This window comes from Saccharicrinis carchari (assembly GCF_900182605.1).
GTDB lineage: Bacteria > Bacteroidota > Bacteroidia > Bacteroidales > Marinilabiliaceae > Saccharicrinis > Saccharicrinis carchari.
Map to the genome: position 1 here is coordinate 1 of NZ_FXTB01000002.1, position 57,671 is coordinate 57,671.

Annotated in this window: 40 protein-coding genes and 1 rRNA gene; 32 read left to right on the top strand and 9 right to left on the bottom strand. The window is 41.8% G+C overall.

The window, feature by feature from the left end; all coding sequences use genetic code 11:
- Nucleotides 1-75 (top strand): 5S ribosomal RNA (gene rrf, locus FN809_RS18250); the annotation flags it as partial.
- Between the two features lie 360 nt (nucleotides 76-435).
- Nucleotides 436-867, top strand: a complete 432-nt coding sequence (locus FN809_RS04630) for an Hsp20/alpha crystallin family protein (protein WP_142532331.1) — start codon at nucleotides 436-438, stop codon at nucleotides 865-867.
- A gap of 221 nt (nucleotides 868-1,088) precedes the next feature.
- Here FN809_RS04630 and FN809_RS04635 read toward each other — a convergent pair whose 3' ends face one another.
- Both FN809_RS04635 and FN809_RS18125 read right to left on the bottom strand, forming a co-directional pair.
- Nucleotides 1,089-2,159, bottom strand: coding sequence for a PorP/SprF family type IX secretion system membrane protein (locus FN809_RS04635; protein ID WP_142532332.1), 1,071 nt, complete (start codon nucleotides 2,157-2,159; stop codon nucleotides 1,089-1,091).
- A gap of 86 nt (nucleotides 2,160-2,245) precedes the next feature.
- The gene (locus FN809_RS18125) at nucleotides 2,246-7,186 is read right to left on the bottom strand and encodes a PKD domain-containing protein (RefSeq protein WP_142532333.1); all 4,941 of its coding nucleotides are present in this window, start codon (nucleotides 7,184-7,186) and stop codon (nucleotides 2,246-2,248) included.
- Between the two features lie 442 nt (nucleotides 7,187-7,628).
- Between FN809_RS18125 and FN809_RS04645 the strand changes: the two genes are divergently transcribed.
- Nucleotides 7,629-8,549: a proline dehydrogenase family protein gene (locus tag FN809_RS04645; RefSeq protein ID WP_246095462.1), complete on the top strand. Its 921-nt coding sequence runs from the start codon at nucleotides 7,629-7,631 to the stop codon at nucleotides 8,547-8,549.
- 182 nt (nucleotides 8,550-8,731) lie between these two features.
- On the opposite strand, the gene FN809_RS04650 is transcribed toward FN809_RS04645, so the two are convergent.
- The 4 genes from FN809_RS04650 to FN809_RS04665 all read right to left on the bottom strand — a co-directional run bounded on the left by FN809_RS04650 (nucleotide 8,732) and on the right by FN809_RS04665 (nucleotide 11,912).
- Nucleotides 8,732-9,166, bottom strand: a complete 435-nt coding sequence (locus FN809_RS04650) for a DUF6077 domain-containing protein (RefSeq protein WP_142532334.1) — start codon at nucleotides 9,164-9,166, stop codon at nucleotides 8,732-8,734.
- 23 nt (nucleotides 9,167-9,189) lie between these two features.
- Complete coding sequence (locus tag FN809_RS04655; RefSeq protein WP_185957449.1) at nucleotides 9,190-10,197, bottom strand: IS110 family RNA-guided transposase; 1,008 nt, start codon at nucleotides 10,195-10,197, stop codon at nucleotides 9,190-9,192.
- 408 nt (nucleotides 10,198-10,605) lie between these two features.
- Entirely contained in the window at nucleotides 10,606-11,394 is a 789-nt protein-coding gene (locus FN809_RS04660; protein WP_142532336.1) for a DUF1828 domain-containing protein, read from the bottom strand.
- Complete coding sequence (locus FN809_RS04665; protein ID WP_142532337.1) at nucleotides 11,391-11,912, bottom strand: DUF6978 family protein; 522 nt, start codon at nucleotides 11,910-11,912, stop codon at nucleotides 11,391-11,393. Before FN809_RS04665 ends, FN809_RS04660 begins: the two co-directional genes overlap by 4 nt.
- Before the next feature lie 366 nt (nucleotides 11,913-12,278).
- Here FN809_RS04665 and FN809_RS04670 point away from each other — a divergent pair, with 366 nt between their 5' ends.
- Entirely contained in the window at nucleotides 12,279-13,886 is a 1,608-nt protein-coding gene (locus tag FN809_RS04670) for an ELWxxDGT repeat protein (protein WP_142532338.1), read from the top strand.
- Nucleotides 13,887-13,888: 2 nt separating this feature from the next.
- Here the strand turns inward: FN809_RS04670 and FN809_RS04675 are convergent, their stop codons facing one another.
- From FN809_RS04675 to FN809_RS04685, 3 genes are all read right to left on the bottom strand, one after another.
- The gene (locus FN809_RS04675) at nucleotides 13,889-14,701 is read right to left on the bottom strand and encodes a hypothetical protein (protein WP_142532339.1); all 813 of its coding nucleotides are present in this window, start codon (nucleotides 14,699-14,701) and stop codon (nucleotides 13,889-13,891) included.
- Nucleotides 14,702-14,804: 103 nt separating this feature from the next.
- Entirely contained in the window at nucleotides 14,805-16,385 is a 1,581-nt protein-coding gene (locus FN809_RS04680; protein WP_142532340.1) for a vWA domain-containing protein, read from the bottom strand.
- Between the two features lie 555 nt (nucleotides 16,386-16,940).
- Nucleotides 16,941-18,242, bottom strand: a complete 1,302-nt coding sequence (locus tag FN809_RS04685) for an MATE family efflux transporter (protein ID WP_142532341.1) — start codon at nucleotides 18,240-18,242, stop codon at nucleotides 16,941-16,943.
- A 258-nt stretch (nucleotides 18,243-18,500) separates the two neighbouring features.
- On the opposite strand from FN809_RS04685, the gene FN809_RS04690 reads away from it, so the two are divergent.
- The 28 genes from FN809_RS04690 (at nucleotide 18,501) to FN809_RS04825 (ending at nucleotide 57,533) form a co-directional block, all read left to right on the top strand.
- On the top strand, nucleotides 18,501-19,100 hold the full coding sequence (locus FN809_RS04690; protein WP_221929364.1) for a superoxide dismutase: 600 nt from the start codon (nucleotides 18,501-18,503) through the stop codon (nucleotides 19,098-19,100).
- A 309-nt stretch (nucleotides 19,101-19,409) separates the two neighbouring features.
- Entirely contained in the window at nucleotides 19,410-20,405 is a 996-nt protein-coding gene (locus FN809_RS04695) for a polysaccharide deacetylase family protein (protein WP_185957450.1), read from the top strand.
- Nucleotides 20,389-21,948: a lipopolysaccharide biosynthesis protein gene (locus FN809_RS04700; protein ID WP_142532343.1), complete on the top strand. Its 1,560-nt coding sequence runs from the start codon at nucleotides 20,389-20,391 to the stop codon at nucleotides 21,946-21,948. The genes FN809_RS04695 and FN809_RS04700 overlap by 17 nt, the downstream gene beginning before the upstream one ends.
- The gene (locus FN809_RS04705) at nucleotides 21,945-22,979 is read left to right on the top strand and encodes a polysaccharide deacetylase family protein (protein ID WP_142532344.1); all 1,035 of its coding nucleotides are present in this window, start codon (nucleotides 21,945-21,947) and stop codon (nucleotides 22,977-22,979) included. The genes FN809_RS04700 and FN809_RS04705 overlap by 4 nt, the downstream gene beginning before the upstream one ends.
- Nucleotides 22,980-22,998: 19 nt before the next feature.
- Nucleotides 22,999-24,111: a glycosyltransferase family 4 protein gene (locus tag FN809_RS04710; RefSeq protein ID WP_185957451.1), complete on the top strand. Its 1,113-nt coding sequence runs from the start codon at nucleotides 22,999-23,001 to the stop codon at nucleotides 24,109-24,111.
- 417 nt (nucleotides 24,112-24,528) lie between these two features.
- The gene (locus tag FN809_RS04715) at nucleotides 24,529-31,554 is read left to right on the top strand and encodes a T9SS type B sorting domain-containing protein (protein ID WP_142532346.1); all 7,026 of its coding nucleotides are present in this window, start codon (nucleotides 24,529-24,531) and stop codon (nucleotides 31,552-31,554) included.
- A gap of 17 nt (nucleotides 31,555-31,571) precedes the next feature.
- Entirely contained in the window at nucleotides 31,572-32,504 is a 933-nt protein-coding gene (locus tag FN809_RS04720; RefSeq protein ID WP_262709413.1) for a PorP/SprF family type IX secretion system membrane protein, read from the top strand.
- A 33-nt stretch (nucleotides 32,505-32,537) separates the two neighbouring features.
- A complete protein-coding gene (locus tag FN809_RS04725; protein WP_142532348.1) occupies nucleotides 32,538-34,688 on the top strand; it encodes a PKD domain-containing protein in 2,151 nt (716 codons plus the stop codon).
- Nucleotides 34,689-34,941: 253 nt separating this feature from the next.
- Nucleotides 34,942-35,730, top strand: a complete 789-nt coding sequence (locus tag FN809_RS04730; protein ID WP_142532349.1) for a polysaccharide biosynthesis/export family protein — start codon at nucleotides 34,942-34,944, stop codon at nucleotides 35,728-35,730.
- Between the two features lie 68 nt (nucleotides 35,731-35,798).
- The gene (locus FN809_RS04735) at nucleotides 35,799-38,144 is read left to right on the top strand and encodes a GumC family protein (protein WP_142532350.1); all 2,346 of its coding nucleotides are present in this window, start codon (nucleotides 35,799-35,801) and stop codon (nucleotides 38,142-38,144) included.
- A gap of 35 nt (nucleotides 38,145-38,179) precedes the next feature.
- On the top strand, nucleotides 38,180-38,578 hold the full coding sequence (locus FN809_RS04740; RefSeq protein WP_142532351.1) for a sugar 3,4-ketoisomerase: 399 nt from the start codon (nucleotides 38,180-38,182) through the stop codon (nucleotides 38,576-38,578).
- The gene (locus FN809_RS04745) at nucleotides 38,572-38,994 is read left to right on the top strand and encodes a sugar 3,4-ketoisomerase (RefSeq protein ID WP_142532352.1); all 423 of its coding nucleotides are present in this window, start codon (nucleotides 38,572-38,574) and stop codon (nucleotides 38,992-38,994) included. The genes FN809_RS04740 and FN809_RS04745 overlap by 7 nt, the downstream gene beginning before the upstream one ends.
- A 2-nt stretch (nucleotides 38,995-38,996) precedes the next feature.
- A complete protein-coding gene (locus tag FN809_RS04750) occupies nucleotides 38,997-39,929 on the top strand; it encodes a hypothetical protein (protein WP_142532353.1) in 933 nt (310 codons plus the stop codon).
- A gap of 16 nt (nucleotides 39,930-39,945) precedes the next feature.
- On the top strand, nucleotides 39,946-40,860 hold the full coding sequence (locus FN809_RS04755) for a DegT/DnrJ/EryC1/StrS family aminotransferase (RefSeq protein ID WP_142532354.1): 915 nt from the start codon (nucleotides 39,946-39,948) through the stop codon (nucleotides 40,858-40,860).
- A gap of 152 nt (nucleotides 40,861-41,012) precedes the next feature.
- Nucleotides 41,013-41,306 (top strand): LbetaH domain-containing protein, encoded by a 294-nt coding sequence (locus FN809_RS04760; RefSeq protein WP_142532355.1) that lies wholly within the window; start codon nucleotides 41,013-41,015, stop codon nucleotides 41,304-41,306.
- A gap of 113 nt (nucleotides 41,307-41,419) precedes the next feature.
- Nucleotides 41,420-42,565: a DegT/DnrJ/EryC1/StrS family aminotransferase gene (locus tag FN809_RS04765; protein ID WP_142532356.1), complete on the top strand. Its 1,146-nt coding sequence runs from the start codon at nucleotides 41,420-41,422 to the stop codon at nucleotides 42,563-42,565.
- A 48-nt stretch (nucleotides 42,566-42,613) separates the two neighbouring features.
- Entirely contained in the window at nucleotides 42,614-44,209 is a 1,596-nt protein-coding gene (locus FN809_RS04770; RefSeq protein ID WP_142532357.1) for an O-antigen translocase, read from the top strand.
- A 77-nt stretch (nucleotides 44,210-44,286) separates the two neighbouring features.
- Complete coding sequence (locus FN809_RS04775; RefSeq protein ID WP_142532358.1) at nucleotides 44,287-45,255, top strand: glycosyltransferase; 969 nt, start codon at nucleotides 44,287-44,289, stop codon at nucleotides 45,253-45,255.
- Between the two features lie 51 nt (nucleotides 45,256-45,306).
- Nucleotides 45,307-46,338, top strand: coding sequence for a glycosyltransferase family 2 protein (locus FN809_RS04780; RefSeq protein WP_142532359.1), 1,032 nt, complete (start codon nucleotides 45,307-45,309; stop codon nucleotides 46,336-46,338).
- Nucleotides 46,338-47,462 carry a glycosyltransferase gene (locus FN809_RS04785; RefSeq protein WP_142532360.1) on the top strand — a complete coding sequence of 375 codons (1,125 nt, stop codon included), beginning with the start codon at nucleotides 46,338-46,340 and terminating at the stop codon, nucleotides 47,460-47,462. Before FN809_RS04780 ends, FN809_RS04785 begins: the two co-directional genes overlap by 1 nt.
- Nucleotides 47,455-48,564, top strand: a complete 1,110-nt coding sequence (locus FN809_RS04790) for a glycosyltransferase family protein (RefSeq protein WP_142532361.1) — start codon at nucleotides 47,455-47,457, stop codon at nucleotides 48,562-48,564. The genes FN809_RS04785 and FN809_RS04790 overlap by 8 nt, the downstream gene beginning before the upstream one ends.
- 8 nt (nucleotides 48,565-48,572) lie before the next feature.
- Complete coding sequence (locus FN809_RS04795) at nucleotides 48,573-49,835, top strand: EpsG family protein (RefSeq protein ID WP_142532362.1); 1,263 nt, start codon at nucleotides 48,573-48,575, stop codon at nucleotides 49,833-49,835.
- Nucleotides 49,836-49,901: 66 nt separating this feature from the next.
- Nucleotides 49,902-51,035, top strand: coding sequence for a hypothetical protein (locus FN809_RS04800; protein WP_221929365.1), 1,134 nt, complete (start codon nucleotides 49,902-49,904; stop codon nucleotides 51,033-51,035).
- 207 nt (nucleotides 51,036-51,242) lie between these two features.
- Nucleotides 51,243-52,367 carry a hypothetical protein gene (locus FN809_RS04805; RefSeq protein ID WP_142532363.1) on the top strand — a complete coding sequence of 375 codons (1,125 nt, stop codon included), beginning with the start codon at nucleotides 51,243-51,245 and terminating at the stop codon, nucleotides 52,365-52,367.
- A 237-nt stretch (nucleotides 52,368-52,604) separates the two neighbouring features.
- Entirely contained in the window at nucleotides 52,605-53,021 is a 417-nt protein-coding gene (locus FN809_RS04810; protein ID WP_221929366.1) for a four helix bundle protein, read from the top strand.
- Between the two features lie 46 nt (nucleotides 53,022-53,067).
- On the top strand, nucleotides 53,068-54,213 hold the full coding sequence (locus tag FN809_RS04815) for a CapA family protein (RefSeq protein WP_142532364.1): 1,146 nt from the start codon (nucleotides 53,068-53,070) through the stop codon (nucleotides 54,211-54,213).
- Nucleotides 54,214-54,391: 178 nt separating this feature from the next.
- Nucleotides 54,392-56,317 (top strand): asparagine synthase (glutamine-hydrolyzing), encoded by a 1,926-nt coding sequence (gene asnB / locus FN809_RS04820; protein ID WP_142532365.1) that lies wholly within the window; start codon nucleotides 54,392-54,394, stop codon nucleotides 56,315-56,317.
- 184 nt (nucleotides 56,318-56,501) lie between these two features.
- Nucleotides 56,502-57,533, top strand: a complete 1,032-nt coding sequence (locus FN809_RS04825) for an ATP-grasp domain-containing protein (protein ID WP_142532366.1) — start codon at nucleotides 56,502-56,504, stop codon at nucleotides 57,531-57,533.
- Nucleotides 57,534-57,671: the final 138 nt, after the last annotated feature.

Sequence of the window (57,671 nt, forward strand, 5' to 3'; positions counted from 1 at the left end):
ATTCCGAACAGAGAAGTTAAGCCCGTTAGCGCCGATGGTACTGCAGAAATGTGGGAGAGTAGGTCGCCGCCCATCTTTAAAAAGAGCAATCGAAAACTCATTTCGGTTGCTCTTTTTTTGTTTATACCCCTCCAATAATCGTCCATGACGCACCATATAGAAAAAATGGGATCGATTTGGGTATGCGGAAAAATCAATCCAGCCTCTGAAATCCGGATGACTTATAGTGCAAATTATCTAATATCCTCTTAAAATAAATATTAGTAAACTTGTTAATGCCATAATGGCTTATAAAGCTTTCAAAAGTGCCAATATGACACTCAAAAGCCGTGTATACCCGACTTTGAGTCTTAAAGTTTTGTGTGGTACAGGCTTTGATAAAGTGAGTGAAACAATTAGTAAATAATTATAAAATTTAAATTGGAGGATTTCATTATGACACTAGTAAAAAGAACAAACAGCAATATTGAGTCATTGGTAAACAATTTAATGGGCGGTGATTTTTTTATGAATCAGCATGGGATGTATTCAGGACAAAAATCGATTCCAGCCGTTAATATTATTGAAAATGATGATCAATATTTAATTGAACTGGCTGCCGCAGGATTAAAAAAGGAAGATTTTAACATCGAGTTGAATAATGGCAGATTGACCATTTCGGCCGAAGGTAAAGAAGCTGAGGATAAAGTGACTTACAGGCAAAGAGAGTTTAATTATGCTGGTTTTACCAGAACATTTGGGGTACCTAAACAAAAAGTGGATGATGCCGCTATTGGCGCGTCCTACGAAAATGGGGTATTGCGTGTTAATCTGCCCAAAAGGGAAGAAGTAAAACCAAAACCTGTACGGAAGGTTGAAGTAGCTTAATAAAGCCTTTTCACCATTATTCAGTCATAATCTGGCAAAATAATGTAAAGGCTCATGAGCAAAATTCTCAATTCATTGTTGTATAAATACGGAAGTATTAGTTTGTTAAAAATTGGAGGAACGCTCGAAAGGGGCTTCCTCCTTTTTTATGGCAGATTGTTATTACAGTTAACCCAACTCCTAACCACTAACTCCTAGCACCTAATCCCTAACTCCTAACCCTAAAATACCCTTCTTTTTTTACGTTTGTATTTACTGTGGCTGCTACTGGATAGTGGATTTGCTGATTCGGAACAAGGCAATGCTGGTCTTTTGCCGCCTAGCCTTAGGTTTATTCTTTGGTTAAATTCAAAAACAAGTGATAATTCGTGTGCGCCTTGTGCATTCCATCCCAATCCTGAAACAGATACATCGTAGCTATAGCCAAAACGCAGAGGGCCGTATTTATACGATAAAAGTGCTACAATGGCATCCTGATTGACTCCTGTGCTGTTTTCTGTTGTGATAAAGGGAATGCCGCGGTACCAAATTCCTACTTCAATAGGATCGTTAAACCAATAAACACCCATGTCTAATTGTACATCTTTGGCCTGCTGCTGCAGCCTGTAACTTAACGAAAAGGACCGGTGAGAGGTTTTTTGTCGGCTTCTTTCATTCCATATGTTCATTCCACCAAATAAAACCGTTTTAAGAGGCATTCGCATCCGTTCGTTCATAAACGAATAATTGGGCTGAGCCAAGTGATCAATGGTGGCACCTATCCAATATTTAGAGCTGTAAAGAAATACGGAGGCGGCAAAATCGATGTATTCTGCTTTTTCGTTATTGAGTCTGCTCCATGAACCTGAGCCACCCATACCCGCCATTTCATCTCCAAATTCGAGTTTGCTAAAATCGATGGTTTTGTTTCCATAGGTAAATTGAATACCCGGAATAATCTGCCAATCATCATTCAGCATTAAATTGTAGCTGTATTGAAACGCCCCTTGTGTGGTAGTTAAACCCGCGCTCCCGGCCTTATCCTGATAAAGCATAAAACCCAAGCCGCTGTTGAGTGCACCAAAAAAATTATCGAAAGAGATGGCATAGGTTTCAAAAGCTTTGTTTATCCCGGGCCATTGGTTACGGTAATTCATTATCAATCTTCCGCCATCAGTAGCTCCGGCAAGCGAAGGGCTCATATAAAGAGGATTGGCATAAAATTGTGAAAAATGGGGATCCTGTGCCGATGCCTTGTTTAGCATGGCTGCCCCTATAAATAGAGCCAATAGGTAGGTGATTGTTCTATTCATGTGTTCACAATTGATTTTATTAGCCATATGGAACTCGCCAATAATAACACCCTCTGAATTTTAAGTATATCCATGGCTCGTTTCATCTATCTTATTAAAGTTACATCGCCAGTTAATACTTTTACTTGTCCGGTACTAAATCGGCAAGTCGCCTTCCAAATGTACACACCCTGTGTGCAAAGCTGATTTTTATAATAGCCGTTCCAACCTATTTTTATGTTGTCGCTTTCAAATAATAGTTGTCCCCAACGGCTAAAAATCTTCAACTGATATTCTTCAATACCCTCCTGAACAACAGGATGAAAAATGTAGTTGTTGGTATCTGTTCTGTCGTAGCGACCATCGCCTGGTCCTGTTGTGTTAGGGGTAAAGGCATTGGGAAAGGATATGTCGCCCCCCTCTTGTGCAGTAACCGCATTGCGCTGAACATATGTGTTGGTGCAGCCGAATTCGTTTTTGGCATCCAGGGTAATGCTGTAATCTCCTGCTTTTGTGTAATTGTGTTTTGGGTGCATTTCAATGGACCTTTGGCCATCACCAAAATCCCATGAAAAGCTATTGGCTCCCATCGATTTGTTACCAAAAGTAACCGTTTCGCCCGGAATGGTAACCACGTTAGGGAACACCTCAAAAAGGGCTGTGGGTTCGGGATATACGTTGATGATTAAATCATCTTTTATAGTTTGACCGCCTGGTCCTGTTACAGTTAGTTTAACAGTGTACTTACCTTTCGTGTAATAGGTGTGCGTAGGGTTGGGATCCGATGAACTGTTTCCATCGCCGAAATCCCATAAATAGTTTTCGGCATTTTTGGCAGTGCTGTAAAAATCAACCGTTAATGCCGGACAGCCTTCTGCCGACGGCCCGTATTCTACCTCAGGCAGATTGGCAATAATGAGAATTTGTTTTTTTAAGCTGTTTTCGCAGTGTTCCGAAAATGCTTTTAGCTCAATGCTGTAACTCCCGTAATCGGCATAGGTGTGTTGCTTGGGCTGTTTATCCTGCGCTGTGTTTGAATCCCCAAAATCCCAAAAGTACTGCCAGTTGCTGCCTGTGGTTTGGTTATCTATTTGTACGGTTGAGCGTGGCATTTGCTGTTGTTGTGGCGTAACGCTGAATTGTGGAGCAGGCGTTGCGTATACGGTAACCGTTGTATGTGCCGTATCGCTGCATCCGTAGGCCGATTGGGCAACCATTGCTATGTTATATTCTTTGTCGGTATCGGTATCGTTGGTAAAAATGTTAAGCCCCAGGTAGCCTGTAGATGAATTGCCGTCGCCATAGTCCCAAACAAAGCTGTTGGCACCTGCCGATTCGTTCCCAAAACTCATCTCTAATGGTGAGCATCCCTTGTCGCTTCCTGTTATTTTAGCTACTACCTTTGGTTTAACACTGGTAAACCCGTCCATTGAGTCCTTGCATCCAAAACTATTTTCGGTGATGAGTTGTATTTTAAAATCTTTAGGTACAAAGTCATCGTTAATGTAGGTATGTTCAACATTTTCGTTGCCAGGTGTTGAGGTGGAAGTGCCATCGCCAAACCGCCAAACTGAGTTAATGATATTTTGGGTAAAGTTGGTAAATTTAACTTGCTTAGGTGAGCAAACCGTAAAGTCGTTGGGTTCAAAATAGGTATTGGGTGAGGGTAGTGCTTTCACGGTAACGCTTGCTGTATCGGAGCAGCCGTATACTGATGAAGCTATCATTTTTATTTCGTAATCTTGTTCGACATCGGTGTTATTCTCAAAAATATTTTTACCCAACATTCCTGCCGATGTGTTTCCGTCACCATAATCCCAGAGGTAAGTGTTGGCACCTGTTGTGTTATTGCCAAAGTGCGCTTCAAAAGGTGCACAATCCGTTGTTGCACCACTTATGGAAGCATTAACTGCCGGATTAACTATGGTAAAGCCATCTATCGAATCTTTACAGCCAAAGCTATTTTCGGTAACAAGTCTGACTCTGAAATTACGCGGGGTAAAGGTGTTGTTGATATAATTGTGATTTACATTTTGGTTGCCGGGAGTGCTTATTGTGCTGCCATCACCAAATTCCCAGTATGATTGAACAGCATCGGTTGAACTGTTGGTGAATAGTACCTCTTTAGGAGCACACACGTTGGTGTTATCCGGTTGAAACTTTGCTGTTGGCGAAGGCAGTACTGTAATGTTTGTTTCAGTGGTGTCCAGGCAGCCATAAAATGTGGTGGTGTAAAGGGTTACCTTGTGTTTTTGTTTAAGTTTTGTATTGTTTTCAAAAAGCTTTGCGTTAATGCCGGCACCCGGTATTTTGTGTCCATCACCAAAATCCCATTCATATTTAAATGCGCCCGGATCAGCGGTGAATGTTGTGTTTAATGGGGAGCATCCGCTGTCGGGGCTTGCCGTTAAGTTAAACTGTTGATTGGGGTAAACCGAAACAAAAAGCCTTGATGTGTCGGTACAACTGTATGTGTTAGTAGTAACTAATTGTACTTGGTACGATTGGGTGTAGGTTTCGATATTGGTAAATGTGTGCAAGGCGTCCGTGCCGGCTTCTTGTGGCGAGGAGTCACCAAATGTCCACGCGTAACTATCACCGCCCTGCGACTTATTGGTGAACTTGGTAATTAAAGGACTGCAACCCGTTTTTTTATCGGCATCAAAATAAGAAATAGGTCTAGGTGCCACCTTAACGCTATGCTTAAGGGTGTCGGCACAGCCATTTGTTGTAGTGGCTATCATGCTTATTTCGTAATCAACAGCATGGGGTGTTTTGTTTGTAAATATTTGTTGAGGATTTTCGAGATTCGAAATTACCCCATTGCCAAAATCCCAATAATAGCTGTCGGCATCTACCGATGTGTTTTGAAAATCAATCTGCATGGGTGTACAAGCCAAGGCTGGGGGGGGTGTTATTTGCGCTGTGGGTACGGTAAAGAAATTAACCTCCAGGGTGTCTCCTGCAATGCAATGGCCATTATCTTCTACCCAGGCAAATTTATATTTGCCACTTGTGTTAACGCTTACCTGAGTTTTTTCTTTACTACTGTCTGAAAATAATGCATTGCCCGGCCCTTCGGTCTTTACCCATTTACCGCTACCAATATGCTTGTTGGCAATTAGCTGAAGCGAAAGTCCGCATGTGTCCTTGTTGGGCATCACGCTTGGCGTGGGCATCTCCACAAAGGTCAGGTTTACGTCCATTGAGTCGATGCATCCCAGGTTATTCTCAGTCCACCGAAGGAAGTAGGTGCCGTAGGTATCGGCAACCACGTTGGGAGCAGGTATGGTAAACGACTCCAAGGCCAGACTGCCGGGGCCGCTAATAACTTTCCAGGTACCGTTGCCTATGCTGGCATTGGCTGCCAGTATTGTTTTTAAACCGCATTCAGTAATGTCGGTTCCCGCATCGGCAACAGGTTGCGCATAAACGGTAATGGTAATTGTTTCCGTCCCTTCACATCCGTACGAATCCCTAACCGTGTAGTCGAAGGTAAATACACCTGTTTCGTCGGCTGTAAAATCGGGTGTTTGTATATCTGTGGCGGATAGTTTATCGGTTCGTGCCCCGGTCCATTGGTGAAAAACAAAGGATTCGGAACCTCCGGAAGGATTTGGGTTTAGTGTTACTGCTGTACCCAAACAGGTTTCAATGTTTTTATGGGCAAAGGATATGTTAACTTCTGCAACATCCAATTCAATGGTATCTTTACCCCAACAACCATTTTTATCGGTAACCTGATAAATGAGATTGTATTTGCCTACTGTTGAGGCTTGAAATTCAGGAGCTTGAATAGAGGTGTTGTTTAGGGGCCCGGTTTGTCCCGTCCAACTATGGGTATACGGCGCTTCTCCGTCGCTGGGGTTACCATCTAAATCCATAACTACACCGGGGCAAAAATTGGTCAGGCCGCTGGGAGTAATATCGGCTTTGGGCGATTCTTTTACAATAATAACAACCGATTTTGAATCGGAGCATCCATTACCATCGGTAATGGAATAAGTGATGGTGTGTGTTCCGGGACCTGCTAGTGCGGGGTCAAACATGGAACTTGCAGGATCGCTTATGCCCGGCCCCGACCATGTTCCACCACCATCAACAGCTATCAATAAAAATGGTGGCTCTGATTCGCATACATTGGCTACGGGATCTATTGTTGCATCGGGCAAGGCTACGATTATTGCCATAGCGGTAACTGTTTCCGGCGGATAGTCGCCGTCCGCTGCGTTGGCAGGTGGCCCCGGAATGCTTGGGTCGTCGTAGGGGTTACACACGTTCCAGTTGCGCAGGGTCACCTCAAAAAATGCACCTACCGGATGATGATTGGGGATGTAAATATCTAAAGAGGTATTATGGGGAGCAACAGGGCTTTCCACAGGGCCAGGCACATGATTAATATTACCGGCAAAAGGATAAACCCTAACTAAACCATCCACTTCGGCATCGAAAATGTCTGTTCCGCCGGTTCCATATATCCACTGAACCCAGCGATTCAGATCATTAATCACATCGTTTTCGTACGTGGGGGTGCAGTTCCATTGGCTGTTGTCGGTAAAATTGAATAGTGCATCGTTGCCCACGCAAATGGGATATACTGCTGGGTCGATTTCAAGCCAGCCACCGTTTTTATCATCGGTGTCCCAAACGGTTACAATTTGAAATTGCGTAGAGCTGGTGCATACCACCCCATTAACAACTAAGTTTACCCGTGGTTGGTAGTTGCACTTGCTACCTGTATTTGGATATTCATGTTTGTGCGTTGCCGTCCATTCTCTTGTTACTGCATTGGTTAGCACGGCATCAACAATTTCAACGGGGTTTCCGTCGTCCCAATCATACTGAATTTGAACTGATGCCCCATTGTTATTCACCCCTCTATAAATAACCTCCCAATCTACGTTAACCGGGGCACATAGTCCATCGGGTTGTATGTCGTTCGCATTGGACACATAAGAACAGTCTTGTGCCAAGCTGATATTACCAATCAGCGAGAACAAGAAAGTAAAAATGGCCAGGCGAATGGTTGTGTTGTGTTGATTGATCACCTTGGTTGATTTAAATGTTGTGTTGCGTTCTTTAACGAAAGTTTTTGAAAATAGTTTTGATTAAGGTCTACTTTCTTTTGACAAATAATGATAAAATGGCCTTTAGTGTTGTGTAAGCCCCTGTTGTACTTAATAAATGGGTGAGTGAATTACATTATTTGGTTGAAGTGTTTTGTAAGTTTTTAATGGGGAACGTAAGGTTAAAAATTGGAAATTCTATGATTGTAGCATACTAAAAGTGCTTTACTGCTTGCCGGCCAAGGCTTCATTGATTGAAATGTGATTTATGGCATTCTTGAGTTGTATGTTAGTTTGTATTTTGTGAGAATAGTCATTTTTTTCGACGGTAAATAAATAGACTTTTACATTAAGCGGCAACAAATGGCTTGCTGTCTTTAGAGAGGAATCAGAGGGTGATGTTGGATACTAAATAGGGATAAACATGACAAATATGATTAACAAAGCGATAGCCACGGTGATTCCGTATTGCCCTAAAAAGTTTATCTGGGTATTCTCAAAAAAATATATTGCCGGAGTATCTGTTCAGGATGCCATTAAAGTGTCGCAAAGCCTAAACGAACAAGGTGTTTGTGTTACCGTGGATTTATTGGGTGAGTTTATTACAAATATTCGGCAGGCTGACGAGCATCTCGAAGAATATCTGCAGATTATTGCGTCCTTTGAAAAAGCCCAAATCAAAGGGAATTACTCACTCAAGCCTACCAGCTTTGGTTTATTGATTGATCCGGAAAAATGTTACCAAAATATCCGCGGTATCGTTGCGCTGGCAAGTAAGCATAAAAATTTTGTACGCATCGATATGGAAGATGCCCAAAGGGTGGATCAGGAACTGTTACTGTACCTTAGGTTAAAGCGTGCGTTCCCTAATAATGTTGGCTTGGTATTACAGGCCTATTTAAAACGGACCCAAGCGGATTTGGAAGAGTTGCTAAAGGAACACACCCCCGATTCTCCCTTAAACTTTAGATTGTGCAAAGGCATTTACAACGAATCGGCAGACATAGCCTTCAAGGATGGGGAAAAAATAAATCGGAATTACCTGAAGCTCCTGGAGCGAATGCTTTGCGAAGGCGTTTATGTGGGCATAGCTACGCACGACCAGGCATTGATAAAGGGTGCGTACGAGTTGATTGATAAATACAATGTGCCCAAAGATATGTATGAATTTCAAATGCTGTACGGGGTAACACCCAAACTACGCAGTAGTATTGTGGCCGACGGCCATAAAATGAGGGTCTATGTGCCTTACGGTGAGGACTGGTTCGGCTATTCTACCCGGCGACTCAAAGAGAACCCCAAAATGGCACAACACATCATCAAATCAATATTTGTGAAGGGATAGCTCGTTTATACAGTAACGAAAAGCTTATAAGCAGTTTATTGTCTTTCCACCGGCGTATCCATCCTTTGGCCTGTGTTTGCCGGTGGCGAGTAAGCAACTTTACCAACAACCAGATTTCTACTACCGATAGGGGTTGTGATAAATCATATTTAATTTTCAGCTCCCCGGCATACTCTAATGGCTTAGTTCGGATTGTTTGTAGCCTCCGCGGTTGATGTAACGGACATGGTGGTACCATTTATACCAGTAGTTTGATAAAGTATCGGTTGGGTAGGTTTTTTCTGGGGTTGTCCCGTTTCTCTCTGTTCTTGTTGGCGTTTTTTATTACGCTGCAGATAGCGGAGGTGGGTAATTCCGTAGGATATGGCCAACAATATCAAGAAAAGCCAGTTGAGTTTTACGATGATTTTATGCGGGACGTAATAAACTATAAAAAAGGAGGCGATAAAAGCAATGCCCGCGAACATTACGCCCCAACCCAATATGATGGCTCCTCCCGCCAACATCTGATTTTTCCCTGCGCCAATTAGTATAGGCACATAAACGCCTACGATAAAAAACAGGACGAACATTAACAGGTAAAAAGCGATGCTGGCGGGCTTGAGTAGTTTTTTCATATACTCTAATAATTTACAAGTTTTTAAGCCACTTTTTCAGTGGAGCTATTAATATTATTCTCTCTTGGATCAAGACATATATAATCTCGACTATATGGTGTTTTGTTTTTCACAACACTATATATTGTCCTGAGCAATTTGTTTGCTACGTTGTTCATGATTAAAAAATGTGGCTTCCCTTCCATCTTTTTTCTCTCGTAATATAAACGGTATTCTTTGTTGTGCTTTACTGCTGACTTGGCCCCCATATAGAGTAAGGACTTTAGTTCTTTGTCTGCAAACGGGCTTGTTTTAGACTTCCCGACCATCTTTCCGGATGCGTTGGGGAAAGGGCATACACCCGCAAAAGAGGCCGCTTTTTTAGCCGTGCCTATGGTTTCAAAGTTACCCGTCCTTATAAGCAAATTCGTGGTTATTACAGGCCCTACGCCCTTGACCGTGATTGCCAGTTCGTAATTCTCTTTGAGTTCATTTTTTGCCATTATTACTGCCTCTATTTCAGTTTCTACTTCCTTTATCTGGTCATCCAGGTTATGCAATACCTTTTGAAGATGTTTGTTTACACTTACGCTTTGCATTGGTAAAATAGAACGCCCATGGTTACCTGTCCTTAATCCCTTGCGGGTCTTTACTAATTGAGAACGCAATGTGTAAAGTGATTTCAGCTCTACAATTTCTTCTGTGTCATACTCCTTGAACACTAATTTGTCAAAGAACCTTTCTCCATACTCCCGGACCCTTCCTGCATCTACAGGATCGCTCTTTCCCTTTGTTATCCCCAAGCTATGCTTTATTGTATAGCCCGGAACCAGGGCTATATGTAGATTTAACTGGTTACACAGGTAAACCAATAAGTCTCCGTAAGCACCTGTATGTTCCGCACACAAAACATCTCCTTCAGGAACACTTTCTAAGAAATTGGATATAGAACCCAATTTGTTTTTTACCAACCAGTGAGTCTCTTTACCGTTTGCGTCAATAAAATTTACATCAAACTTTTCCATTGACAAATCAATTCCATATACTTGCATAAACATCTAGTTTTATGCTCCGTATTGAGTGGCTAACATCGTGATAGTGGGTTCTGCCCTAAATACTCTCTGGCTTTAACTCAATGACCTGCTGTCCTTAATATGAAACTTAGATTTTATCTATCTCATTATTTAAGTTAGCGCAGCAGGTGGAGCTTTTTTACCAAGTTAAAAAATTACGTTTAATTCTTTATTTTCATTGCGTATTTAAGTCAACTACAAACTAACGATCTCATTATAAATATTTGTTCTTATTGGTATTCGATGGAACTCGCCAATAATGACCTCCCCTGTGCTTACGCTAAAGCTTCAGCGACACGCGTGTGTGTGACGAATTCGCATGGTTCGTTTCATATGATTATGGTTATTCTTTGTTATGCTTTCGTCCTTCTTTCATATCTTCATTGATTATGCTACTAATTTAATCTTGTTTATATTTTCAAGGTTATGTCTTTGACTCCAAAGGATGTATTGTGCACCTTTGTTGTCTAGTGCTGATAGATATTCGTCACTTACTTCTCTGTCAATGTCATTTATTACAGCTAACCCAATTATAGCTTTCTGGGTTTGTTGCTCTCGCACTTTTTTAATATCCTCCCAAGTAAACAAGAAGTGAGGTAGATTCATTTTATTTACTGAGTTGAATGACTTAATCACGATTTCGGTATTTCTATAGGCTATTTGAAAATCAAAAGTAAATTCAAGTCCTGTACTGCCTTTGGAAATAAAATAAGGTGTATAAATCAGTTCCTGCTCATCCAAATATGATTTTACGTCTTCCCTAAAGACTGAGGCTACAGTATGTCTTGCCAAATAATACATATCTGCTGTTTCCAAAATAGCAGATATTAGATGTAGTTTTTTTTGAGGGAAATCTCTCTCTGTAGCTTCGGTTATTAATTCTTCATTATTTACCCGAACACCATAGTTGATAAGAATTCGGTCAAGTATTTCTTTTCTTTTGGGAGAGCGTGAAATTTCTAGGCCACTTAATTCCAAGTCTCTAAACGTATTGCCATCATCCGATAGAATAATCCGGTTACCTTCTTTTTTAGCATAGATGTCAACTGTATCGTTAAACAAACCAACAAAAGGTGTACTAATTTCTATCCAATCAGACGAATTACTGGTTGTTACTAAAGTTTTTTCCTTTAGAAAAGAGTAATAATCGTCCATTAATGTATTTATCCAATTCATATTAATCTCATTTGATGGTTAAAGGTGACAATTGTTTTAAGGGTGATTTTTTGAAAAAATGCCTTAAGAATTGGTATGTAATCTTCCCTACCATTAAGTTCTTTTACCGCAAAGTCGTCCACCTCCAAAGGTACCGCCCAAGCTAAGGGTTTGTAACCATTTACTACATAATGTATATGACCTGCATAATCATCTAACCATTGCCCTGCAAAAGGTCTGAACGTTTCAGGCACGGTTTCAGTTATTTCAATCGGGTTAAAGTGACGCCCGTTAAAATCAACTCTTAACAAACCATTTTGAGTGCTATTGTCTTGATGATGAAGACTAATCTTTAACGATTTTTTTTCACTTTCTTTAATGTTAATCAATAAATTTTGGTCTAAATCGTCAGGTGCTGAAAGTGTCAAGCGAATACTCATAGGATGCTGAATATTAATCATAAAGGTGTTTTTTTTTTCACCATTCAGAACAATATATTTGTCAAGTCCAATAAGATATTCAGCTAGTTCAACCGTCATTTTATATTATTTATAATTTTAGATTTCAAATGTACTAATTTTTCAATTATTTAAATTGGCGTGTCGTCATTTAAGGTCAGACATAATGTTTTGGCTATGCCCAGTATGGAATTTCAAAGCTTTTGCATTTCATTTTATTACTAATGTTTATTATTTGTATTTACTTTCAAATTAAATACTAAAACGCTTAATAGGCTTAACTGCATTTAAATAAATATTCTTGCCTGTATTGGAAATTAATAATGTGTGTAAAAGATAAGTATTTTAAGGTGAAACCTCCAATAAAACTTGACAATCATCCTTTTCTTATCGTAACTTGTATATATATTTAATTGTCTGATTTTTAATCTTCTAAACCCTACCGTCATGAAAAAGATTCTTGCATTTTCAATTGTTTTCTTCGGTTTTTTTGTTTTGGGCAGCGCCCAGCTACCGGAGAGGGTCTCTCCCGGACTTACCTTCGAGGTAAGGGGGCAATCGATTGCTGTTATTGATACCATCCTTTATTTTCCCGGTCATACCGGGGATTGGGACTCTGAACTCTGGCGTTCCGACGGAACAGAAGCGGGAACCTACGAGGTGCTGGATCTGAATCCTTCGGGGCGTGCCTATCCACACAATTTTGTGGTTATTAACGATAGGTTGTTCTTCATGGCCGACAGCATGAGTGTGAAGGAGCAGCTTTTTATAAGCGATGGCACGGAAGCAGGCACCGAATGGATTGCCGACGTGGATGACGCTGGCATGGAGTTGCACCACATGCTCACGGCCTCGGGCGATCTGCTGTATTACCGGACCTATCGGCCCGGAATATACACGGAACTATGGGCTTCGGATGGTACTTCTGCCGGCACTGGCGTGGTGATAAATATATGTGAGGAAGGATCCTCCTTTCCCCATGAACTGACCGATTTTAACGGCACCCTTATTTTTGCAACCGTAAGTTGTGGTTTCACCTGGAGGGGCCTCAATCGTACCGATGGGACGGCTGCCAATACGTTAAAGATCAGTGATGGATATGCGGCGGGATTAAAGACTTTTGGGGATACCCTCTATTTCAGAGCCACTTTTGAAGATTACGGAAGTGAGTTGGCCAGGTCAACAGGCATCCCGGGAAGTGTTGAAATGATCCAGGACATCAACCCGGGTGCCGGGGGCTCCGACCTCTATCATCTCACCCAGGTGGGCACAAAGATCTTTTTCAGGGCTTCCCATGTAGATTATGGTGCCGAACTTTTTGTTTACAACCAAAACACCGGCGTGGTAAATCTGGTGAAAGACATTTGGCCGGGCAGCAGCGGTTCTTCTTTTCCCGACGCCTTGATCAGCTATCAGGGGAAACTGATTTTCCAGGCACACGACGGCGTCTATGGCCAGGAGCTCTGGATTTCCGATGGCACCGAAGAGGGCACTAAAATGCTAAAAAACATCAATGTGGAACCTGGGGGTATTCCTTATGGGCACTCTTATCCCAGAAGATTTTACGAGGCGGCAGGTCTCCTTTTCTTCTCGGCCGATGATGGAATAAACGGCACAGAACTCTGGCAAACCGATGGCACCGAAGAGGGCACGGTGATGGTACATAACATCGGGTATAAGTACAACAGTTCATATCCGGGTGGATTTACGGAAATCAACGGGTATCTTTACTTTCATGCCCATTACAACTACAATTCCAGGCTGTATAAACTAAAACTACCCGACATTCCAGTCTCGGTTAAACAAGAGCCAACGGAAACCCCGGCGTTCGAAATATATCCTAATCCGGCAGCGGAAGAATTGACCGTTAAAAGCCAACTAAACCAAAGTTTCAGGTATCGGATAACAGATATTAGGGGCAAAGAAGTCATGAACGGGTTCAACAAGGAAAGCCGGGAATACAAGATCGATATCTCGGACCTGAATCCCGGCATTTACTTTATCACATTAGAAAACGGTATCTCTCGGATGACGAATAAGTTTGTGAAAAAATAATATTAATTACAATCCACATCTTGTGCATCTTCGTTCCAACAATGCCACAGGGCATCGCCATAATGAACTTCATCTTTAACGGTGCCTGTTTTGTTGTTGCGGTTCCATTTAATAAAGGTCTGCTTTTCCGATAAAGAGATGGTGTAAAAAGCGTCGTAATCCGCATCATTGGTTATTCCGTAGGTAATGTAGCTGCCATTCTCTTTATCGCCGGGCTTAACTATCTTGTAGCTAATGTCCGAAACGTCCTGTTCCCAATTCTTGTTCCATTCTATGTTCAGCCATGCCACATTGTTGGCCGGGCTCTCGTACATGGTCCAATCGGCGTGGGTACGGTCGTAGCGTACAGTGCCCTCGAACCATTTAAAGTCTTCATACGAACCGGCTTTGCTGATGAACATTTCGGCCGTGAACTCCGCATTGGATATCCTTGTGGCCACCAGCCTTGCCGAATAAGCATCGGCTCCCTCGGTAACGGTATAGGCCCATTGCCAGGTATTGTCGCCAAGGTATTGGGGCGTATGATTAAAGGATTCTAAGTAAACGGCAACGGGGATCACCATCGGTACGGTCACCATAACATTCCAAAAGGAAACGGAGACATAGGAATACAACGCATTCCCATAGGTATAACCCGCTTTTAATGTTTCATTGTCCGACGGCTCATCGATAAATTGGCCAAAGTCCATCATAAGGGATTCTACCGGGGGAAGCTCGGGCATGTTACCGGGTTCGTCATTCTTGGTGCACGAGGTGCTTAGCAGTACAAGCAATAATGCGCTTGCCAATACAGAAAATAGTGTGTTTGCTTTCATCTTAAATAAATTTGTTGTGTTTGATTCTTTCAGAACGTTGGTTTATACGCTTTATTGCAAATACGTATCTGTAAAAGTATTGTTACGTGCGCAGGCTACCCAACTAAAATTTTATTTCTTTGGTAGTAAGCTCACCCTGCCTCACCTCTACCGTAAATGTTTGGGCAGCTTTGGTTTTATGTTCACCAAGAGGAGCTGCTTTAACCTCATAGATGCCCGGGTTCAATAAAAACTTTGCACCTTTGGTGTACGTGCGGGAGCTGGCAACTCTCGTACCTGTGCTTGTTTCTTTTACGGTAACAACAGCGTCGATGTTTTCATTGCCTGCTTTGGTGTAAATTTGAAAATTGCCCGTTTTAAAATCATACGATACAGGGGTGGATTGTCCTGCTATAATGGTAAGGTCTTTTATTTGGGTTTTTGTTTCGGTGCCATTCATGGCCAATGCCTGTACCGTAATTTTATAAATGCCTGGATTTACTTCTACTTCTTTGGGGGTTTGATAAGTGCGAACGTAGGCAGCCATTTTGTTGTTCGCATCGAAGAGTTTTACGATGCAGTCCCAGTTTTTTCCGTTGTTGGTAGTGGTAATGCCCAATATCCCGCCATCGAACGAAATAGTTTGGTGTACCATTTTATCCTCAAAGCTTTCGATGTTGGGGATGGTAATCATATCCACATCACTGCCTCCCAAAGGTCTTACCTCAAAATTATATTTGCTCGGGGGTAGATAAAAGTAAGCTGTATCGCCATATGTACGAACGCTGATAGGTCGTCGCTTTGCAACAATGTCGTATGCTTTGATCCAGGCGTCGATGGGTATCCCGTTTTTAATGGCATACACCGAAACATTGCCTTCGGGTTTGTCAATGGTTATTGCAGTGGCCTGTTGTAAAACATCGGACAGGCCATCGGCGTCTGACGCATCATAGTAATAGCCGTTGCCGGCTTGTGCGGCGCATTGCAGCTGCCCGGTTTCTCCTGATTTTAACCCAAAACCGATGATATGGATTTTAAAGTCGATCCCTTCTTCTTTGGCCGCTTTTATTACATTGCAGATGTTGCCGTCGCACGATTCTATGCCGTCTGTGATCAGGATGACGGTAGCGCTAAGTTTTGTTTGGCGCAATTTATCTATCACCTGCGATGCCGAATAGGCCAAGGGCGTCTTACCCAATGGTTTGATGCCTTTAATGGATGTTATCACCTCCGCTTTGCTTCCGCTTTCCGCATCCACCAAAAATTCCACGTCTGCACAGTCGCCTTCTTTGCGGTGACCGTAAGCCACTAATCCAATTTTTTGATTGTCGGGGAGCTTGCTTATGGCGGTAGTCAACACCTCTGTCGCAATTTCCATTTTGGTTTGTCCCTGCATCTGTCCCCACATTGAGCCGCTGGCATCGTAAATAAAAATGATTGGCGAAGGGGTAATGTTATTTTGTGCATTAGCTTCCAAAGTAATACAAAAACAGAGGATTAGAGAGAGTGATGTTTTCATGGCTTTGTTTTTTATATCGTATTTCCGGCCTGCCTGAGAAAGGGGCAAAGCCATTCCATCCGGCACCGGCCAGGCAGGCTTCCACCTTAGCGTGGAGCTCAAAAGCGGGCATGATGGTTTGAAGTAAAAAATATCGGCTCCCAAAGCAGTAGGAATACATCTATAACGTATTAGATAGGTTGCCATTAAGAACAAATTGCTATAGGAACCTTTTTATATTCAAATTGTCTCTGCCCAAAAAACCATCTGGCTCGCAGGCGTTTAAATTAAAAATGGATATAGCTTTTGTTTCTATAGGGATGCGTACTTAAAAATAACAGGGAAAGCTAAATATAGTTCGGCATGCGGAGTGCTTTGTAGTATAAAAGTCAAGTATGTTTTTATGTACAATCATGCAGTAGAGGTTTGAGGTAGAATTTATTAGTGGATTATTTATTTTGGGTCAAAGTGCTAAAGGCTAAACAAGGCATCGGTGGGGTCGTGTAGCAGGGCGTACCTCAAATCCGAAGCAAAACGTCCCCCGGATAAAGGGGAGGGGATAGGTTGATTTAATAGATAAGCGACATGCTTGGGCAGCATTCATGCTGGCAAAGACTGTCATGCAGAATTTTAGATTTATTCCTGCGGGAAAAATCTGGATACTCACGTAGCCCATAGAAATATGGGATGAGATAAAAAACAGAGAGCCTGAGCTTTATATGAATTTAAGCTGTATAGCTTGCCGGGATGTTATCAGCTCTATTATACCAATTTTGCATAAACTGCACGCTTGGCTAAAACGGTTTGCGTTATACCTCTTGACAACATAAACAGCAGCATGGACATCCATAGGGCGTGTACGCCCATATAGTGGTAAAAGAAATAGTAGGGCACAAAGAAAAACAGAATGGAGGAGACGAGCATGGTGTTACGCATAGCCTTTGATGCGGTGGCGCCAATGTAAATGCCGTCCCATATGTAGGATGCGAAACTGGCGATGGGGATAAAGATCAACCAGGGCATATACTTTTCTGCTTCGTCGATCACGCTTTGGTTATTGGTGAATACATTTAACATCCAATTTCCACCAAAATAATAAGCCAGGGTAAAGGAAAGGCCAAAAAATACACCCCAGTAGAATAATTTTTTTGAAGCTTCAATTAATTTTGTTTTGTTGGATGCGCCAAAATGCTTGCCCACAATTGCTTCGGCGGCATAGGCAAAACCGTCTAAGAAATACGAGAACAGGAAAAGAAACTGTAGTAAAACACTATTGGCTGCCAGTGCTACATCGCCATATTCTGCCGATTCAGAAGTAAAAAAGGTAAAAACCGCTACTACGCACCATATACGCACGGATATGTCTCCGCTAATATTTAAAAAGCTTTTTAGTTCGGCGACAACAAAAATAGCTTTCACCTTAAAGTAGTTGAGAACTGCACGGTACTTCTTGAGGAATAGCCCCGCAGCCAACAGCAAACCGGTGTATTGAGCAATCACTGAACCAAAGGCCACACCCCGTTCTTCCATACCAAACTCCCGAACCAGTATAAAGCTGCAAGCTATATTAATTAAGTTTATGGTTACGGCAATTAGCATGGGGTATAAAGCATTTTGCATGCCTAAAAACCAGCCGTTTATTACCATAAGTGCTATGGCGGCGGGGGCAGCCCAAATCCTTACATAATAATAGCTCCTGGCCAATTCCGTTACTTCGGGCGATCCGCCCAATAGCGCAAAGCCCAGTTTTTCGATAGCTCCTTGAAACAGCAGTAACAACAAACTACCCAAAACGGCTATAGCCATACCTCGGAACAGTACCATGGCCATTTCGTTATTATTTTTCCTTCCATAGGCTTGAGCTGCTATTCCACTTAAGCTCATGCGCAAAAAACCAAAACCCCAATACACAAAATTAAAAATTACACCACCCAATGTCACGGCACCTAAAAAAAGCTCCGAATCCAGATAGCCCATCAAGTGCAAATCTACCATGCTGAGTAAGGGGACAGTAATATTGGTTAAAATATTAGGGATGGATAATTTAAGGATGTCTTTGTGCACCGTTATCAGTTTTTTTGATGAGGAAAAGGTAGTTAGAATAGTTTAAATCTTGTATCTCAAAAATTATACGATAGGTTCCGAATAGGCTATGTGAACTATGTTTTGAGAGGCGAAGTTAATAATTTAAAAATTCTTTAAACAATTTTTGTGTGGCAGCGTTATAATGATGATTTCAATGATAAAGAAATAAAGATGATAAAGTCGCCTATAGGCTTTTTCATTGTAAAATATTGTATAACATTTAATCAAGCAAAAATTATGTCATTTAAACTGCCCGAATTAAATTATGCGTACAACGCACTTGAGCCAAATATTGATGCCCGCACAATGGAGATTCACCATACAAAGCATCATGCGGGATATACTAATAATTTAAATGCGGCCATCGAGGGCACGGCACTGGCCGGAAAATCAATAGAAGATATTTTATCAGGAGTTTCCAATCATTCGGCTGCGGTGCGAAACAATGGAGGTGGTTTTTATAACCACGATTTGTTTTGGAAAGTGATGTCGCCCAATGGAGGAGGGTTACCCAGTGGTAAATTATTGCAAGCCATTGAAAAGAATTTCGGTTCTTTTGACGCATTTAAAGAACAATTCTCAAAAGCTGCCGCCACCCGATTCGGATCAGGTTGGGCATGGTTAGTTAAAAAACAAGATGGTAGTTTGGTTGTTAGTTCAACACCAAACCAGGATAACCCCTTAATGGATGTTGCCGAAGTAAAAGGAACACCAATTTTAGGTTTGGATGTTTGGGAACATGCCTACTATTTAAAATACCAGAATCTACGTCCCGACTATATTAGTGCTTTTTATAACGTTATTAATTGGGATGAGGTTGCAAAACGATTAGGTTAGTTTGTTTATTTTGTCTGGGTAATGTGGGGTGTCTGTTTTAACAGGCACCCCATTTTTTTTGTACTGTTTAATAAACAATGGTATTTGCGCTTAGCTACCGAAAAATACAGAGCTTACAAATTATAATTTTGATGTATGATGCTATTCTCTATGTTTACATATGGATTATCAGTAGGCTAATGCGGCACGAATGTTTAGCTTTGTGCAAAAACTTAGAGGGACATATTAATGAACAAAGAAATAAAGAAGCACATCAAAAAAACATTATCTGCACTTCCTATACCGGTATCTTTTAAAAAGATTAGGTCAATGGCCAACAGAGACTTGTTGGTGCTTAATTACCATAGTATTATGGGTGTGGACTCCGATCCGTTGATTAATAAAAACATATATCGTACGGAGAAAGAGCTGGAGCAGGATATACTATTTTTAAAAAATGAGTATCACTTTGTTAGTTTGTCCGATATTACTGAGCACAAATTAAACGGTAAAAAATTACCTCCTCACTCTGTATTTCTTACATTTGACGATGGCTTGGCCGTGAACTACCGTAAGATTAGACCTATTCTTTTGAAACATAATATTCCTGCTGCATTTTTTATAAACCCCTTTTTTGTTGATAATAAAGATCTTCATTATCAAAGGAAGAAAAATCTTATTGCGTGCACAGTTTTGCCCGATGAGGTGGATCGTGAAAGAGGATTGTGGATATCATTGTTTAAAAAGTACGGAATCAATGCAGATAACTTTCATGATGCACTGAGTGCGGTGGGGTACAATAATTCGAATATCTTAGATGAGTTGGCCAGTTTGTTTAATGTTAATATAGAGCAATATTTGAACGAGCATCAGGTGTATTTGACAAGCCAGCAAATTGAGCAAATGATAAGTGAAGGTTTTTGGTTTGGGGGGCACAGTATGGATCACCCCAAATACGATGACATTACGCTGCAGGAACAGATAAATCAAACAATGCATAGTGTTGACTGGGTCAAAAATCGTTTTGGATTGCGGTATTCTATTTTTGCATTTCCCTCGCGCGACCATAAAGTGTCGATGCAGTTATTTGAGGAGATAAAACCTAAAACCGAACTTACTTTTGGAGTGATAGGTATGGGACATGATATTATCCAAAGCCATGTTCAACGTATCGGAGTAGAGTCATCCGGTGTGCCCATACGTGTGGCTTTAAAACTCGAGTATCTAAAATATGTTGTTCATAGCTACCTAGGGCGTAAGGTGTATATTAGATCAGGTGAAGTTAAACATAGATATATAACTACACTAAATGTCCGTAGAGCATAAAAAACAATTAATTGACAATACACTTTGGGTGTATGCGGGTAAAATTATTACGCAGATATTGGGTTTGTTTGCTACCGTATTGGTAATTCGTAAATTACCGGTAGAGGTTTACGGAACATACACCTTTATATTTGGTTTGTTTGTTGTTTATCAGCTTTTTATAACCAGTCCGCTTAAAAATGTATTGCTCAGATATGTGCCCGAACTCACTCAGGGAGGCCACTTTAATGTGGTGCGAAAGCTGTTGCTGTACGCTTTATCTCTGGCCTCGGCGATGGTGCTGCTTTTCTCGTTTTTTTTATGGGTGTTTCAGGACAGTTTTTCGGCATTTTTTAATATAGATAGTTTTGATACGCATATAAAAGCATTTTTTGTTTTTGTACTGTGCTATGCGCTTAAGGTGCTTTCCGAAACCATTATCTCTTCATTCCTGAAACATCCGTTAAGTGCTAAAGCCAATGTTTTGGTGGTGCTGTTTCGGGCTTCTGCTTATTTAATAATGCTGGATAAGATAACGGTAAATATGCTGCTTTACATCGAAGCGATCGCTTCCCTGGTTTTTGTGGCTTTTGTTTTAACGGGTATTTATCAGCAGCTTAGCAAAGCCAATAATCCCGATAACCATACCAATGTTTTAACAATAAAAGGTAGGGTGTCGCGGTTTTATCTTTTATCTTTTTTCTCAGAGTTAGGTTATGGCATTATTGGCAAAACCAGCGATCACTATATTATAGCAGCCATGTCGTCGCCGTTTTATGTGGGATTATATGCTTTTGCCTTAAAAGTTTTTGAAATATTTTATAAGATTTTGCCTTTTAGAGAATTCGAATCTGTGCTAAAACCTATATTTTTTAAACGTTTTTCGTACTCCGGCAGCCATAAGGAAATAAATGACTTTTATATGTTTGCGGTTAAGGTTTTATTGCCTTTGTTTATGTTTCCGGTTTTGTATTTCCTCCTATTTGGCAAAGGGGTTATCATTCACGTATTCGAAGAGAAATATTTGCCAGCCTATTGGGTTACTTGTGTTTCGTTGGTGGGCATATTAATCAACGGATATTTTTATCCCCTCAACCTGGTAATTCAACTAAAAGAGCGGGTGGAGATAAATCTGTATTCCAGAGTAATTGTTGTATTTAGTATTGTGGCTGGTATTTATTTTATGAAACTATATGGAATAGTGGGTGTGGCTATGGCCACTGTTTTAGGAGAGTTCTTTAAAAATGTGTTTATGCTTATCATGTTGCGTAGGTACGTGCCCATTAAATATCCGCTTGCGATAATATCTCGATATGGTGCTTTATTTTTGTTGATGGGCGCTTTGTGTCTGCCTTTTTACACTTATTTGCAAACATTGGGCGGTTGGTTGCTCGGTAGTGTGGCGTTTGGCATTTTATACGCCTTGGTACTTATAAATATTCATCCGCTCAACAAGGAAGAGGCGGGAAGGCTTGAAGGGCTTGTAACTTCGTCAAGCAAGCTTCGTAAAGTATATGAGAAAATTGAACCATTTTTCAACAAGTGCAAAGTGTTGTCCAAATGATTAAGTATTATTTAAAACTTTTGGCCTTTCGTCTTTCGCCATTTTTGGTTGCCTTAGGTATAAACAAGCTAGTTTGGTTGTTTACCGGTGCGCGCGGGCACATACTCATGTTTCACAGAGTTGTTCCCAAGGATCAAAGAAAAAGAATACACAATCATTTGAGCCTTGAAATCACCCCCGAAAAATTGCGTGAGATCATAAGCTTTTTTATTAAACACAATTATGATGTTATTTCTTTAGATCAAATCGAAAAGTATCGTCAGAGCAATAAGAAATTTGTAGTCTTTAGTTTCGACGATGGATATAAAGATAATTTGCTTTTTGCCTATCCGATATTTAAAGAGTTCGGTTGCCCCTTTACTATTTTTGTACAAAATTCTTTCCCTAACGGAGATGCCTTTATTTGGTGGTATTTGTTAGAGGATTTTTTGTTGCAGCAGGATAATATCTCCATAAAAACCGAAAAGTTCACCTTAGAAGTATCCGTGGATTCAATCAAAAAAAAGGAGGCCGTATTTTATAAAATAAGGGATGCTATTAACAATGGTAGTTTACCACTTGATAAGTTTCGCGAAATATTGACAAAAAAGGGGGTGGACTGGAAGGCTCAGCTAAAAGGCTATAGTTTAACCTGGGAAGAAATTATAAGCCTGTCAAATGATCCGCTTGTTACAATTGGAGCGCATACCGTATCGCATAGGGCCTTAAAAAGTCTTTCTGAAGAACAGGCCTATGCCGAAATATTAAAGTCCCGGGATGAATTGGAACTCAGATTGCAAAAAAAAGTTCGTCATTTTGCTTATCCGTTCGGTAGCAGAAAGGAAGTGTCGGCAAGAGACGTCATGCTGGTTAGCCAACTTGGTTTTGATACTGCAGTAACAACAATTCTGGGTAATATTAATAAATATCAGGAAACGACACAGTTGCCTCGAATCACCATAAATGCCCTTACCTCGTTAAGTGTTCTAAAGATGCAAGTTTCGGGTTTGTATTCGTTGTTCGACAATGGTTTTAGAGGATATAAGGTATAGATCAATTAGTTTTAACAATATGATAGAAAAGGCAGCAGGTAAAAAATCAATTGCCGTTATCGGGCTTAAGGGACTACCCGCTTTTGGGGGCGCTGCTACGGTAGGGCAAAACCTGATTGCCGGTATGTACAGTTCGTTTAAATTTACCGTATTATCAGTTGCTTCGCATGCCGAGTCCAGATTCGAGATGGGTGATGTAGAACAGATTGTTTTTAAATCTTTTCCGATAAAAAAATTAAACATCCTTATCTACTACATTAAATCGTGCCTGCATGTGTTGTTTAGCGCAAAATATGATCTGATACATTTGCACCATACCGATGGCGCCTTTATTTTGCCGTTTTTGCGATTGAAGTATAAGGTGGTACTTACTTCCCATGCCCGGCCGCAAGAAAATACGAAATGGGGGTGGTGGGTGAAATTATTTTTTAGAGTTAACGAAAATATAGCTATCCGTTTTTCTAATGTATTTGCGGTTGTGGCTATGCCTTTGCAGCAAAAATATAACTCTTTGTATAAAAAGGACATCCTATATATCCCCAATGGTATTGATTTAGACTTACTTCCGGTATTGGATACCGTAGAGGGCAATACAAAAGATGCAATTGTATTTGCTGCAGGGCGCATTATTCCTGTAAAAGGTTTACATATCTTGTTGCGTGCACTTAAAAACATTGATTTTAAGGGACAATTAATTGTGGTGGGTAATTTGGATCAGCTGCCAGCTTATAAAAAACAAATTATGGCATTGGCAAATGGTTTAAATGTGGAGTTTGTTGGGATGATTAAAGAAAAGGTTAAATTGCTTTCCTTAGTGAAGGAATGCAGGCTTTTTGTGTTCCCATCTCTTACTGAGGCCATGTCGATTATGCTATTTGAAGCGGCCATGGTTAAAATACCCATTATTTGTAGCGATATTGCGGCTAATACCGCCGTGTTTAATACGGATGAGGTGGTTTTTTTTAAATCAGATGATGAATTGGATCTATCTGCCAAAATAAAAGAATTTTTACTGCATAATTCGGATGGTGCAATAATGCCAAATAAAGCTTTCGATAAGTTGGCAAATAACTACACATGGACCAAAATAGCGCCAAAATACAGGCAAATATATGAACAATTGATTCGGTAGATCGATTCATTGCGTAATGTCGTCCGCACATAAAATATTAAGATATAAAGGTGCAAATAGCGATTTATGGGTAAAAAACTAACCGCATGGCTAAAAAACAGTGCCATTAATCAAATACAATAAAAGAACATTTTATTTTTAGTTAGTTTTGTTTAGGTTTTGTTTAGATTTGAATATGGATTGATAGAGCAATCTTCAATATCCGGTTGCTTACTTCCTGCGCTTGTGCTTATACAATAAAATTCAATTCCTTTTTAAGCTTGTCAGATGCATGGATTGTGTGACTGACCGGACGAAGTCGTGCCGAAAATGAAGCCCTGCTATGTTATTTTGGTCTACCAGGAAAATTACAAAGCCTACCATTTCTCCCCGATGTTTTGATTACACCTCTGCTCGCATTCTGCAATTGCTATTTTTATGATTTCTACCCATGCCTTCTTAATCGCAAGTATAACAGAAAATAAACTGACAACATTTCTTGTGAGCCTGGTGTTGCTATTGTTTTCTAATTCATTGCTCGCACAAACAGCTGATTTTACAGCAAATAGAACCACCGTATGTGCAGGAAGTACCGTAACTTTTACGGATGCTTCTACGGGTATTACAGGGCTGGTACTATATACCTGGGACTTTGGAGCGGGTGCGGATGAGCCATCCGTTCGTACAGGTCCCGGACCACATACAGTAAGCTATACCGGTTCAGGTTCCAGCACGGTGACTCTTGTAATTACCACGGTTGCTATTCCTGGTGAAGAACTAGCACGAGAGTCTAAAGTCAATTATATTACCCGGGTACCAAGTACTGCAACGATATTATTGACTTCGGCCAACAACACCCAAACAGTCTGCCGTAATGCGGCTGTCGCCCCTATCACCTATAGCATAGGCGGTAGCGGTACAGGTGCCACTGTAACCGGACTACCAGCTGGGGTAACGGGCACATTCAGTGGTACTACTTTCACCGTTAGCGGAACACCGACTGCGGCCCCCGGGAATTATGACTATACGGTTACCACGCTTGGGCCATGCACTAACCCAACGGCTACGGGCAGGATCACGATACGTCCGGATGCCACGATAGCCCTGACTTCGGGCGACAACACGCAAGCGGTCTGCCGTAACACAGCCATCGACAATATTGTTTACACGGTGGGTGGCAGCGGTACGGGTGCCACTGTAACCGGACTACCAGCTGGGGTAACGGGCACATTCAGCGGTACTACTTTCACCGTTAGCGGGACACCGACTGCGGCCCCCGGGAATTATGACTATACGGTTCGCACGCTTGGGCCATGTGCCAATCCAACGGCCTCGGGCAGGATCACGATACGTTCAGATGCCACGATAGCCTTGACCTCGGGCAATAACACCCAAACAGTTTGCCGAAATACAGCTATCAACCCTATCACCTATAGCATAGGCGGCAGCGGTACAGGTGCCACCGTTAGTGGACTACCCGCAGGGGTAACGGGTAGTTTTAGTGGCAACATCTTTACCATTAGCGGAACCCCAACTGCAATTCCGGCGAATTACAATTATACGGTAAGCACCACCGGGCCTTGTGCCAATACTTCGTTAACGGGAACAATAGGAGTAGGTCTGGAGGCGACTATTTTGTTGAACTCCGGCAACACTGCACAAACCGTTTGCGTAAATACCGCTATCACGGATATTACGTATACCATTGGCGGTAGTGCCGCTGGTGCATCTGTTACAGGTCTTCCGGCGGGTGTGACTGGCACATTAAACGGTACTAACTTCACCATTAGTGGCGCTCCCTCTTCAACGGGGATTTTTAATTACCAGGTAACTACATCGGGCGCATGTTCAGGTCCTTCTGCTACCGGATCAATTAGGGTTCGCCCCAATGCTATCCTTACCTTAACTTCCGGCAACAACACACAAACTATTTGTGCCAATGCGTCCATCGACAACATCAACTACACAGTGGGTGGTAGTGGTACGGGAGCTTCCGTTACCGGACTTCCTGCCGGGGTGACGGGTGTTTTTAATGCTGGTGTTTTTACGATTAGCGGCACACCCAGTGTTTCAGTCGGAACATTTAATTACACTGTAACTGCCACTGGAACTTGCGCTAACGCTACAGCCACAGGAACCATTACAATGGGGCCGGCGGCTACCATAGATTTGACATCGGGTAGCGATGCACAAACCGTTTGCGTAAATACTGCCATCTCGAATATTGCGTACACAATTGGTGGTAGTGCTACTGGTGCATCGGTTACGGGTCTCCCGGCAGGAGTTACCGGATCATTGAGCGGTAGTGTATTAACGATTAGCGGCACCCCCTCGGTTGGTGGCGAGTTTAATTATAGTGTTACTACCACGGGACCATGTAAAGGGCCAACGGCTACTGGAACAATTGGGGTTAACCTTAATCCCACCATTGCGCTGACTTCGGGGAACAACACGCAAACGGTCTGCCGTAACGCAGCTATCGGCAACATTGTTTACACGGTTGGCGGCAGCGGCACGGGTGCCACCGTAACCGGACTACCCGAAGGGGTAACAGGCACATTCAGCGGTACTACCTTTACCATTAGTGGAGCACCGACTGCGGCCGCCGGGAATTATGTTTATACGGTTACCACAGTTGGACTATGTACCAAGCCAACGGCCACGGGCAGGATCACGATTCGTCCTGACGCCACGATTACCTTGACTTCGGGGAACAACACGCAAACGGTCTGCCGTAATGCGGCCATCGGTAATATTGTTTACACGGTTGGCGGCAGCGGCACGGGTGCCACCGTAACCGGACTACCCGAAGGGGTAACAGGCACATTCAGCGGTACTACCTTTACCATTAGTGGAGCACCGACTGCGGCAGCCGGGAATTATGACTATACGGTAACCACGGACGGCCCATGTGCCAAGCCAACGGCCACGGGCAGGATCACGATCCGTCCCGATGCTACTATTACACTAACATCATCTAATAATACCCAAACCGTATGTCGTAACGCGGCCATCGGCAATATTGTTTACACGGTGGGTGGTAGTGGCACGGGTGCCACCGTAAGCGGACTACCCGAAGGGGTAACAGGCACATTCAGCGGCACTACCTTCACCATCAGTGGAGCACCGACTGCGGCCGCCGGGAATTATGACTATACGGTAACCACGGACGGCCCATGTGCCAAGCCAACGGCCACGGGCAGGATTACGATACGTCCTGACGCCACGATAACCTTGACTTCGGGCGACAACACGCAAACCGTATGTCGTAACACGGCCATCGTCAACATCGTTTACACGGTGGGTGGTAGCGGCACGGGTGCCACAGTAAGCAGACTACCCGAAGGGGTAACAGGCACATTCAGCGGCACTACCTTCACCATCAGCGGAACACCGACGGCTACAGCCGGGAATTATGACTATACGGTAACCACGGACGGCCCATGTGCCAAGCCAACGGCCACGGGCAGGATCACGATCCGTCCCGATGCTACTATTACACTAACATCATCTAATAATACCCAAACCGTATGTCGTAACACGGCCATTGCTAACATCATATACATCATTGGCGGCACTGGCACGGGGGCTACGGTAAGTGGCTTGCCTGCCGGGGTTACGGGAACTTTTAGCGGTACCGCTTTTTCCATCAGCGGCACACCAAGCGCCGTAGCCGGTAGATATGATTTTACAGTAACTGCTACCGGGGACTGTGCCAACAGTACGGCAAATGGTACTATTACAGTACGCCCGGATGCCACCGTAAATTTAACTACATCAAATAACACACAAACAGTCTGTCGCAATACCGTTATATCTACTATCAGGTACGCCATTTCCGGCAGTGGAACGGGAGCCACTGTAAGCGGATTACCGGCTGGTGTTACCGGAAGTTATAGCGGGGGTATGTTTACCATAGCTGGTAGGCCTACAACCTTTGGAACTTACAACTATACGGTCAGAGCCAGCGGCGGCTCATGTGCTTTGGAAACGGCAACGGGATCAATAACCGTTAGTTCTGATGCCTCAATTGAATTAACTTCGGGCGATGCCAACGCAACTTTATGTGTCAATAATGAGCTCCCCAATATTACTTATTCGTTGGGAGGAAGTGGTACAGGCGGTTCCGTTACCGGATTACCCGGAGGTGTTACCTACGTTGTTACCGACGGAGTTTTGACGATAAGTGGTAGTCCAACTCAATCCGGAACATTTAATTATACGGTGACTGCCTCGGGCGGATGCAATCCATCTGAAGCAAAGGGTACCATATATGTTACTACCGATGCTTCCATAAGGTTGACCTCCAATTCTGCTGAACGTGCAGTTTGCATTAACAATCCAATAAGTAATATTGAATTTGAGATTGGGCAAACCGCCACTGGATTTTCTGTTAGCGGGTTACCAAACGGGGTGAGAGGTGTTCTGGAGGGAAAAAAAATTACCTTAAGTGGTACACCAAGTCAATCGGGTATTTTTAATTATGTTGTTGTCGCCACGGGTATTTGTAAAGAAGCTACATCAAGCGGCACAATAACAGTATCGCCCAATGCAATCATTACTTTAACTTCGGCCAACAAAAATCAATCGGTTTGTATCAACAATCCGATAGCACCTATCAAATTTAACATAGGGGGTAGTGGTAACAATGCTACCGTTACTGGACTGCCCAATGGAGTAAACGCAAGCTTTGATAGTGGTGTTTTTACCATTAGCGGCACACCTATCGTTTCGGGAACTTTTAACTATCGCATAACGGCAACAGGAAGCTGCGGGAATTCAACAACATCGGGAGCCATAAACGTACGCCCTGATGCAAGCATCGCCTTGACATCAGCAAACAACGAACAAACGATCTGCGTAAATAGCGCTATCGACGATATTACGTACACCATTGGTGCCAGTGGTAACGGGGCAACGGTAACGGGGCTTCCCACTGGTGTTGTAGCAAATTATAGCAACGCCATGCTTACCATAAGCGGCACACCAAGCGTATCAGGGACTTTTGAATACACAGCGATAGCTACAGGTTTATGTGACGATGCCCAAGCTAAGGGTAAGCTAATTGTTAATCCCCTACCGAGGGCTTCTATCAGCGGAACAACAACGGTCTGCCAATTTGAAGCAGCTCCGGAAGTAGTTTTTACCGGCTCAATGGGTATTGCCCCTTATACTTTTACCTACACCATAAATAGTGGGTCACCTTTAACGGTAACAACTTCTATCGGCAATTCCGTTGCCATACCTGTAGCAACCGATGACACCGGTACTTACACTTATTCATTGTTAACCGTGCGCGATAGCGGCCCATCCCGATGTGGCCAGGCTCAGAGTGGCAGTGCAACCGTGGTTGTTAATTCATTGCCAACGGCAAACATCAGTGGCTCTACGCAGGTATGCGAAGGGAGCAGTGCACCCAGCATCTTATTTAGTGGTAATGATGGTACAGCACCCTACACGTTCTATTACAACATTAACGGTGGTTCAACACTCAGCGTTACATCAGCATCGGGTAAAACAGCTACGTTACCTGTTGCCACCAATACGCCCGGAGTATATACTTATGAGTTGCTTAGTGTTTCCGACGGCAGTACAAGCACCTGCCAACAGGTGCAGAACGGCAGTGCCACTGTTACGGTAAACGCATTGCCCAAGGCGGAAATTTCGGGCACAAGCACCGTCTGTTTAAACGATGTGCCTGTCGAGGTGATGTTTTCAGGTTCCGGGGGAACGCCACCTTATACCTTTAGCTATACCATTAACGATGGCGACCTGAATATGGTATCCACCAACGGAGGAAGTAGCGTATCGGTGAATGCACCAACCGATGCGGTAGGCGTTTTTGTGTATGATCTTGTTGGTGTTCAGGATCAAAGCAATACAATGTGCGAGAATGTGGCAAGCGGTAGTGCAACCATAAGTGTTAGTGAACTGCCCTTGGCTTCCATCTCTGGAACCACAGCTGTATGTAGGGGTAGCGCAATGCCGCGCGTAACCTTTGTGGGTTCCAACGGAGTTGCCCCATATACCTTTACCTATAGCATTAATAACGGTGACGAACAGGCGATAACTACGCAACGGGGCAACACGGTAAGTGTGGGAGTGCCCACAAATGAAGCGGGAGTATATACCTATGCGTTGTTAAATGTACAAGACAGTAAGAGCAATCCGTGCAGCAATTTACAAACAGGCAGTGCAACGGTTCAAATTGATGAAATTCCGATAGCCAATCCCGGTACAGGGGACAATAATTGCGGGCTTACGTATATCTTCAGCGCCCAACATAGCATTGATGGAGCAACAGGAAAGTGGACGCTGACCAATGGGCCGGGCAATGCTACTTTTGAGCCTGAAAATGCTGATGTACCCAAAACGGAGGTTACCGTGGATGCATTCGGTACTTATGAATTTATGTGGACAGAAGTAAACGGAACATGCGCCGACCAGGCTTCAATTACGGTCAGCTTCGTTCAGCTTCCGAGCGGCAATGCGGGTCAGGATACTTTGGTTTGCGATCTGGAGCATACCCTGGATGCGATACCCGGTAATGGGGCGGGTAGCTGGCGTATTTCTGAGGGACCCGGGAATGGCCTGTTTAGCCCAAGCAACAACGACCCTAACGCAGAGGTTGTGGTTAGTGAGTACGGTACTTATCAATTTCAATGGGAAGAGGTCAATGAGGTATGTCAATCCAGTGATGTGGTAGAGGTAATATTCCGTGAGGTTCCGGCTTTAAGTGCGGGGCGCGACACCGCTATATGTTTGGGAGATGAGGTGCAACTGCAGGCCATTGGCGAAGGTAGGTTCCTTTGGTCACCGGCATCCACGCTCGACGATGCGAGTATATACAATCCTATAGCCAGCCCTGTGGAAGAAACAACTTACCAGGTAGTGCTCACTGATGCATATGGCTGTATAAATACCGACGAATTATTAGTGCAACCATTACCTCTGCCTATTGCTTATGCGGGGGAAGACACCACCTTAACTTATATTTTCGACTATCAAACTACAGGAACAGAAATTAGGCCTTACGAATGGGGTAGGTGGGTGCGTTCAGGAGGGACCGCTGTTTTTAGCGACAGTACGAGTATGGTAAACCTTATCTCGAATTTATCGGTAGGAGAGAATGTTTTTGAGTGGATTGTGAGTAACGGAATATGCCCCGATGCTAACGACTTTTTGTTAATCACCGTAACCGACCTTGTGTTACCTACCTTGATAACACCCAACGAAGACGGCATAAACGAGCGGTTTGAAATAAGAGGTATTGAAACTTTTGGTAAAACAGAATTTATTGTTTTTGATCGTAGGGGGTTACAGGTTTATAGCAATAAAGATTACGATAATAGCTGGAACGGTGTAGATCAGAATGGTAGTCCCTTGCCCGAGGATACCTATTATTTTTCGATAAAACCGGCCAATAAAAAAGCACTTAGCGGTTACATTGTAATAAGGAGATAGCAGATTGGATGGTACATATGCTTAGGAAATTAATACTCGTATTCGTTGTTTTGTCAATCTTTTGTGCAGAAAATGCTGCACAAAGTAATTTGGCATTCGCAGAGTATGTGTTCAACCCTATGTCTATCAATCCGGCTTATGCAGGGGGCCAGGAGGCTTTAAATTTTTCATTGTTCTACGCACAGCAATGGACTGGCATCCAGGGGTCACCTAAAAATATGACCTTCAGTGCCGACGCTCCTTTTATGCGTCAGAAATTAGGTCTCGGCCTGATGCTGGTTAACGAACAATATGGAGTGAGCCATGAGAATAAAATCTCGACCAATTATGCGTATAGAATTATTTCTCCTAAGAGTGTGCTGTCGTTTGGCTTAGGAGCCAATATAAAATTGACCAATTCTACTTATAGCGACTTGATTGCCTTGGATCCCGGCGATGAAATGTATTTGCAGGACTCAAAAACCTATGCTTTGACTAACTTTAGTTTTGGTATGCATTACTCGCGTAAGCAGTTTTTTGTTGGTTTTTCCATACCCCGGCTCCTAAATCACAGTTTTGATATCGACCAAAAGAAATACGTTTACCAAAACGATTTTAGTAAGTTTCGCTATTTGCTGAATACAGGTTTTACAGTTTGGGCAGGCGACAGGTTTAATATTGTTCCTTCTCTATTGTTTCAGTACACATCGTCCGGCACATCAAAAAAAATGTTATATGATGCAAACACATTGTTATGTTACAACGATTTTCTCTGTTTGGGCGGTTCCTATCAAAACGAGCGTGCCTTTTCAACCTTATTCCAGGTAAAACCAAACAAACAGATAAGTATTACGTATAGTTTTAATTTTGAAACCAGTCAGTTAAACACGTACAAGAGCGGCTCGCATCAGATTATGCTCAAGTATATTTTTAAGTATAAAGTGTATGCTCCTAATTCTTTGATTTTTTAAGAAACCAAGAGCCATAGCTATCACGTAATCAATATGAAAATTAAAACTATAATTTTTACAGTGCTACTTTCTGTCTGTACCTCGATGATAAAAAGCCAATCGAATATGTATGAGGTAAATAAAGCTGCTTTTAGTTCTGCTAGGTTCGATGACTTTTCGCCGGTTTTTTATGAAGGAGGACTGGTGTTTGTTTCAAACAGAGGGGGCTCTGCTTTTGTGGATTATTCAGGCGGACAAGAGAAAGGACCTGTAGGGATGTTTTTTGTGGAAAAAGATGCCAAAGGCAATTGGAAAAGAGCCAAGTTGTTCTCGAAAGACCTAAGTACCAAATTTAATGATGGCCCCATTACGTTTAATGCCACGGGCGATTTGAGTTATTTTTCCAGAAATATGTTTATTATTCGGAATCAAAAGAAAAATCCGTTTTACCGCAATAAATTGGGGCTTTTTTGGGCTGTTAAAAATGGCAAGGAGTGGACCAACATAAAGCCCTTTAGGCACAATAACGATTGGTTTAATATAACCACCCCATATATGGCACCCGATGGAAAGCGTTTGTATTTCTCTTCCGACAAGCCTGATGGATTTGGCGGTGCCGATTTATACTATTGTGAATGGCAGAATGGCTATTGGGGTGAGCCGGTAAACCTTGGGCCAAAAATAAATACCGATAAAAATGAGGCTTATCCCTTTTTAAATGAGGTGGGCGAGTTGTTCTTTTCGTCCAATGGGCATCCCGGCTTGGGCGGAAAGGATATTTTTGTGACCAAACGAAAGGGCGATGGCTGGCATCAACCAGTTCGGCTCAATTCACCTATCAACTCAGCACACGACGATTTCGGAATTGTTACTGATGCACTACTGGACAGTGGATATTTTTCGTCGCAAAGGGAGCGTAGTATCGATATTTATGGCTTTAAAACTATGCAGCACCAGGTATGGTTTGCACAGCCGCAAAAAGAAAACAATTACTGTGTGCCTTTTACAAATAAGAGTGCGATCAAAGTAGATACATTGTTGTTTCAATATCAATGGAGTTTTGCTGACGGGAATACAAGGTATGGGAAAAGTGTGAAATATTGTTTCCCAGAATCCGGTAGGTATTTGGTAAATATTAATGTTGTAGACAGAGCCTCAAAAGAAATATTTTTTCATGTAAGTACACTGGAAGTAGAAGTTAGGAATGTTGAGCAGCCTTTTATCAGCGCTGAGGATTACGTATTGCTGGGCGATAGTATCTATATGGATGGATTAAAAACTGAGTTCCCAAATCACGAGATATTAAAGTTTTATTGGCAGATAGATGATACAACATTTAAACAAGGTGCCCACATTGCCTATCAGTATAAAAGGGCAGGTGAGCATACTGTAAAGCTTGCTGTAGCATTGCAGTCGAAGGAAACGGGGAAAAAAAGCAAACGGGCCGTATCGAAAGATATACAGGTGTTTGCCAGCGAAAAGGAAAAACAACAGTATATCGAAACAGTAGCTACTGCCTTAAACGAAGATGTGGTTTCTGAAGAAAAGGGTAATTTTAAAATAAAAACGATTTACCAAGCCGATAAAAATGCGACAAAGGAAAGTGTATTTAGGTTACAGCTACTGCGTTCGAATGAAAAAGTGCCTTTTGAAAGTTCTGTTTTTGAAAGGGTTCCCTCCAAATATCAAATACAGGAACGCTTTAATTCTGCGGACAGTACATTTATCTATTTTATCGATGAGCAAGCGCAACTGCAGTCATTATATCCGGCTTATAAGCATATTGTGTCGAGTGGATTTGAAACAGCAAGGGTAACATACAATTCGCTTACCCACCCAGCCGAAAAGGAGTTGTTTAGAATAAATCAGAAATATGGGGTGCAGTCGGACGAGTTTTTTAACAGCAGAAATACTTTAATAACAAACGGTATACTAATGCTCAATAATATTGTGAACTTGCTAAACAAATATCCGGAAATAATCATGGAAGTCCGCGTGCATACAGATAACATGGCTAGTGCTTCTCAAAGTTTAAACTTATCCAAAATACGAGCTCGTAAAATTACAGACTACCTGGTTAGTAGTGGCATTAGCAACGATAGAATTATTCCGGTTGGAAAGGGCGAAGCATTCCCGATTCGATCCAATTTATTAGAGAAGGGCAGAAGAATGAACCGTAGGTTAGAATTTAAAATTTTTAAATAATATGCATGACGGTTCATCTGTGTCCTGTATAAGAAACAGGTGAAGGTATAAAGTACCGGGAAGATGTGTTCGGAAATAGGTATGTGATGCATATGGTGTTGATCTTCAAATAAATGGTTAAAAGGGTAATTGGATAGCGATGATAATGAAGGATTGCTTTACCTTGTGCAAAATCTTAAAAAATGTTAGTTTAGCAAAACTAAAACAAGTTGTAATTACTTGAGTAATTAGCAGCTACTACTCTTATAAGCTTATGAAGACAAAACAGATATTATTTTACATTGCCATGGTGCTGTTCTTAGGTTTAAGTTCCTGTGTATCACGCAAAAAAATGACCTACCTTAAATATTCGGGTGCATTAAGTAAGGTAGATCCAAGCTCTTTTGATGGAAGAAAGATGGTGAAACCATCCGAATATAAAATTATGCCTTACGATAACCTGTTCATTAACGTATCCTCCCTTGACCCCAAATGGTCATCGATGTTTAACACCGCATCTGAGGGCTCCCTCACCGAGGAAAGTGCCATCCTGCAAGGGTATCTGGTGGATATAGAGGGTAATATCGAAATACCTTTTATTGGTAAGGTTAGAGTAATGGGAGAGACCCTTGAACAAATTAAAACTAAACTGGAATCTACGTTTAGTAGTTACGTAAAAGATGCATCCATCACCGTTAGGCTGGTCAACAATCATGTTAGTGTAATAGGCGAGGTGATGACTCCAGGCAAGTACCAGCTTACCAAGGTGAGGGTAAATATTTTTGAAGCCCTGGCCATGGCCGGCGACCTCAGCAGCTATGGCAATCGTACAAAAATTCAACTGATTCGTCCAACTCCTTACGGGCCGGTTGTTAAGGAGTTTTCGCTGGGCGACAGAAGTATTTTGAATTCGGAATTTTACTATGTTATGCCCAACGACATTATTTATGCGCCACCCCTCAAAGGCAAGTCATTCCAGGTAAACTCTTCGGTTTTTGCTATTTTGATTTCGGTAGCAAATGCCGGCCTCGTTGTTTTTGCGTTACTTAATACAAGTAACTAAAAAAACAAGCTTGGATGAGCTGGCCAGATTTTTTTTAACACAATCCGAAGTAATAGTAAGAGCATACAATGAAGAACAACAATAAAGCATTGGAGTTTAAAAAAGCTAAGTCAGGATTTATGGATGTCGGTGTCGATCCGGGAGCCATTCTTAAGATATTAAGCAAAAACTGGTATTTTTTTGCAGTGTCCATTGTATTGGCCATAATAGGAGCCAGATATTATATAATGCATACCATGCCGGTTTACAGGGTATATACTTCAGTTCTGATATACGAAGAGGAAAGCAATACCGGTAACGATAATGATGAGTTGTTAAAAGGATTGGGATTGCCCGGTGGAATGAGAAACCTGGAAAATCAAATAAAAATCATTACTTCCCGGGAACTCACTGAGCGGGCAGTGCGTGGTTTGGGTTTTGAGATAGAATATTACTATAAAACCGTTCGCAATCAGATTCCTTTATATCCGGATATACCGATAGAAATTAAGTATAGTGGTAAAAATCCTTTACCGCATAATGTGGAATTGGGTGTGCATTACATCGCCAACGATGATTTTAAATTATATTCCGAAGCACAAGGACTTGATATCAGAGCCAAGTTTGGCGAAACCATCAGATTTCCCGATGGCGACATTATCATAATATGTAACAACAAGGATTGGTTTAAAGAGCACCAGGATATTGATTTAAACTTTGTGGTGCATAGCCCCGAACGTTTGGTAAAATATTTTAACAGCAGAATTAACGTTGACATGTTAACCAGATCCGGCTCCATCCTCGAAATTAGTATGAACGGGGTAAACAGAGAGCAGGATGTTGACTTTTTAAATGAGTTGACCGCCGTTTTTCAGGATTTGTCGCTCGAAAAGAAAAATATGGAGGCCAACCGGAGAATCGAGTTCATCGAAAACCAATTGGTTGAGATTAGGGATTCGTTGGTTATTACCGAAAACAGGCTTACACAGTTTAGGTCGGCACACAGAGTCATGGATCTTTCGGTGCAGGGACAAGCCATCATTTCGCAGGTAACCACACTCGAAAACGAAAAAGCGCGGCTTAGTCTCGAAGCCAATTATTACGATTATCTGGCTGATTATCTCGAAAAGGACAAAACCGGAGAGTTGCCTATGGTGCCCATCAGCATGGGCATTGAGGATCCGGCGCTCACAAGCCTGGTTACGGAGCTGGCTAACCTTAAAGAACAGTTGGGAGGAGCAGGGGCAGGAGAAAAAAATCCCTTACAAAACCTGCTAAACCAAAGGATGCGAAGTAAAAAGGAAGAGTTGATGGAGACCTTGAATGGATTGCGCCGTGCCAACAACCTGGCTACCAGAGAAAATAACGAACGTCTCTCTCGTATCAACTCCCAGGCGTCGGCACTACCGGTAACAGAACGTCAAATGCTGGGTATCGAGCGAAAATTTAAGTTGAACGACGATATATATACTTTTTTATTGCAAAAAATGTCGGAGCTGCAAATGCAAAAAGCTTCAAACCGACCCGATAATGAGGTTATAGATCCGGCAAGTGTGATGTACAGCCAGATGGTGGCACCTAATGCTACCATGATATATTTTATCGCCCTGTTTTTGGGTGGTGCAGTGCCTATGCTTTATTTTTATTTGGTTTTTGCCCTCAACAATCGATTCAGAAATGAGGACATCGCCAGACTGGGCGATTTGCCTGTGGTGGGCAATATTCCGCATATCAAAGGAAATACTTTTACGGATATATTTGAAAGCCCCGATTCGGTTATAGCAGAGTCGTACCGACTGGTGCGTTCGCGTTTGCAATTTGTTACTGATGAAAAGAAAAATCCGGTTGTGCTGGTTACCTCACCCATGCCGGGAGACGGTAAAACACTGACGGCGATAAATCTGGCAGCCGTGTACAGTTTATTAGGAAAGAAAACTGTTTTGGTGGGCTTCGATTTACGTAACCCTAAGTTTGCCAGGGCTTTTGATCTCACTAAAGAGTATGGAGTGTCCACTTATCTGATAGGCGAAAATAAAGTGGATGATATAATTCAGGAAACATTTCATGCCAATCTTTCCGTTATCTCGTCCGGCCCCATACCCCCCAATCCGTCCGAACTCACGGCATCTGTAGCAACAGCGAAATTATTCGGGGAGTTGAAAGCCCGTTTTGATTATATTATCGTGGATTCGGCCCCCATAGGTTTAATATCCGACACCCATCATTTAACAGCACATGTTGATTCTGTGCTAATGGTAGTACGTATGAACAAAACGCAGAAAGATATGATGAAGCAGGCTTTAGAAGAGTGTCTGTCAGGTAACGATCACGTGAGCGTGCTGATAAACGATGCAGATATGAAACCCAAACGATATGGCTACGGGAAAAAATATGGGTATATCAAAGAAACTAAAAAATCAAAAAAAGCAATATAATTAGCATTTTATCACTTCCACGCTAAACAGAATTTATGAAACCTGCCTTAATTGAATTGCCAAAATATTTAGATATTAGAGGAAATTTATCCTTCGTAGAAGAGGATACACAACTTCCTTTTAAAATAAAGCGCGTGTATTGGATTTATGACGTTCCGGGTGGCGAAATACGGGGCGGTCATGCCTTTAGAAAAACGCAGGAGCTTATGATAGCGCTCTCTGGCAGTTTTGACCTGGTGCTGAATGATGGCCGTCAGGATTATAAATACTCGCTCAACAGATCCTATCATGGAGTCTTTATCCCTAATATGATGTGGCGTAAAATCGAAAATTTTTCAACCAATTCATTGGCTGTCATTATCTCTTCAACCGATTATGATGCCAACGATTATGTGAGGGACTTTAACGAGTTTAAAAAACTAACGCAATGCTAAGCTATGTTTCTGACATCCACAATTGCAATGTGGTAGAATTGAGTAAAATACATAACCCTGCGGGTAATATTACCATCGTTCAAAACAATAAAGATTTACCTTTTGATGTCAAAAGGGTGTATTATCTCTATGATGTACCCGGCGGATCGGAGCGTGGCGGGCATGCACACAAAGGATTGTATCAGTTGATTGTGGCCGCCAGTGGCAGCTTCGACGTGATTATTGACGATGGCAAGCAAAAAAAAATCATACAGCTGAACCGTCCTAACTTTGGCCTGATGGTAATACCCGGGATATGGCGCGAGATAGTTAACTTTTCGTCAGGGGCTATCTGCTTTGTGCTCGCATCCGAAAAGTACAGCGAGGACGATTATATTCGTAGTTACGATGAATTCCTAAACTATAAAAAACACTAATTATGCTGATAGAAGTGGATGAGAAAATTTTTGGGCAATACTTTTACGATGACCCACATCCATTTAACACCAAGGCATTTGTTGAATTAAATAAAGCGAAAGCGGAAAAAATTATACGCCTGGTTGAGGATACGGAAAAGCCCGAAATCGGATTGCTGGCCGGTATTCATAAAGGTAAGCTACTATCACCTTTTTCGGCACCTTTTGGTGGATTCCATTTTAAAAAGGAAAATATGTATTCTCATAAGATAGACACTTTTATGCTATCGTTTAAAGAGTATCTACTTAGTCAAAATTACAAGGATTGTAACCTTACCTTACCGCCCGATATTTACCATCAAACCTTCAATGCCAAATGTGTTAGCGCATTAAATAGAGCCGGTTTTATTAGTAAAACACCCGAAATAACCAGTTGGATAGACCTGCAAGAAGTGCAAGATAAATACAAACAGAAAAACAGTAGGGAATATTATCGACAAGCGCAAAGGAACAAGCTTGTTTTTGAGCAGGTGCAAAGTCAATTGGATAGGGAAGAGGCCTATCGTCTTATATGCCAAAACAGAGCCAAATTTAATCGACCTATCTACATGTCCTTGGACGACTTACAACAAATAGAAAACTTATGGCCGGTCGATTTTTTTAAAGTTAGCAATCCGGATGGTGAAATGTTGGCTTCGGCAATATTTTACAGATGGAAACACCAGGTGGTTTATGCAGTTTTTTGGGGCGATAATGAAAAAGGAAGACCGTTGAGGGCAATGGATTTTTTGTTGCTCAATCTTTGGCAGTTTTATAAACAGCATAACTACAGATATGTCGATCTTGGAATTTCTACCGAAGATGGAATCCCAAATTCAGGCTTACTTAGATTTAAGGAAACACACGAAGCGGTTTCGTCCCTACGGTATAGGTTTGCTTTAATCAACAGTTTATAAACATTTAAATCATGCTATGTTTGTTCTAAATCCCGACCCCTACAGCTTGCCATGTTACCGCATAGGTCCGTTTAAAACAAAGGACTTATCAATTAATCATCATCTTCCACAAAGCAATAAAATAGATGATTATTTCAACCAGCGGTTTAGCGGACGCGCATATGCTTATACCGAAAACGGGCGAAGAGCTATCTATTTGGCTTTACAAAGCTTGAATCTGAAAAAAAATGATGTGGTTACTATTTTAACCACTTCCAATAACTTTTATATTAGTGGCTGTGTTACTGCCGAAATTGAAAAGTTTTGTCAATGGTCGCGCGAAATGCTTCCGCAAACAAAAGCCATTTTCATAAACCACGAGTTTGGCTTCCCCTATCCCTACCCCGATAAATTAAGAGACCTCGGTTTGCCCATTATCGAAGATTGTGCCAATGCTTTTTTTTCGGAGGGTATAGGTGTCCCTCCCGGAACCGTAGGCGATTTTGTAATCTATAGTTTCCCTAAAACATTTCCCTTGCAGGTAGGTGGACTATTGGTAGCCGATAAACTAAGTGATAAAAACAAAAATTCCGAAATAGATCAACAACTGTTGCGTCACATAAAAAATGTGCTGTCGGCGTATATTGATAGCAAAGAGGATATAATTAAAAAAAGGTTGCGCAATTATAACTATCTGGAAAAGGAGTTTTTAAAGCTGGGGTTCGAACCTCGTTTCCAGGTGGATAAAGGCACGATGCCGGGCGTGTTTATGTTTAAAACAGAAGGACATCAAATAGACCTGGCCGGGCTAAAAAACCACTTTTACGCGCATGGTGTTCAATGTAGTGTTTTTTACGGCGAAGAAGCTTTTTTTATACCTGTGCATCAGGCCTTAGTGCAGGATGACCTTGATTATTTTGTAGCTGTGATGGATAATTTTTTAAATAAGTAATTGCGATGAAGTTTGCTCATAATACTTTAGCCAGCGGTAAATTGGTGTGTTATAATCGCTTCATCCATTCTGCAGCTTGAATAGTTTGTAGTATGCAATCGGCTACTATTCTTGTAACAAGCGTTGCAGTAGCTTTTGACCCGTCCTAAATAATGGCTACACAAAATGTAAATATCATGCTGTCCTCCAATCCTAATGAATCCGATCGACAATTAAGGGTATTCCCTATAAAAAAACAAGTACTTGAAATGAGCACACATTCTTCGATAGGAACGGGTACCGTTACAATGCCTAATGTATTGTGGGGTAATTATTGCGTTGTTGCCCACAATAGCTTTGTTTACACATCATTCCGCTCCTACTCGATTATAGGAGGTAAACCCGCCAAGTTAATCCGAACTTTTACCGAAGGTGAAATTAACATCATATTGGGTGAGGAAGAATAAAGTTATTTTTTTCACCCATTTTTTTGTGTGAAGTTTTTACACTTTATGCCAATCCATTCTCTTAACTATTTGAGGATTAAACGGAGGATTAAATCTAATTAACAAAGGATACAGTGACTAAATTTTTAGACATTCAAAAAATAACCGCAAGCTACCAGCCCGACCTAAGCAACGCGGTAAAAAGGGTAATCGATAGTGGTTGGTTTTTATTGGGCGAAGAAACCCAACACTTTGAACAGGAATATGCCCATTATATCGGCACATTCAATTGCATAGGAACTGCCAATGGTTTAGATGCCCTTCGCCTGATTCTTAAAGCCTATATCCAACTAGGCATAATGCACGAGGGAGATGAGATACTCGTTCCGGCCAACACCTATATCGCATCTATACTTGCTATTACTGATAATAAGTTGAAACCGGTATTAGTGGAACCTGAGATAAATACTTACAATCTGGATGTTAGTTTGATAGAGCAAAGCATAACGCCAAAAACCAAAGCCATCATGGTGGTTCATCTCTATGGGCAGTTGTGCTGGTCGGAAGAATTGGAGCAGTTGGCAAAAAAGTATCAACTAAAAATAATAGAAGACAACGCGCAAGCAGCAGGCGCCCAAATCACCTACACTCCCCTCGGCACTCAGCGTTCAGCACTTGTCCGCAGTGGTGCGTTGGGGCATGCTGCCGGCCATAGTTTTTATCCCGGAAAAAACCTAGGCGCTCTGGGCGATGGAGGTGCGGTAACCACCAACGATAAGGAGTTGGCCAATACCGTGCGCGCCTTGGGTAATTACGGCTCTGCCAAAAAGTATATAAACGATTACAAGGGGCTGAATTCCCGTCTCGACGAAATACAAGCTGCCGTTTTACGGGTAAAACTAAAACGCCTGGATCAAGACAACCAACACCGGAGGGAGATTGCCCATTATTATATGAAAAATATTAAGCATCGGGATGTAATATTGCCCTTACCGTTCACTCCTCACTCCTCACATAATGCTTTGAGTCATGTATGGCACTTGTTTGTAATTCGTCATCCCGAACGTGATCGCTTGCAGCAGTATATGACAGAAAATGGTATCCAAACCTTAATCCATTACCCCATACCCCCGCATAAACAGAAGGCATATAGGGAGTGGAATGCTCACTCTTATCCTGTTAGTGAGAAGATTCACCGGCATGTGCTCAGCTTGCCCATTAGCCAGGTGATGAGCATGGAGGAAGTGAAAAAAGTGGTGGATGTAATCAATGGCTTTTAGCCCACTGTTAAAAAAGGAAGATTAACACGTTAGATTTAAAACCCGTCTGTGGAAAAAAACTTGAATAATTCCGAAAATTCTGCGCCTTCAAAGCTAGCCTCCCTGGAAAATTTATCCCGGGAGCAGCAAACCAATAATGCAAAAACCAATAAGGAAAAAACAGATAAAGAAGATCAATCTTCCTATCGTCAAATATTTAAAGCCACTTCCTTATTCGGAGGTGTACAGGTTATAAATATTCTTATTGGCATTATCAGAGTAAAATTTATAGCTGTATTGTTAGGTACAGCCGGAGTAGGTATTCTGGGTTTGTTGAATGCTCCCTTGCAATTGATTATCTCCATAGCCGGACTGGGGATTGCTTTTAGTGCGGTGCGCGATATCTCCGAAGCGCAAGGTACAGGAGATAAATCACGTATTGCCAAAACCATACTCACCGTTAAACGGTGGACCTGGTTCACCGGATTGTTGGCCGCTGTGATTACCCTTTCACTTTCGCCCTTACTCAGCCAATGGTCTTTTGGCAACAGCGATTATACCTGGGCCTTTGTATGGCTATCGGTTACCTTGTTTTTACAGGCCATTAGCGACGGGCAAAAAGCTATACTTCAGGGAATGCGCCGATTGCAGGACCTGGCAAAGAGTGGTGTAATCGGTTCTGCGCTGGGTTTACTAACCTCCATACCGCTGTACTATTTTTACGGCTTAAAAGGTATCGTCCCTTCGTTTATCGTTACCGCTGTTACAGTACTGTTTTTAACCTGGTATTTTTCGCGCAAGGTAAAAACCGATAAAGTAGAATTAACACCCAAAGAAACCTGGAAGAAGGGCCTGGGCATGGCACAATTGGGTATATCCATGACTTTAGCCGGATTTATTACCACTTTATCCACCTATATCCTTAATGCCTATATCAGTAATACAGGCGGGGTGGAGCAAGTGGGGCTATACAATGCCGGATGGGGCGTGGTAGGGCAATACACAGGTATCGTATTTACCGCTATGGCAACCGATTACTTTCCTCGTCTTTCTGCCATTCAGCACGATAACTTAAAAGTCCGTAAATTGGTGAGTCAGCAGGCCGAAACCGCTCTGCTGATTATGGCACCTCTTTTAGCGCTTTTAATTGTTACCATGCCTCTCGCCGTCAGGGTTCTATACACCTCGGCGTTTTTACCCATCGTTATGTTTGCCAACTTAACAGTATTGGGCATGCAGTTAAAAGCGGTTTCGTGGTCTATGGGATATGTGTTTTTAGCCAAAGGCGATGGACGTTTATTTCTTATTTTAGAGATAGTTTCCGGTGCTTTTATTTTGGGCTTAAACTTGTTGTTTTATTATTTATATGGACTTAATGGCCTGGGCATTTCATTTATACTGTCCTTTTTATTTGGGGTGGTTTTGTCGTATGCCGTATTAAATAAAAAATACCAATTCAGATTGTCAAAAAAATTCTATGGCAGGTTCCTAATCACCTACTCAATCGTGGTTCTGTCCTTTATAACGGTTTTTATTCCTGACGAGATAGTGAGGTATGGAGCTGGCACGGGTGTTTTAATTATCGCTATAGTGTACTCCTACTATAAGTTAAACGAGTTAATGGATATTAAGCAGTTGGTGCTCGACAAGCTTAATAAACTTTAGTATAGTGTCAGTAGCAGGATAGTAATTTTTCTTATTCTAATGTATTCAAAAATAATTAATTAGAGTCCTTTAATAATATGCTTGTATCGGTTGTTGTTGTAACCTATAATTCGTCGGCCTTTGTGGTTGAAACACTGGATAGTATTGCCAATCAATCATGGGGCGAAATTGAACTAATCATTACGGATGATTGCTCGTTGGATGATACGGTCTCAATTTGTAAAAAATGGCTCACCAGGAATGGGCATGTTTTTACAAGAACCGAGATGGTAGAGGCAGATAAAAATACAGGTGTGCCTGCTAATGTAAATCGTGGGTTGGCAAAAGTAACAGGCCAGTGGGCTTGTTTTCCGGCGGGCGATGATTCACTTAAACCCGATTGTATCAAGCTAAATATGGAGTGGATAGCATCAAATCCGGAGGTAAAAGTGCTACTTTCGAAGGTGGATGTGTTTCAGGATGTTTTTTGCAATGATAATTTTTTAAATAGAATTCCAGGTAAGCCGTTCAGCCCTAAAAGTATAATGGCACCATCGCGTAATGTTGAGTCACAATATCGCATGTTACTGGTTAGTGACAGGATTCATTATACCCCTTCCTTATTTATTCATACCCAAACGCTGCGTTCGGTAGGTGGCTTCGACGAGGAATATACCTTACTCGAGGATTATCCCTTATGGCTAAACTTAACCAAAAACGGAATCCGGCTTCACTTTATGGATAAAGCAACGGTAAACTATCGTAAGCATAAAAAGGCGATTAACAACAACGAAAAAAAGAACCTTATCAATCCAAACTTTTTTAAAAACGAATCCTTTCGTAGAGCCTATACTTATCCCAATCTGCCCTTGGATGTAAGGTGGAGTCAGCGTTATATTTGGTTTGTTTCTAATTTATTTAAATTGAGGCTGTTCAGGGCCAATACAAATTTTAACAGTAGTCTGCATTATATTTTGATTACCTACCTGAACCCGTTTAAATATTATATAACAATAAAAAAGAGCTTATTTCCTCAGCTTAAAAAACGTGAGTTTTATGAAGAATAGTGGTGCCGGTACCCATATAAGCTAAAAAAACAGCACATAATTGATGATACTATGATACGTCTTTCAGTAATACTACCCATGTACAACGTTGCACCTCAACTGGAAAGGTGCATACGTAGCCTCCAAGAGCAGGATGTTCCACATCAGGATTACGAAATCATTTGTGTGAATGACGGATCCCCGGATAACTGTAAGCAAATAGTTCTTGACTTACAAAAAGAGTTTGCCAATATTGTTTTGATCGACCAGCAGAATCAAGGCGTTTCCATGGCCCGAAATAATGGTATGGACAAAGCCAGGGGCAAATACTTGCTTTTTGTAGATCCGGATGATTACGTGGATGAAAACAGTTTTGCACGCATACTAAATCATGCCGAAGAAAATAAGGTAGAGGTTTCTTTTATGGGTTATACTATCTTAAACCAAGATGGTACAGTGCGCCACAAGGTGTTTAATGAGCATCTGTCAAATAAAGTATATAACGGTACTGAGGCGTATCATTTGGCACGGCCGGATGGAACTCCTGATCCGGATCGTATTTGGGCTATTTTATTTTTGCGGGAGTTTATTGATGGGCATAAATTGAGGTTTAAGCCAGATATTCCTTACCTGGAAGACGGTGAGTTTTTGGTGCGAATTATGTATTTTGCTCAAAAATGTGTGTTCCACGGATCTTCCTTTTTGCAACGCACTTCCCGACCAGGATCCGCTACGCACTCCAACCTGTTTAATTCAAACCGGGCACTCAAAGGTTTTATTATTGCTGCATGCAACCTCAATAGTTTTAAAGTAGATCAAAAATCAAAGGGGAAGGAGGTAGAGTTTTTAAACCAGTCTATTGTTAAGTTTGTTACCCTGGCGTTTACTTCAACAGTAGCCATTTTTAGATTTGCAAAACCATTTAAGGCATGGCGCCTGTTAAGGGTCAATGGATTTGGTAAACTTGACCTCAAGGGGTGTAATAAATTCTATTATCGTTTGGGTTATTTATATAATATATCCCCCTTTCTTCTTTATGTTTATCTGTGCTTGCTTACACTGCAACCACAAGGCAAAAAAATTTTGGCAAAGGTTATGATGTGATGAATATCCTTTTCGCATATAAAAACTGGTTAAACCCCAATCGTGGAGGAGTGGGCAGGGTGGCCGATACATTGGCCAGATACTTTGTAGATAATGGAAACCGGGTTTATTACTTGAACCACGAATACGATAAAGAAGACAATTATGTGTTCCCGGCAAAAATTTACACGCTCCCCGACACGGATTTTTTTTCTGACCGAAATCTACGATACTATCAAAGTTTGTTGAGAAAATTGTGTATCGATATAATCGTTAACCATGATGCTTCGAACCACCGTTCGCCTTTTTGGCTAAATACCGGACTTTATCCGGCAAAAAAAATATCCTTTTATCATACGGATCCTTTACATGGCCTAAGCCGTGATATAGGCTATGGTAAATTAGCCAATTATATCCTGAGTAAACTCCGTGCCGTTAAATACAGAATAGCCATGCAATCGTTGCTTAAACACAGCGATAAATTGGTTGTATTATCGGGCGAGTTTAAAAGAAACTTGCAAAAGAATCTGATGCTGAATACCTCCAGGATTGTTCCCATCAGTAATCCCTGTGTATTCAGGAAACCCCAACCCCTAAAAGCCAAAAAAAAACAGATTCTTTTTGTGGGTAGGTTGGATTGGACATCGAAAAGGCCCGATAAAATGTTACGTATATGGTCAAGCTTGTTCAGGCAGCACCCCGATTGGGAATTGCTGATCCTTGGAGATGGACCTGATAGGCAGAAAACAGAAAAGTTGGCCCGGGAATTAGAATTGAACAACATCGTTTTTAAAGGTTTTGTAGACCCGGAACCTTATTACAAGCAAGCTGCTGTTATCTGTTTAACATCCGACTATGAGGGCTTTGGTTTGGCCATGGCCGAGGCCATGCAGTTCGGGGTGGTGCCTGTGGCATTTAACAATTGGACATCAATAACCGATATCGTAATACATGAGGAAAACGGATTGGTGGCCAAGTCAAATGATGGGCATGACTTTACTATTAAGTTAAATCGTTTAATGAGTAACGAAAAGGATAGGATGAGGATGGCCTTAAATGCAATAGAGCATGTGCAAAGGTTTCATATTAATGTAATTGGCCCACAATGGATGGCGCTGCTAAATTCCTGTTTAAACAATGACTAAGAAAAAGAAAATATTATTGGTGTCCAATGGGTTTTACCCGGAGATATCGCCACGTAGTTATAGGGTTACAGAGCTGGCCAAAGAGTATTGCCGGCAAGGCCATGAGGTGACTGTTATCACTAAGTACCGTAATCACAACTACAGTAAATTTTTAAACCAACACCCAATCAGGCTGAAAATGTGGGGCAAATCGTTAAAGCCCGTGCCTTCATTTTCAAATAGGCTGGGGGCTTTATTCAGCAGTATTCTAACACGTTTACTGTTAATGTTTTTTGAGTATCCCGCCATCGGGGATATGTTTAGTGTGAAAAAAATGCTAAAGTACGAAGAGGGATACGATCTGCTCATTTCCTTTGCCGTTCCACACCCGGTACATTGGGGTGTGGCCTGGTCACGTTCATCAACACATCCCATAGCGCCCACCTGGGTGGCCGATTGTGGCGACCCATATATGGGTGATGTGTTAGACACCTATCGGAAACTGTTTTATTTTGGCTATTTTGAGAAATGGTTTGGCAGAAAGGTAGATTATATTGCTATTCCTATCGCCTCGGCCATCAATGCCTATTACCCTGAGTTTAAAAATAAAATCAGAATCATTTCACAAGGCTTTCAATTCGATTTAAAAAGAAATAACAACAAATGCCCCAACAATCCCATGCCTACCTTTGCCTATGCAGGTGGTTTTATAGCAGGCGTGCGCGATCCACAACCGTTGCTTCAATTTTTAAGTACGCTGGATAAACCATTTAAATTTTTAGTTTATACCAATTCACACGACATGTTGAATGGATATAAAGAAAAGCTGAAAGGAAAACTCGTTGTTTCGGGATATATACCACGTGATGAGTTGATGGAAATACTGCCGGGGATGGATTTCCTGGTCAATTTCGATAACAACACCCAGCTTAATTCACCTAGTAAACTAATTGATTATGCCATCGTAAACCGTCCGGTTTTAAACATAGGCCGCGATTTCAAGCAACAAAGTATCTTAAACTTTATAAAAGGCGATTACACCGATGCCATGCCTTTGCCCAACCCGGAGGAGTTTCACATCAGCCATGTGTCAAAACAATTTATTGATCTGTTAAAAGATTGAAATGCAGTATGAATACACTCTATTTAGATAAATACATATATGGCAATCCGGTAAGCAGTAAATACTATCTGGTTTTATTTGTGCTCTGGCCCTTCTTGGCGTTTTTGGTGGCCTTGGCCGATTATAGCCATAAAGAGGCCAAAAAGGTTGTTTATGTATTTCTTATCTACTATGGTGCCACCACGGTGGTGGATGTGGGTTATTATATCGATGCGGTGGGATATGCGCTCCTGCTTAAGGAAAAAAGTATTTTACCTTTTTCTGATTTTTTTAAAATATTTAGCAATTTATATTCTAATAGCGACTCCATGGATGTTTTGGAGCCTGTGCTGTCGTTCCTGGTATCACGTATCACCACCGACCACCGCATGTTGTTTGCTATATTTGCAGCTACATTTGGTTTTTTCTATCTAAAAAGCATCAATTTGCTCCACCGCAGGTACCTGAAAAGTCCCAATTTGGATGCGCTGATATTTATGGGATTTTTCAGCTTGTTGTTGCCCGTAATGGCCATATCGGGCTTTAGGATGTGGACTGCCATGTGGATTTTTCTCTATGCTGCCTATCATGTGGTTACAAAACGCGATATGCGATATTTTATACTGGCGTTTAGCGCTGTTTTAGTGCATTGGAGTTTTGTTTCGGTATGCGGTATTTTGGTTGTTTATTTCTTTGCGCGTAATCGCGATATTATTTATATACCCTTGGCTATAGTTTCGTTTATAGTTCCTTACTTGATTGCTCCTTTTTTAACGGTTATCTCGCTTAGGATGGGGGGCGTATTTCAGGAACGATACGATATGTATTCCAACGAAGCATATGCCAGTGGTGTACAGGATCAATTGCAGGAGGCTGCCTGGTTTATGCAAATAGGTAACGATTTGGTAATGTATTTTCTGTTGTTTGCCATCATAATCATAAAGTTCAGGTTCGGCGATATGATGAAAGGTAAAACCGAAAGTAACCTTTTTAGTTTTAATCTGCTGCTATTGACCTTTGTTAATGTGGGAAAAACGGTTCCCTCATTGGGGGGGCGCTTTCAGATGCTTTTTTTCTTATTTGCCACCATGTACGTGTTTTTGTTTTTTGTGAAAAAACCACCCGGCAAAACCATCAGCTACCTTACATTGGTAGGCTTGTTTCCCATGCTTTTAAATACATTAATTGTAATACGGCAAGGTTCTGATACCATCAACGCATGGATATTTGCGCCCGGCTTGGGAATACCCTTTTTTATGCAAGATATAAATCTGGCCAGTGTACTGTTTTAATATCTTTTCTGTAATCTACTACGCCAAATATAACACGCCTAAATATTCATTAGAAAAATATTTGCTTTGATAGGAAAAATAATAAGCCCTTCCGTTCAACGGGATATCTCAAATATGCCGGGTTTCAGGACGAAACGAAAACTGGTGGTCATTGAGTCGGACGACTGGGGCAGCATACGCATGCCAAACAATAAGGTGTTTGATAAATTGATTGACGCAGGTATCGATTTGAACGACGAAGGGTTTCGGTTTAATAAGTACGACAGCCTCGCAACTACCGAAGACCTGACGCGGCTTTTTGATTTACTTTCATCGCATAAGGATGCTGCAGGGCGTCCGGCCGTATTTACACCTGTAGCCGTTGTGGCCAATCCAGATTTCGACAAGATACGCGATAATAAATTTAAAACATATCATTACGAACCGTTTACCGATACCTTAAAAAAGTATCCGGGTTGCGAGTTGTCTTTTAAGCTGTGGCAGGAGGGTATCCGTAAAGGCATATTTGTACCGCAGTTTCACGGTAGGGAGCACCTAAACGTAATGCCTTGGTTAAAAGCTTTACGTTTGGGGCATAAAAACAGTCACCTTGCTTTTGACAACCGGATGTGGGGTATTTCAACCGCCAACGACAGGGATATTAGGCTTGAATTTCAAGCAGCATTTGATTTTATTGACCCTCAGGATATTCAATACCAAAAAGAAGTAATTAAATCAGGACTCGATTTATTTGAAGAGTTGTTGGGGTATCGCGCCACTTTTTTTGTGCCTCCCAATGGGCCGTTTAGTAAACAACTGGAACCGGTATGTGTAGAGAGCGGTATTAAATACCTATCTGCCTCAAAAATTCAAACAGAACCTTTGGGCAACGGAAAATCCCGAAAGCGAATTCATTGGCCTGGGCAAAAGAGTAGCAGCGGCCTAAGCTATTTGACGCGTAATTGTTTTTTTGAACCAAGCGACGTAGGTAAAGATTGGGTAAGCAGTTGTTTAAACGAAATATCGAGTGCCTTTAAGTGGCGAAAGCCTGCGGTAATCAGTACGCACCGGGTAAATTATATAGGGGCATTACATATACAAAACCGCGAAAATGGATTAAAGCAATTAAATACGCTCTTAACGCAAATGATTACCCGCTGGCCCGATGTTGAGTTTGTAACTTCGGAGGAGTTAGGGCGAATTGTCACAGGCAGAACGTGATTAGCGTAAAGCAAATAGCATAAGGTGCTTTCTCCGGCTGCAATTTTATGCAAATTGTTAATAAATTAACAGATTGCTTGTGTGAAGCGAATGAAACAGATGTGTGACATAGTTATTTTAAAAATTGTAATCTACTATCTATGCGGGTGCTTTACCTTATCCACTGTTCGTCCCTGGCTAATATCAACCTAAACGAAATAAACCCCAATGTTGTCTAAAATAAAAAGCACCCTATCGCAAAACCTGATTAACCTGCCGGGTTATAGAACAAAACGTAAAATAGTAGTTATCGAAAGCGACGATTGGGGAAGTATTCGCATGCCGTCGGTGGAAGTGTTCAATAAATTTATCGAAAAAGGGTTCAATATTGGGGATTCCGATTACAACCGTTTAGATACCATAGAAAATAACGACGACATGACCATGCTGCTTGACGTGCTGAGTTCGCATAACGATTCCAAAGGGAATCCGGCAGTAATGACAGCCAATATAGTGGTGGGTAACCCGGATTTTAAAAAGATAAGGGAGTCAGATTTTAAAGAATATTTTGTGGAGCCGGTCACCGAAACTTTTAAAAGTTATCCGGGAAGAGATAAAGTGTTCTCCTTATGGCAGGAGGGTTACAAAAAAGCTTTGTTTCATCCGCAGTTTCATGGGCGCGAACATGTTAATGTGGTACGATGGATGGAAGCACTTCGGAAAAAAACACCCCAAATTATGTTTACCTTCGATTGCAACACCACCTTTTCGGGCAACGGCGACTATAATTTTATGGAGGTACTCGATTACAACACGCCCAAGGATATGCACCTGATGAAAGAAAGCTTAACACAAGGACTGGATATGTTCGAGACGTTGTTTGGCTTCAGATCCAAATCATTTATCCCGCCTTGTTATACCTGGGATAGTAACGTGGAGGAAACCTTAAGCAAAAACAAGGTTAAATATATTCAAGGTTTGTTTGTCCAGATGGTACCTACCGGCTCTTTTGGTAATTATACCCGCAAGTATCACTTCCTGGGCAGCCACAACAGGCATGGACAGCGATACTTGGTTCGGAATTGCTTTTTCGAACCCTCGTTAACAAAAATAAGCGACCCGATAGGGGAGTGTTTGCGACGAATTGATATCGCCTTTAAATGGAACAAACCGGCCATTATAGGTTCGCACCGTATCAATTTTATGGGTGACTTGGATCCCCAAAATAGGGCGGATAACCTTAAATTACTCAACGAGCTGCTCAATAATATCTTGAAAAAATGGCCCGATGTAGAGTTTATGACCTCCGATCAGTTGGGTGATTTGATGAACGGGGGGTTGAAAAATGAGTGATGAGTGGTGAGATGTGAGTGGGTTAGCGTAAAGCGCATAGCGATAACTAGTAGTGAGTTTTGAAAATTCTGTTGTATTAAAGGAAGCACGGAACGGTTCTATATAAACACCTTGTTGTACAGAACCGTTCCATATCATTTCTTGAACGGACTACTAGCGTAAAGGGTAAAGGGGGTAGAGATGAGTAGTGCGTATTGCGTAACGAGTTTTGAGTGTAAATAACATTAGGTAAATTGTATGGTTAAAAATTACGTCCACCCATATTTAGGTATTTTATTTATGAATCACGCAAATAGTTTTAGAGATTTGGTTGTGTACCAAAAGGCTTATTCTTTGGTAACGCAGATTTTTTACAAAACCATGAAGTTTCCTCTTGAAGAAAAGTATTCGTTAACGGATCAGATTAGGCGATCATCCCGGTCTATAACCTCAAATATAGCTGAAGCATGGTCAAGAGAAAAGTATTTGAAAGTATTTGTTAACAAATTGACTATTGCATTGGGAGAAGAATATGAAACGGAAGTGTGGCTTGATTATTCCCGTGATTGCAAATATATTACGGATGAATTACATGATCAGTTGATGTCAGGATATGACGAAGTAAGAAAAATACTTATATCCATATCTAACAATCCTGATAAGTGGTGCTTGTGACCAAAGAATCACTCACAACTCACAACTCATCACTATCTACTAAAAAATGAATAAAGAAAAAACAACTCCCATCAACATCCTCATCACCGGCGACTTTGCCCCAATCAATCGGGTGGAAGAGTTGTCCGTTAAAGGAAACTTTCAGTCGGTGTTTAATGATTTTATCGACGTATTTAAAAATAACGATTTAAACGTGGTGGATTTGGAATGCCCTTTAACCCATGCCAATACCACCCGTCCTAAAACAGGGCCCTATCAAAAAGCCCATCCCGATACCATCGGAGCATTGCGTTACGCCGATGTTTCGTTGCTGGCTATGGCCAACAACCACATTATGGATTATGGCGAGCAAGGGGTTAAGGATACTTTGGCACTGTGCCAACAAAATGGAATGGCTACTATCGGTATCGGTTCTTCACACGATGAAGCAGCCAAGCCCTATGTGCTGGAGCAATACGGAAAGAAGATTGCGCTAATCAATTATGCCGATAACGAGTTCCTGTCCACCCCCAATGGTAATTACACCTGTAACCCTATCGACCCTGTAAACAGTTATTACGATATTGACCAGGCAGCGCGCCATAATGATTTTGTAATTGTAATTGTGCATGCCGGAAACGAATTCTATCGTTTGCCCTCACCACGTACTAAAAAGCTATACCGTTATTTGGCCGATCAGGGAGCGGATGCTATAATAGCGCACCATACCCATGTATTTTCGGGTTATGAGATATATAAAGGCAAACCTATTTTTTATGGCCTGGGTAATTTTGTGTACGATTGGCCCGGAAAAATTCATTCCGACTGGAACCGGGGCTATGTGGTCCGGCTTTCCTTTACCGATACATTAGCGTATAAAATAATCCCCTTGAAGCAAAGCAATACCGAGCCCGGAGTTCATCATCTAACAGATGATGAAAAAGGTGTTTTCGACGCCGACATCCGGACTTTGAATAACATTATTGCAAACGATAATCAATTGGAAGCAGAATTTAAAAAGTATTGCCAATCTGTATTCCCGATGTACGATGCTTTTATTGAGCCCAATTTTGGAAGGTATATAACCGCTCTGCAAAAAAGGGGCTGGTTGCCCAAGCTATTGTCGCGGCAAAAACGGCTGTTCCACCTCAATCTATCGCGTTGCGAATCGCATAGAGACGTTTTGTTGCGCTTGCTCAAAAAATACGAATGATTCAGATATATGGTGTCCAAAGTAAAACAACGCTTCACGGTATCGGCTCTTCCCTCGCCCTTTTTTTAAGGCGGGGGAAGTACTGCCGCATAGCGGTAGGGATGGGGGTGCGCTCACCACTCATAACTTTACGTTTTATGCCGTTCACTCACTATTAAAAATTCAAAACTTATAAAAAATGTGTGGAATCACAGGATATATAAATGCCAGCTCAAAGCCAATTACCGATACCTCCAGGATTATTTCGATGCTAAAGGTGCAAAGACACCGCGGCCCCGACGATTCCGGCATCAGAGCCTTTAATTTAAAGGCAGGCAGCTCCCAAGCTTTAAACAGCCACTCGATAGAAGATATAGATGGCAATTTTAACGGCGTGTTGGGTTTTAACCGTTTAAGCATCCTCGATTTATCGGCCATGGGACATCAGCCGATGCTTAGCCCCGGTGGTAAAGTGGCGCTGGCCTTTAACGGCGAAATTTACAATGCCTTTGATTATAAAAAAGAGCTTGAGGAGTGGGGATATCAATTTAAGAGCACTTCTGATACAGAGGTAGTACTGGCGCTTTACCTAAAATATGGTCTGCATGAAATGCTTAACAGGCTCAATGGTATGTTTGCCATTGTAATAGTCGATTTAAAAAAACGAAGCTTATATGTAGCCCGTGATCGCTTTGGTATAAAACCCATGTATTATGTATCTAACAAAAATGTTTTTGCTTTTTCATCTGAATTAAAATGTTTTAAATATATAAATGACTTTTCGTTTGGTTTAAACCCTGCTAAACTGGATGAATATTTGCTATTCCGAAATAATATTAACGACACCCTTTTTAGCGACATTAAATCTTTAAAGCCCGGCCATTTCATTACCTATACACATGCAGGGGAACTTAATGTAGAGCAATTTTTTAATGTGAACCAATATCACAGGCAACACATACACGAAATAAGCCGAAAGCAAGTACAACAAAAGTTGGAGTTGTGCTTAGGGAATAGCGTACAGAGCCAATTGATGAGCGATGTAAAGCTGGGGTGTCAGCTTTCCGGGGGTGTCGATTCTTCTCTAGTGACCTGGCTGGCCAACAAACAAAGCAAAAACGGCAACTTTGAATCTGTTTCCATTGTTTTCGATGATGAGCGGTTTTCAGAGGAAAAATATATCGACCAGGTGAGTCAAACCCTGGGTATAACCGCACATAAGTTCTTGTTAGATTCGGAGTATTATCTGGATCATTTTGAGCATGCTACCTGGCATCTGGAAGCCCCGCTCAACCATCCCAACACCATTGGAATTTATAAATTGTCGCAGCGGGCTAAAGAGTATGTTACTGTTTTGCTTAGCGGTGAGGGTGCCGATGAGGTGTTTGGGGGGTACGAAAGGTTTTATGATATCAAATATCCATATGGCGGATTAAATATTTTGCGACAGATAAAAAACAATGTAAAGCAACCCTCAGAGATACTCGATTATTTTAATGAAGCTAACCGGGCCATAATGTCAACCGCTTTTATGCAACCTGCCCTGGCAAAAATGCTCTGCCCGCAATTTAACAAACGCAAAGCGGCGTACGATCGTATATCTTTGTACAATGGCTTAACGGGTACTCGTTTCGATCGTCAGGTAAAATATGAGATGCAATCGTATCTGCCGGACTTGTTGATACGCCAGGATAAGATGTCCATGGCGCATTCCATCGAAAACAGGGTGCCCTTTCTGGATAATGAAGTGGTGAGCCGTTCGTTCTCTATCCCGGAGAAATTTTTACTTAGCCGTAAAAATGGCAATGGTACCAACACCGAGAAATACCTGCTGAAACAGATGACCGCCGAGGTTTTCGGCCATCATTTTGCTTTCCGCGATAAAATGGGTTTTGGAATCCCCTTGCGCGAATTCTTTTTAAAAGATAGGTTTAACCAATACCTGAACGATAAAGTATTGCCCGGCTTAAAAGGAAGAGGAGTATTCGATGGTAAACTGGTAAATAACTGGGTGGGTAATATCAAAGGTTTAAGTCCCCGGGAGCTCGAAGCATTGTGGGTTGTCATCGCTTTTGAAGCCTGGGCATCGGTTTATTTAGACGGAAAATATAAAATGCCGGTATAGAGGGTTAATCCTTGGTTTTGCCTATGCAAAATTGGCCTTTGGTGCCCTATTCATATAATGTATGAATAGGGCAGGTTTGACGCACTAATTAAACAAAGCAAAATTTACCACAACCATCCCTTCCTCACAATTCCTCCTCCATTGGTGGAGATAGAAGGGGCTGTTTCTTTTTAACCTCATTCATATGAAAATAGCTATACATAGTGCCAAAGGATCATTTAGTGACCGTTGGATACCTTATTGCGAAAAAAATAATATCCCATACAAGTTGGTGAATTGTTTTAGCACGGATATCATGCAGCAGTTAAATGATTGCGATGCCCTGATGTGGCATTTCAACCATAAGGGCGCCAGAGAGAGCAAGTTTGCAAAGCAACTGTTGTTTGCGGTACAGCATGCCGGTAAAGCGGTATTCCCCAATTACAATACAGCTTGGCATTTTGACGATAAAGTGGCACAGAAGTACTTGTTGGAGGGCATAGATGCGCCATTGGCTCCTGCATATGTGTTTTATACTAAACAGGAGGCATTAGATTGGGCCACGCAAACGGAGTATCCCAAAGTATTTAAACTGCGTAATGGTGCCGGATCGGATAATGTGAAGCTGGTGCGTTCGTTATCACAAGCCAGGCAGCTTATCCTTAAATCGTTTAACAGAGGTTTTAAACAGTACGATGCATGGGGTAACCTGAAGGAACGCGTAAGGTTATTTAAAGCCGGTAAAACTACTTTTTGGGACGTGAGCAAAGGTATTGGACGTTTTTTTTACACCACCCAATATGCCAGGGTTACAGGTAATGAAATGGGCTATGTGTATTTTCAGGAATTTATACCGCAAAACGATTCCGACATCAGGGTTTGCGTGGTGGGCGATAAAGCCTTTGCCATAAAAAGAATGGTGCGCGAAAATGATTTCAGGGCCTCGGGCAGCGGAACCATACTTTACGACAAAAAATATTTCGACGACGAAACCATAAAGGTGGCCTTTGAGGTATCCGAAAAGTTAAATGATCAATGTATGGCCTACGACTTTGTTTATAAAGACGGCAAAGCTTTGATAGTAGAAATTAGCTATGGATTTGCCAAAGAAGGTTACGATGATTGTGTGGGGTATTGGGAAAAGGACATGACTTGGCATCCCGGTAAGTTTAACCCCTACGGATGGATGGTGGAGGATATAAAGAACCAAATGAACCTCCGGAACGGGTCTGTGTAAAAGTGCTGTAAATCAGACCCGTTCCCTAAGAAACTTTTCAGTCCATTTTGTTTCCGGTTATCTAACCATTGCTGTAAATCAGCCCCGTTCCTTAACCGGATAAATGCACGTATTTTTCACTTTCCGCTATAATTGGCG

Excerpts from the sequence above, each read along its gene's own strand:
- FN809_RS04675 (WP_142532339.1), bottom strand. The coding sequence starts at position 14,701 with ATGAAAGCAAACACACTATTTTCTGTATTGGCAAGCGCATTATTGCTT.
- FN809_RS04790 (WP_142532361.1), top strand. The coding sequence starts at position 47,455 with ATGACTAAGAAAAAGAAAATATTATTGGTGTCCAATGGGTTTTACCCG.
- FN809_RS04810 (WP_221929366.1), top strand. The coding sequence starts at position 52,605 with ATGGTTAAAAATTACGTCCACCCATATTTAGGTATTTTATTTATGAAT.
- FN809_RS04635 (WP_142532332.1), bottom strand. The coding sequence starts at position 2,159 with ATGAATAGAACAATCACCTACCTATTGGCTCTATTTATAGGGGCAGCC.
- FN809_RS04680 (WP_142532340.1), bottom strand. The coding sequence starts at position 16,385 with ATGGCAACCTATCTAATACGTTATAGATGTATTCCTACTGCTTTGGGA.
- FN809_RS04750 (WP_142532353.1), top strand. The coding sequence starts at position 38,997 with ATGCTGATAGAAGTGGATGAGAAAATTTTTGGGCAATACTTTTACGAT.
- FN809_RS04745 (WP_142532352.1), top strand. The coding sequence starts at position 38,572 with ATGCTAAGCTATGTTTCTGACATCCACAATTGCAATGTGGTAGAATTG.
- FN809_RS04730 (WP_142532349.1), top strand. The coding sequence starts at position 34,942 with ATGAAGACAAAACAGATATTATTTTACATTGCCATGGTGCTGTTCTTA.
- asnB (WP_142532365.1), top strand. The coding sequence starts at position 54,392 with ATGTGTGGAATCACAGGATATATAAATGCCAGCTCAAAGCCAATTACC.
- FN809_RS04785 (WP_142532360.1), top strand. The coding sequence starts at position 46,338 with ATGAATATCCTTTTCGCATATAAAAACTGGTTAAACCCCAATCGTGGA.
- FN809_RS04720 (WP_262709413.1), top strand. The coding sequence starts at position 31,572 with ATGCTTAGGAAATTAATACTCGTATTCGTTGTTTTGTCAATCTTTTGT.
- FN809_RS04655 (WP_185957449.1), bottom strand. The coding sequence starts at position 10,197 with ATGCAAGTATATGGAATTGATTTGTCAATGGAAAAGTTTGATGTAAAT.
- FN809_RS04825 (WP_142532366.1), top strand. The coding sequence starts at position 56,502 with ATGAAAATAGCTATACATAGTGCCAAAGGATCATTTAGTGACCGTTGG.
- FN809_RS04775 (WP_142532358.1), top strand. The coding sequence starts at position 44,287 with ATGCTTGTATCGGTTGTTGTTGTAACCTATAATTCGTCGGCCTTTGTG.
- FN809_RS04660 (WP_142532336.1), bottom strand. The coding sequence starts at position 11,394 with ATGAATTGGATAAATACATTAATGGACGATTATTACTCTTTTCTAAAG.
- FN809_RS04755 (WP_142532354.1), top strand. The coding sequence starts at position 39,946 with ATGTTTGTTCTAAATCCCGACCCCTACAGCTTGCCATGTTACCGCATA.
- FN809_RS04665 (WP_142532337.1), bottom strand. The coding sequence starts at position 11,912 with ATGACGGTTGAACTAGCTGAATATCTTATTGGACTTGACAAATATATT.
- FN809_RS04630 (WP_142532331.1), top strand. The coding sequence starts at position 436 with ATGACACTAGTAAAAAGAACAAACAGCAATATTGAGTCATTGGTAAAC.
- FN809_RS04645 (WP_246095462.1), top strand. The coding sequence starts at position 7,629 with ATGACAAATATGATTAACAAAGCGATAGCCACGGTGATTCCGTATTGC.
- FN809_RS04705 (WP_142532344.1), top strand. The coding sequence starts at position 21,945 with ATGATTAAGTATTATTTAAAACTTTTGGCCTTTCGTCTTTCGCCATTT.
- FN809_RS04695 (WP_185957450.1), top strand. The coding sequence starts at position 19,410 with ATGGCCAACAGAGACTTGTTGGTGCTTAATTACCATAGTATTATGGGT.
- FN809_RS04760 (WP_142532355.1), top strand. The coding sequence starts at position 41,013 with ATGGCTACACAAAATGTAAATATCATGCTGTCCTCCAATCCTAATGAA.
- FN809_RS04735 (WP_142532350.1), top strand. The coding sequence starts at position 35,799 with ATGAAGAACAACAATAAAGCATTGGAGTTTAAAAAAGCTAAGTCAGGA.
- FN809_RS04725 (WP_142532348.1), top strand. The coding sequence starts at position 32,538 with ATGAAAATTAAAACTATAATTTTTACAGTGCTACTTTCTGTCTGTACC.
- FN809_RS04740 (WP_142532351.1), top strand. The coding sequence starts at position 38,180 with ATGAAACCTGCCTTAATTGAATTGCCAAAATATTTAGATATTAGAGGA.
- FN809_RS04700 (WP_142532343.1), top strand. The coding sequence starts at position 20,389 with ATGTCCGTAGAGCATAAAAAACAATTAATTGACAATACACTTTGGGTG.
- FN809_RS04815 (WP_142532364.1), top strand. The coding sequence starts at position 53,068 with ATGAATAAAGAAAAAACAACTCCCATCAACATCCTCATCACCGGCGAC.
- FN809_RS04690 (WP_221929364.1), top strand. The coding sequence starts at position 18,501 with ATGTCATTTAAACTGCCCGAATTAAATTATGCGTACAACGCACTTGAG.
- FN809_RS04710 (WP_185957451.1), top strand. The coding sequence starts at position 22,999 with ATGATAGAAAAGGCAGCAGGTAAAAAATCAATTGCCGTTATCGGGCTT.
- FN809_RS04670 (WP_142532338.1), top strand. The coding sequence starts at position 12,279 with ATGAAAAAGATTCTTGCATTTTCAATTGTTTTCTTCGGTTTTTTTGTT.
- FN809_RS04715 (WP_142532346.1), top strand. The coding sequence starts at position 24,529 with ATGATTTCTACCCATGCCTTCTTAATCGCAAGTATAACAGAAAATAAA.
- FN809_RS04795 (WP_142532362.1), top strand. The coding sequence starts at position 48,573 with ATGAATACACTCTATTTAGATAAATACATATATGGCAATCCGGTAAGC.
- FN809_RS04650 (WP_142532334.1), bottom strand. The coding sequence starts at position 9,166 with ATGAAAAAACTACTCAAGCCCGCCAGCATCGCTTTTTACCTGTTAATG.
- FN809_RS04780 (WP_142532359.1), top strand. The coding sequence starts at position 45,307 with ATGATACGTCTTTCAGTAATACTACCCATGTACAACGTTGCACCTCAA.
- FN809_RS04805 (WP_142532363.1), top strand. The coding sequence starts at position 51,243 with ATGTTGTCTAAAATAAAAAGCACCCTATCGCAAAACCTGATTAACCTG.